At 62.1% G+C, this 57,137-nt stretch carries 56 protein-coding genes (2 of these 56 only partly in view); 32 read left to right on the top strand and 24 right to left on the bottom strand.

Annotated features, from left to right (window positions below; all coding sequences use genetic code 11):
- The 4 genes from pdxS to ACFX4T_RS15130 all read left to right on the top strand — a co-directional run.
- On the top strand, window positions 1-32 hold the end of the coding sequence (gene pdxS / locus ACFX4T_RS15115) for a pyridoxal 5'-phosphate synthase lyase subunit PdxS (protein WP_377652557.1). Its footprint begins 883 nt before the window's first position; the window shows 32 of its 915 coding nt (coding positions 884-915); its start codon lies beyond the left edge, outside the window; its stop codon occupies window positions 30-32.
- Between the two features lie 6 nt (window positions 33-38).
- Window positions 39-263: a hypothetical protein gene (locus ACFX4T_RS15120; RefSeq protein WP_216922220.1), complete on the top strand. Its 225-nt coding sequence runs from the start codon at window positions 39-41 to the stop codon at window positions 261-263.
- A gap of 65 nt (window positions 264-328) precedes the next feature.
- The gene (locus ACFX4T_RS15125) at window positions 329-1,432 is read left to right on the top strand and encodes an S-(hydroxymethyl)mycothiol dehydrogenase (protein ID WP_216922217.1); all 1,104 of its coding nucleotides are present in this window, start codon (window positions 329-331) and stop codon (window positions 1,430-1,432) included.
- The gene (locus tag ACFX4T_RS15130) at window positions 1,432-2,055 is read left to right on the top strand and encodes an MBL fold metallo-hydrolase (protein WP_377652558.1); all 624 of its coding nucleotides are present in this window, start codon (window positions 1,432-1,434) and stop codon (window positions 2,053-2,055) included. The genes ACFX4T_RS15125 and ACFX4T_RS15130 overlap by 1 nt, the downstream gene beginning before the upstream one ends.
- Window positions 2,056-2,063: 8 nt before the next feature.
- Here ACFX4T_RS15130 and ACFX4T_RS15135 read toward each other — a convergent pair whose 3' ends face one another.
- Entirely contained in the window at window positions 2,064-3,356 is a 1,293-nt protein-coding gene (locus tag ACFX4T_RS15135; protein ID WP_216922213.1) for a response regulator transcription factor family protein, read from the bottom strand.
- Between the two features lie 148 nt (window positions 3,357-3,504).
- On the opposite strand from ACFX4T_RS15135, the gene hxlB reads away from it, so the two are divergent.
- Window positions 3,505-4,095: a 6-phospho-3-hexuloisomerase gene (gene hxlB, locus ACFX4T_RS15140; RefSeq protein ID WP_216922211.1), complete on the top strand. Its 591-nt coding sequence runs from the start codon at window positions 3,505-3,507 to the stop codon at window positions 4,093-4,095.
- A 69-nt stretch (window positions 4,096-4,164) separates the two neighbouring features.
- On the top strand, window positions 4,165-4,788 hold the full coding sequence (gene hxlA, locus ACFX4T_RS15145; RefSeq protein WP_216922209.1) for a 3-hexulose-6-phosphate synthase: 624 nt from the start codon (window positions 4,165-4,167) through the stop codon (window positions 4,786-4,788).
- A 78-nt stretch (window positions 4,789-4,866) separates the two neighbouring features.
- On the opposite strand, the gene ACFX4T_RS15150 is transcribed toward hxlA, so the two are convergent.
- Entirely contained in the window at window positions 4,867-7,026 is a 2,160-nt protein-coding gene (locus tag ACFX4T_RS15150; protein WP_377652559.1) for a glycogen debranching N-terminal domain-containing protein, read from the bottom strand.
- Window positions 7,027-7,311: 285 nt separating this feature from the next.
- Between ACFX4T_RS15150 and ACFX4T_RS15155 the strand changes: the two genes are divergently transcribed.
- From ACFX4T_RS15155 to ACFX4T_RS15200, 10 genes are all read left to right on the top strand, one after another.
- Window positions 7,312-7,653: a hypothetical protein gene (locus ACFX4T_RS15155; RefSeq protein WP_223947742.1), complete on the top strand. Its 342-nt coding sequence runs from the start codon at window positions 7,312-7,314 to the stop codon at window positions 7,651-7,653.
- Between the two features lie 93 nt (window positions 7,654-7,746).
- Window positions 7,747-9,117 (top strand): cryptochrome/photolyase family protein, encoded by a 1,371-nt coding sequence (locus tag ACFX4T_RS15160; protein WP_377652560.1) that lies wholly within the window; start codon window positions 7,747-7,749, stop codon window positions 9,115-9,117.
- Window positions 9,118-9,285: 168 nt separating this feature from the next.
- A complete protein-coding gene (locus ACFX4T_RS15165) occupies window positions 9,286-10,785 on the top strand; it encodes a CoA-acylating methylmalonate-semialdehyde dehydrogenase (RefSeq protein WP_216922823.1) in 1,500 nt (499 codons plus the stop codon).
- Window positions 10,785-11,855, top strand: coding sequence for an enoyl-CoA hydratase/isomerase family protein (locus ACFX4T_RS15170; RefSeq protein ID WP_377652561.1), 1,071 nt, complete (start codon window positions 10,785-10,787; stop codon window positions 11,853-11,855). The genes ACFX4T_RS15165 and ACFX4T_RS15170 overlap by 1 nt, the downstream gene beginning before the upstream one ends.
- 46 nt (window positions 11,856-11,901) lie before the next feature.
- Complete coding sequence (gene mmsB, locus ACFX4T_RS15175; protein ID WP_377652562.1) at window positions 11,902-12,825, top strand: 3-hydroxyisobutyrate dehydrogenase; 924 nt, start codon at window positions 11,902-11,904, stop codon at window positions 12,823-12,825.
- A gap of 36 nt (window positions 12,826-12,861) precedes the next feature.
- Window positions 12,862-13,641: an enoyl-CoA hydratase gene (locus ACFX4T_RS15180; RefSeq protein ID WP_377652563.1), complete on the top strand. Its 780-nt coding sequence runs from the start codon at window positions 12,862-12,864 to the stop codon at window positions 13,639-13,641.
- Window positions 13,642-13,767: 126 nt separating this feature from the next.
- On the top strand, window positions 13,768-14,061 hold the full coding sequence (locus tag ACFX4T_RS15185; protein WP_216922199.1) for a DUF4190 domain-containing protein: 294 nt from the start codon (window positions 13,768-13,770) through the stop codon (window positions 14,059-14,061).
- A 90-nt stretch (window positions 14,062-14,151) separates the two neighbouring features.
- Window positions 14,152-14,283 (top strand): hypothetical protein, encoded by a 132-nt coding sequence (locus ACFX4T_RS15190; RefSeq protein ID WP_377652564.1) that lies wholly within the window; start codon window positions 14,152-14,154, stop codon window positions 14,281-14,283.
- Window positions 14,284-14,359: 76 nt separating this feature from the next.
- Window positions 14,360-15,148, top strand: a complete 789-nt coding sequence (locus ACFX4T_RS15195) for an ABC transporter ATP-binding protein (RefSeq protein WP_377652565.1) — start codon at window positions 14,360-14,362, stop codon at window positions 15,146-15,148.
- Window positions 15,141-15,914, top strand: coding sequence for an ABC transporter permease (locus ACFX4T_RS15200; protein ID WP_377652566.1), 774 nt, complete (start codon window positions 15,141-15,143; stop codon window positions 15,912-15,914). The genes ACFX4T_RS15195 and ACFX4T_RS15200 overlap by 8 nt, the downstream gene beginning before the upstream one ends.
- A gap of 63 nt (window positions 15,915-15,977) precedes the next feature.
- Here the strand turns inward: ACFX4T_RS15200 and ACFX4T_RS15205 are convergent, their stop codons facing one another.
- From ACFX4T_RS15205 to ACFX4T_RS15235, 7 genes are all read right to left on the bottom strand, one after another.
- Entirely contained in the window at window positions 15,978-16,379 is a 402-nt protein-coding gene (locus ACFX4T_RS15205; RefSeq protein ID WP_377652567.1) for a formylglycine-generating enzyme family protein, read from the bottom strand.
- On the bottom strand, window positions 16,351-16,548 hold the full coding sequence (locus ACFX4T_RS15210; RefSeq protein WP_308169273.1) for a hypothetical protein: 198 nt from the start codon (window positions 16,546-16,548) through the stop codon (window positions 16,351-16,353). Before ACFX4T_RS15210 ends, ACFX4T_RS15205 begins: the two co-directional genes overlap by 29 nt.
- Before the next feature lie 394 nt (window positions 16,549-16,942).
- Complete coding sequence (locus ACFX4T_RS15215; RefSeq protein WP_377652568.1) at window positions 16,943-17,608, bottom strand: TenA family protein; 666 nt, start codon at window positions 17,606-17,608, stop codon at window positions 16,943-16,945.
- Window positions 17,609-17,730: 122 nt separating this feature from the next.
- Window positions 17,731-17,937: a hypothetical protein gene (locus ACFX4T_RS15220; protein ID WP_377652569.1), complete on the bottom strand. Its 207-nt coding sequence runs from the start codon at window positions 17,935-17,937 to the stop codon at window positions 17,731-17,733.
- Window positions 17,938-17,941: 4 nt separating this feature from the next.
- Window positions 17,942-18,883, bottom strand: a complete 942-nt coding sequence (locus ACFX4T_RS15225) for a hypothetical protein (RefSeq protein WP_377652570.1) — start codon at window positions 18,881-18,883, stop codon at window positions 17,942-17,944.
- A 55-nt stretch (window positions 18,884-18,938) separates the two neighbouring features.
- Window positions 18,939-19,448: a MarR family winged helix-turn-helix transcriptional regulator gene (locus ACFX4T_RS15230; protein ID WP_223947755.1), complete on the bottom strand. Its 510-nt coding sequence runs from the start codon at window positions 19,446-19,448 to the stop codon at window positions 18,939-18,941.
- Between the two features lie 24 nt (window positions 19,449-19,472).
- Complete coding sequence (locus ACFX4T_RS15235; RefSeq protein ID WP_377652571.1) at window positions 19,473-21,191, bottom strand: AMP-binding protein; 1,719 nt, start codon at window positions 21,189-21,191, stop codon at window positions 19,473-19,475.
- 136 nt (window positions 21,192-21,327) lie between these two features.
- Here ACFX4T_RS15235 and ACFX4T_RS15240 point away from each other — a divergent pair, with 136 nt between their 5' ends.
- The gene (locus tag ACFX4T_RS15240) at window positions 21,328-22,548 is read left to right on the top strand and encodes an acyl-CoA dehydrogenase family protein (protein WP_377652572.1); all 1,221 of its coding nucleotides are present in this window, start codon (window positions 21,328-21,330) and stop codon (window positions 22,546-22,548) included.
- A 69-nt stretch (window positions 22,549-22,617) separates the two neighbouring features.
- On the opposite strand, the gene ACFX4T_RS15245 is transcribed toward ACFX4T_RS15240, so the two are convergent.
- From ACFX4T_RS15245 to eat, 14 genes are all read right to left on the bottom strand, one after another.
- Window positions 22,618-24,222, bottom strand: a complete 1,605-nt coding sequence (locus tag ACFX4T_RS15245) for an APC family permease (RefSeq protein ID WP_223947758.1) — start codon at window positions 24,220-24,222, stop codon at window positions 22,618-22,620.
- 408 nt (window positions 24,223-24,630) lie between these two features.
- Entirely contained in the window at window positions 24,631-26,271 is a 1,641-nt protein-coding gene (locus tag ACFX4T_RS15250; RefSeq protein WP_377652573.1) for a GMC family oxidoreductase, read from the bottom strand.
- Complete coding sequence (locus ACFX4T_RS15255) at window positions 26,272-27,783, bottom strand: aldehyde dehydrogenase family protein (protein ID WP_377652574.1); 1,512 nt, start codon at window positions 27,781-27,783, stop codon at window positions 26,272-26,274.
- A gap of 160 nt (window positions 27,784-27,943) precedes the next feature.
- Entirely contained in the window at window positions 27,944-28,207 is a 264-nt protein-coding gene (locus tag ACFX4T_RS15260) for an antibiotic biosynthesis monooxygenase (protein WP_216922184.1), read from the bottom strand.
- A 78-nt stretch (window positions 28,208-28,285) separates the two neighbouring features.
- Entirely contained in the window at window positions 28,286-28,579 is a 294-nt protein-coding gene (locus tag ACFX4T_RS15265) for a hypothetical protein (RefSeq protein ID WP_216922182.1), read from the bottom strand.
- 175 nt (window positions 28,580-28,754) lie between these two features.
- On the bottom strand, window positions 28,755-29,594 hold the full coding sequence (locus ACFX4T_RS15270) for a sulfurtransferase (RefSeq protein WP_377652575.1): 840 nt from the start codon (window positions 29,592-29,594) through the stop codon (window positions 28,755-28,757).
- A 73-nt stretch (window positions 29,595-29,667) separates the two neighbouring features.
- Window positions 29,668-30,270, bottom strand: coding sequence for a TetR/AcrR family transcriptional regulator (locus ACFX4T_RS15275; protein WP_377652576.1), 603 nt, complete (start codon window positions 30,268-30,270; stop codon window positions 29,668-29,670).
- Window positions 30,271-30,314: 44 nt separating this feature from the next.
- Window positions 30,315-31,073 carry a MerR family transcriptional regulator gene (locus ACFX4T_RS15280; protein WP_377652577.1) on the bottom strand — a complete coding sequence of 253 codons (759 nt, stop codon included), beginning with the start codon at window positions 31,071-31,073 and terminating at the stop codon, window positions 30,315-30,317.
- Between the two features lie 91 nt (window positions 31,074-31,164).
- On the bottom strand, window positions 31,165-31,815 hold the full coding sequence (locus tag ACFX4T_RS15285) for a PadR family transcriptional regulator (protein ID WP_223947764.1): 651 nt from the start codon (window positions 31,813-31,815) through the stop codon (window positions 31,165-31,167).
- A gap of 333 nt (window positions 31,816-32,148) precedes the next feature.
- Complete coding sequence (locus ACFX4T_RS15290) at window positions 32,149-32,931, bottom strand: 3-oxoacyl-ACP reductase (RefSeq protein ID WP_216922177.1); 783 nt, start codon at window positions 32,929-32,931, stop codon at window positions 32,149-32,151.
- A gap of 30 nt (window positions 32,932-32,961) precedes the next feature.
- Window positions 32,962-34,332: an aldehyde dehydrogenase family protein gene (locus ACFX4T_RS15295; RefSeq protein WP_377652578.1), complete on the bottom strand. Its 1,371-nt coding sequence runs from the start codon at window positions 34,330-34,332 to the stop codon at window positions 32,962-32,964.
- Window positions 34,329-35,087, bottom strand: a complete 759-nt coding sequence (locus ACFX4T_RS15300) for a gamma-glutamyl-gamma-aminobutyrate hydrolase family protein (protein WP_377652579.1) — start codon at window positions 35,085-35,087, stop codon at window positions 34,329-34,331. The genes ACFX4T_RS15295 and ACFX4T_RS15300 overlap by 4 nt, the downstream gene beginning before the upstream one ends.
- On the bottom strand, window positions 35,068-36,450 hold the full coding sequence (locus ACFX4T_RS15305; RefSeq protein ID WP_377652580.1) for a glutamine synthetase family protein: 1,383 nt from the start codon (window positions 36,448-36,450) through the stop codon (window positions 35,068-35,070). The genes ACFX4T_RS15300 and ACFX4T_RS15305 overlap by 20 nt, the downstream gene beginning before the upstream one ends.
- Window positions 36,451-36,500: 50 nt before the next feature.
- Complete coding sequence (gene eat / locus ACFX4T_RS15310; protein WP_377652581.1) at window positions 36,501-37,931, bottom strand: ethanolamine permease; 1,431 nt, start codon at window positions 37,929-37,931, stop codon at window positions 36,501-36,503.
- 284 nt (window positions 37,932-38,215) lie between these two features.
- Here eat and ACFX4T_RS15315 point away from each other — a divergent pair, with 284 nt between their 5' ends.
- Window positions 38,216-38,932: a FadR/GntR family transcriptional regulator gene (locus ACFX4T_RS15315; protein ID WP_377652582.1), complete on the top strand. Its 717-nt coding sequence runs from the start codon at window positions 38,216-38,218 to the stop codon at window positions 38,930-38,932.
- A gap of 166 nt (window positions 38,933-39,098) precedes the next feature.
- The gene (gene nadE, locus ACFX4T_RS15320; RefSeq protein ID WP_223947771.1) at window positions 39,099-39,920 is read left to right on the top strand and encodes an ammonia-dependent NAD(+) synthetase; all 822 of its coding nucleotides are present in this window, start codon (window positions 39,099-39,101) and stop codon (window positions 39,918-39,920) included.
- 348 nt (window positions 39,921-40,268) lie between these two features.
- Here nadE and ACFX4T_RS15325 read toward each other — a convergent pair whose 3' ends face one another.
- A complete protein-coding gene (locus ACFX4T_RS15325) occupies window positions 40,269-41,285 on the bottom strand; it encodes a LacI family DNA-binding transcriptional regulator (RefSeq protein WP_377652583.1) in 1,017 nt (338 codons plus the stop codon).
- A 201-nt stretch (window positions 41,286-41,486) separates the two neighbouring features.
- On the opposite strand from ACFX4T_RS15325, the gene ACFX4T_RS15330 reads away from it, so the two are divergent.
- The 13 genes from ACFX4T_RS15330 to manD all read left to right on the top strand — a co-directional run.
- Entirely contained in the window at window positions 41,487-42,332 is an 846-nt protein-coding gene (locus tag ACFX4T_RS15330) for a sugar phosphate isomerase/epimerase family protein (protein WP_377652584.1), read from the top strand.
- A gap of 44 nt (window positions 42,333-42,376) precedes the next feature.
- Window positions 42,377-43,384, top strand: a complete 1,008-nt coding sequence (locus ACFX4T_RS15335) for a Gfo/Idh/MocA family protein (RefSeq protein ID WP_377652585.1) — start codon at window positions 42,377-42,379, stop codon at window positions 43,382-43,384.
- Window positions 43,385-43,628: 244 nt separating this feature from the next.
- Window positions 43,629-45,161 carry an ABC transporter substrate-binding protein gene (locus tag ACFX4T_RS15340; protein WP_377652586.1) on the top strand — a complete coding sequence of 511 codons (1,533 nt, stop codon included), beginning with the start codon at window positions 43,629-43,631 and terminating at the stop codon, window positions 45,159-45,161.
- A gap of 6 nt (window positions 45,162-45,167) precedes the next feature.
- Window positions 45,168-46,109 carry an ABC transporter permease gene (locus ACFX4T_RS15345; RefSeq protein WP_377652587.1) on the top strand — a complete coding sequence of 314 codons (942 nt, stop codon included), beginning with the start codon at window positions 45,168-45,170 and terminating at the stop codon, window positions 46,107-46,109.
- Window positions 46,106-47,980: a dipeptide/oligopeptide/nickel ABC transporter permease/ATP-binding protein gene (locus ACFX4T_RS15350; RefSeq protein ID WP_377652588.1), complete on the top strand. Its 1,875-nt coding sequence runs from the start codon at window positions 46,106-46,108 to the stop codon at window positions 47,978-47,980. The genes ACFX4T_RS15345 and ACFX4T_RS15350 overlap by 4 nt, the downstream gene beginning before the upstream one ends.
- A complete protein-coding gene (locus ACFX4T_RS15355) occupies window positions 47,977-48,852 on the top strand; it encodes an ATP-binding cassette domain-containing protein (RefSeq protein WP_377652589.1) in 876 nt (291 codons plus the stop codon). The genes ACFX4T_RS15350 and ACFX4T_RS15355 overlap by 4 nt, the downstream gene beginning before the upstream one ends.
- Before the next feature lie 34 nt (window positions 48,853-48,886).
- Complete coding sequence (locus ACFX4T_RS15360) at window positions 48,887-49,777, top strand: sugar phosphate isomerase/epimerase family protein (RefSeq protein WP_377652590.1); 891 nt, start codon at window positions 48,887-48,889, stop codon at window positions 49,775-49,777.
- Between the two features lie 24 nt (window positions 49,778-49,801).
- On the top strand, window positions 49,802-50,968 hold the full coding sequence (locus ACFX4T_RS15365) for a Gfo/Idh/MocA family protein (protein WP_377652591.1): 1,167 nt from the start codon (window positions 49,802-49,804) through the stop codon (window positions 50,966-50,968).
- A gap of 120 nt (window positions 50,969-51,088) precedes the next feature.
- A complete protein-coding gene (locus ACFX4T_RS15370) occupies window positions 51,089-52,135 on the top strand; it encodes a LacI family DNA-binding transcriptional regulator (protein WP_377652592.1) in 1,047 nt (348 codons plus the stop codon).
- 91 nt (window positions 52,136-52,226) lie between these two features.
- Entirely contained in the window at window positions 52,227-53,633 is a 1,407-nt protein-coding gene (gene uxaC / locus ACFX4T_RS15375) for a glucuronate isomerase (protein ID WP_377652593.1), read from the top strand.
- On the top strand, window positions 53,630-55,000 hold the full coding sequence (locus tag ACFX4T_RS15380; RefSeq protein ID WP_377652594.1) for a mannitol dehydrogenase family protein: 1,371 nt from the start codon (window positions 53,630-53,632) through the stop codon (window positions 54,998-55,000). The genes uxaC and ACFX4T_RS15380 overlap by 4 nt, the downstream gene beginning before the upstream one ends.
- A 240-nt stretch (window positions 55,001-55,240) precedes the next feature.
- Window positions 55,241-56,662, top strand: coding sequence for a glucuronide transporter (gene uidB, locus ACFX4T_RS15385; RefSeq protein WP_377652595.1), 1,422 nt, complete (start codon window positions 55,241-55,243; stop codon window positions 56,660-56,662).
- A gap of 138 nt (window positions 56,663-56,800) precedes the next feature.
- Window positions 56,801-57,137 carry the 5' end (the start) of a D-mannonate dehydratase ManD gene (gene manD, locus ACFX4T_RS15390; protein WP_377652596.1) on the top strand. 893 nt of this gene lie beyond the right edge of the window, so the window shows 337 of its 1,230 coding nt (coding positions 1-337); its start codon is at window positions 56,801-56,803; the stop codon falls past the right edge of the window.

Raw genomic sequence — 57,137 nt, forward strand, 5'->3', positions numbered from 1 at the left:
AGCCCCACCGCCTGGCAGAACGCGGCTGGTGACGTGCGATGTTGGGGGCGAAGCCGGACAGGACAATCACCGGGCGCGGCCTGCGCAAGGACTGGGCACAGTTAACAGGCCATACAGTGGAGGTCTGGCTCTCGGACGACCTTGTCATGACCGGCGTGGTGGAGCAGGCGTCCGACGACGACTCCGTCCTTTGGATCGCAGCTGCCGGTGCATCCACAAGGAGGCTGTTCGATAAGTCAACCGGTTATCAGGTCTGGGTGTGATGATTGTCGTCCTTGCCTGATCCAAACTACTGTCAGTTCTCTGCGACCCGAGAAAGGAACCGATTGTGGTTCATAAAGTAAAAGCTGTCATCGCGAAGGAAAAGAACGCTCCGGTTACTTTGGAGACCATCCTGGTACCGGATCCAGGGCCGGGTGAGGCGCTGGTGGATATCCTCACCTGCGGTGTGTGCCACACGGATCTGCACTACCAGCAGGGCGGCATCTCGGACGATTTCCCGTTCCTTCTCGGCCACGAGGCCACAGGCGTGGTCAGCGCGGTGGGCCCGGATGTCACGGACGTCGCCCCCGGCGATAGGGTCATCCTGAACTGGCGTGCGGTGTGCGGTCAATGTCGTGCCTGTGCCAAGGGCCAGCCGCAGTACTGCTTCAACACCCACAACGCCACGCAGAAGATGACGCTGGAGGATGGCACCGAGCTTTCGCCCGCACTGGGAATTGGCGCCTTCGCCGAGAAGACCCTCGTGGCCGCGGGTCAATGCACCAAGGTAGATGATTCGGTGGATCCTGCTGCAGTAGGTCTGCTGGGATGCGGCGTGATGGCCGGCATCGGTGCGGCCATCAATACCGGTGAGGTCAAGCGCGGCGAGTCCGTGGCCGTCATCGGGTGCGGTGGCGTAGGCATTGCCGCGATCGCCGGTGCCAAGCTGGCCGGTGCGACCACGATCATTGCCGTGGATATCGATGCCAACAAGGTGGACATGGCCAAGTCCCTGGGAGCCACCCACGGAGTGAACTCCAGCATCGAGGATCCCGTAGAAGCTATCCGGGCCCTGACGGGAGGCAACGGCGCAGACCTGGTGATTGACGCCGTCGGACGTCCCGAAACGTACAAGCAGGCTTTCTATGCCCGCGACCTCGCAGGCCGCGTTGTCCTGGTTGGCGTCCCTTCGCCCACCGCCACACTGGAGCTGCCGCTGCTGGATGTCTTCGGCCGCGGCGGTTCCTTGAAGTCCTCCTGGTACGGTGACTGCCTGCCTTCCCGCGACTTCCCGATGCTGGTGGAGCACTACAAGCAAGGCAACCTGAACCTGGACGCCTTCGTGACAGAACGCATCACGATCGACCAGGTCGAGGAAGCCTTCGCCCGGATGCAAGAGGGCAAAGTCCTTCGCTCCGTCGTGGAAATCGAGCCGGCGGTGGCGCTCTGATGGCCGTCACCGTACAGAACCGGGTCACCTCCGGAACGTTTTCGCTCGACGGCGGCACGTGGGACGTGGACAACAACGTCTGGATTGTTGGGGATGAGCAGGAATGCGTCATCATCGATGCCCCGCACGATGCCCAGGCAATCATCGAGCAGGTGCAGGGCCGCAAAGTCCTGGCCATCCTGCTGACCCACGCCCACAACGACCATATTGGGGCCGTGCGGGAGGTTGCTGACGCCGTTCAAGCACCCATCTACCTGCATCCCGAGGACCTGGTGTTGTGGGAGCAGGTCTATCCGGCCACCACACCGGACAAGTACCTCAGCGACGGCGACGTTTTCACCGTGGCGGGAGCTGAATTGCGGGCCATCCACACACCGGGCCACTCGCCCGGGTCCACGTGCTTCCTGCTGCAGGAACAGGACACGGTCTTCACCGGAGACACCCTGTTCAACGGTGGTCCGGGAGCAACCGGGCGGTCCTACAGCGATTACCCCACCATCCTGGCATCCATCCGGGAACGGCTGCTGACCCTTCCCGCCCACACGGTGGTGCGCACCGGGCATGGGGACAACACCACCATCGGAGCCGAGCACGAGACGCTGGCCCTTCTAAAGCAGGACTAAGCGGCCGACTACCGGAGTCCCGCACTGTGCGCCAAAGCGATGGCCTCAGTGCGGGACCGGACGTCGAGCTTCCGGAAGAGGTTCCGGATATGAAATTTCACAGTATTTTCGCTGACATTGAGTTCAGCGGCGATGGCCCGGTTACGTTGGCCGGCCGCCAGTAATTGCAGGACTTCCAGTTCCCTTGCCGCAAGGCCCCAAGCCGCCACATCCCCTGCCGGTGCCGAAGGCGGATCCAGCGGCAACACCACCGAAATGTCGGCTCCCCAGCCCTGCATGACGTCCAGGCTCATCCTTCCGTTAACGGCTTGCACTCGTTGGCGCAGGCGTTCGATGTTGGGAGCCTCGGGGGATAGCTCGCCCCTGCCATCGTCACGGACGTTGATGAGCAGGTTCTCGCCATCGCAGTCCCACTGTGCCCGGACACGATGCACGTCAGGTTGCTCGGCGATGGCCAGGACCAGGCCCCGAACCACGGCGCGGGCGGCGTGGGCTACTTCCCCCGGCAATGCCCTGCCGTTCGCAGGCGGTTCGATGAACTGGATATCGATGTTGCTGAAGTGCATCAGCGGCCGGAGGTCCTCGCGAAGCCTTTCGAACGCCGTGCTGACCGGTTCCTCCACAAGATCGCTGGTGCGGTCGTTCAAGGTCCGCAGGCTGATCAGGGCCTTGACGGTCATGTCCGTGACGGCCGTACGGGCTGCGTGGTCGTCCATGGAGTTGGACCTCAACGCCGCGAGCACAGTTTCCAATGTGGTGGAGTGCTGATCCACCAACTCTGCGGTTACGCGGATCCGCTCCGCTGATGCGGCGCGGGATTCCAGAAGGTACGACGGCGGCGCGTCAGAGACCTTCTCCTGGATACGGGCCGCTGTGAGTCGCCAAAGGTAGGAGAGGACACGCTCCGAATCTTCTGACTGCCCTTCCGCAGGATCGGTGAGGACCAGGAGTGCGTTGCTCGGCGCGTAGCCCAAGGCCAGTACCTCCCGCTCTTTCCCTGCGATAACAGCCTTGGCCCGCCACGGGTCCCCGCCTGGAATCGCGGCCCTTACGCGGTCCAGTTCCGGGATGGAAACCCTGCTGACAATGCTTTCCTCGCCCGCCTTCTTTTGTGGCCGGCCTGTGCAGTCCTCGGTAAATATCACCAGGGCACTGCACTTGATGAAGGGTGCAAGGGCAGTACGCAGGCTTTCTGCAATGCGCATCAAGGGCGCCTGCGCGATGTCTGCGATGGCGTCCAGAAGTTGCCACGGAAGGGCCCCGGTATCCGGGCGGCGTTTGCTCTCTGTCAGCTGGGTCATGGATGCAGCCTAAACGAAGTGACGCCACGTTAACTACCCAAAAGGGTGGTATGAACTGCTCGTTTTCGGCGTTCCCCCTACCTGAACTGCCCGGAAGACTTGTCTATAGGCCCGAAAGGCTTGAGCACCTATCCACGAAGGAGTGAATGTGAACGTCACCGCAGAAACAGCAACTGCCACGAGCGCGGACGTAGCCGGCAATGTATCCCTGATCCTCGGCGAAGTCGCTGACACTACCTCCGGCATTGACTACGCTCAATTGGCCCATCTTGCGGACAGGATCAAGGGGGCTGGGCGTGTGTTCCTTGCAGGAGCCGGGCGTAGCGGCCTGGTCCTCAGGATGGCGGCAATGAGGCTGATGCACCTCGGCCTGACCGTCCACGTTGCCGGGGACACCACCACGCCAGCCATCAGTTCCGGAGACCTTCTGGTGGTCGCGTCCGGTTCGGGTACGACGTCCGGTGTGGTCAAAGCTGCCCAAACCGCACTTGAAGCAGGTGCACAGGTTGCTGCCATCACCACCAATGCCTCCTCGCCCTTGGCGGGGCTGGCCGACGCCGTGGTGATTATCCCGGCGGCCCAAAAGACGGACCACGGTTCAAACATTTCGCGCCAGTACTCCGGCAGCCTCTTTGAGCAGGCGCTGTTCCTTGCCACGGAGTCGGTTTTCCAGACCCTTTGGGACGCCGCCGACGAACCCGCCGAACAGCTCTGGCTGCGTCACGCCAACCTCGAGTAAGCCCAACCGCTACCTGCTTGAGACCGCACCAACTCACCAACAACCCACAAAGAAAGTAAGAACAACACTATGAAACTTCAAGTCGCACTGGACCTCCTCACCACCGAGGCAGCCCTGGAACTGGCCGGCAAAGTAGCCGAGCACGTCGACATCATCGAGCTGGGCACGCCGCTGATCAAGGCAGAGGGCCTGTCCGCAGTGACCGCGATCAAGGAAGCACACCCCAGCAAGATCGTCTTCGCCGACATGAAGACCATGGACGCTGGAGAACTCGAAGCCGACATCGCCTTCAAGGCCGGCGCCGACCTCGTCTCAGTGCTCGGAACGGCGGACGACTCCACCATTGCAGGTGCCGTCAAGGCAGCCCAGACGCACAACAAGGGCATCGTTGTTGACCTGATCGGCGTTGCTGACAAGGTCACCCGTGCAAAGGAAGCCCGCGCTCTCGGGGCCAAGTTCATCGAGTTCCACGCTGGCCTGGACGAGCAAGCCCAGCCTGGCTTCGACCTTCGCGGCCTCCTTAACGCTGGCGAACAAGCCCGCGTACCGTTCTCGGTTGCAGGCGGCGTCAACGCCTCCACCATCCAGGCCGTGCAGTTGGCCGGTGCCGACGTAGCCGTGGCCGGTAGCGCCATCTACAGCGCCCTTGATCCGGAACTGGCCGCCAAGGAACTCAAAGCAGCCATCCAGTAAGGCCTTCAGCCCAATAACGGTCGCCGCCCGGAAGATACCCCTCAAGGGGTACTTTTCCGGGCGGCTCCTTTTTTGGGCTCAGTTATCCGGCTTCCTAAGGTGCGCCTCTTCTATGAGGTCGGTGAGCCATGGCCGCTGCCGGCGATGAACCGTGAGACCTTCCGGAATGCCGTGGACAGCGGCATCCGTTCCTGAGGCATCAATCGTGATCCGTGCATTTCCCATGGGGGCGTTGCTGATATGGAGGTCCCCGAAGGACGACGGCAGCACGGGGTCAAGCCAAATACCGCCCAAGGAGATGTGTGTGTCGTAGCGCATCAGGCTTGTCACCAGGTGGATGGGGGTAGTGGCAGCCCATGCCTGGGGTGAGCAGGCGGTTGGATAGGGGACTGGTTCTGTGAACTGTGAGCGATCAAAGCCGCAGAACAACTCGGGGAGCCTGCCACCGGAATACTCCGCCGCTTCCAGCAACGCGGTTGCGATGCGCTGTGCTTCCTCTATGTAACCGTAGCGGAGGAGGCCGGACATGATGATGGCGTTGTCATGCGGCCAGACCGAGCCATTGTGGTAGCTGGCAGGGTTGTACGCGCCCATGTTGCTTGCCAGTGTCCGCACTCCCCAGCCGCTGAACATCTCGGGAGACATCAGGTGTTCCACCACAGAGGGGACCTTGTCCTCGTCAAGCAGGCCAAACCACAGGCAGTGCCCCATATTGGAGGCGCAGGCATCCACCGGCCGCTTATCGCGATCCAGTGCCACGGCGTAATAGCCCTTGTCAGGAAGCCAGAATTGCTGGTTGAACCTCCGTTTCAGGTCATCGGCGCGTTCGCGCATTTCCTCGGCCAAGGTGAAGTCTCCGTCGTCGTACGCGATCCAGGACCGTGCCACATAGGCGCCGTGCACGTAGGCCTGGACCTCGCAGAGCGCAAGCGGCGGTTCGGCGATGGTGCCGTCTGCGAAGTTGATGCCGTCCCAGGAATCCTTCCAACCCTGGTTGATGAGCCCGTGTTCGTTAGGCCGCGCGTACTCAACAAAGCCGTCCCCATCCCGGTCACCGTAGTCGCGGATCCAGGCAAGAGCGCGGTCCGCGTTTGGAAGCAGGGCGGAAATGGTTTCCTTGCCGAAGCCCCAACGGCTGACCGAACCCAGGACAATCACAAACAGCGGTGTGGCATCAACGCTGCCGTAGTACGCTGACTGGCCGCCCATGGCCAAGCCGCTGGTGACGTCGAGCCGGACTTCGTGCAGGATCTTCCCCGGCTCTTCTTCGGTTTCCGGATTCACCACGCTGCCTTGCCGGTCAGCCAAGGTCCGGAGCGTACCCAAAGCCAGTGATGGGTCCACTGGCAGGGCCATTTCTGAAGCCCAGAGCGAGTCACGGCCAAACAACGTCATGAACCAGGGGGCGCCAGCCGCCACCACCACCCTGTCGGGATGTTCCGGATCCTGGATCCGGAGGGCGCCGAGGTCTTCATAGCTTCGGCGCAGCGTGCTTTCGATGGAGTGGTTGCTGATCTGCAACGCAGGGATTCTGGCCACCCACTCCTGCCTCCGCCTGTCGCTGGGGGAGAGCTCGCCCTGGCTTGGATGCGTGAAGGGCACCGGCGTCCCGGCCCCATCAACGGTGGGCACTACGCTCACGCGGGTACTCCAGCTCCCGAAAGGTGGAATCTTCGCGGTGAAGCCCAAAGCCTTTGCGCCCGCGCCGGCACCTTCGGCCTGGATCACGACGCTTTTTCGAATCCCCTCCCATTTGCCGCGAATTTCCAAGGAGTTGCCTTCGGGCAGCCGGGTCTCTGTCCATTGACGGGTGATCCGGGCTTCCTTCACCTCAAAGAGGTCCGCGAAATCAGACTCGACCGTCAGCAAGATTCGGCAATCCGCCGCTTTGGTGGAGTAATTCCGGACTGTGATTTTCTCCAGGATTCCGGCTCCGACCTCGCGCAGCCGCTCCACCAGCAGCGGACTGTCCGCATATCCATCGGAACGGGGCACCCGGCAGGCAAAGAGCGCCCGGTAGGGTTCCTTGGTCTCCGCGGCCAGTGGCTCAAGCGGTTGTCCGTTGACCGTCAATTCCCATTTGGACAGGATCCGGGTGTCGAGATGGAAGACACCCTGCGGTAGCTCCGGGCGGATGTCTCCATTGGCAGCAGAAATGCAGAATGACGAGCCCTCCACCAGCGTGACCGTGCCGGAACCAAGGGGCCCGGCGGCAGTATCGGCATTCCATCCAGCCACGTCTGTGCCTCCAATCAGGGCGGAACGATGCCCCCGCAAACGGTTTGCCAGGCTCGCCTGGAGCCGCGCGCAGACGTTATGTGTGGACGTATCCGAAGCTACGCCGATGCGGCGGTGGGCACCAGAGGCCCGAAGGTCCGTTTGATCGCGTCGCCGCAGAATGCAATCCAGAGTTAACCTACTTTCCGGTACGGGAGAACCTCAGGAGGGCTATAGTGAGGGAACAGGACATTCGCTGATGCAGCCCGGCGGCCCCTTTTTTCTTCCGCCACCGGAGGCCCCGCAATGACCGACACCCAAATCAGTAGTTTTCTGAGTGACTGTGTGGTGTTTGATGACGACACCGAGGAGGGCTTGGACTTTGACACCCTCTACGGCCTCTATATCAGTTGGTGCGTCCTTGGACGCAAAGTACCCATTCCTGATTCCGCTTTCAGGACCGCCCTTGAACTTGAAGGACTGCGTGCCAGGAAAGATCATGGCCAGCGCATCTACCCCGGACTAAACATGGTAGGCCCCGCAGCCAGGGACTACGTGATGAACAGCGTTCCCGTCTGGACTGAAACTGAGGCCAGCGTGACCGACTTGACCCAAATAGACGAACGCTCGGTTCCTTCCCTGAGTTAAGCGCTCTGAGTTCCGAGTTTGTTGTTAGCTGATGCCCTTAGGATGCCTTCCTAGGGGCATCAGCTGTATAGAAACTCGAAAGAGGGTAGTAATTTGAAGCCGTCCATCATCTGGTTCCGCGACGACCTGAGGATCCGGGACAACCCTGCCTTGCGTGCCGCCGTCGATGATGGTGCGGCGGTGGCCCTGTACATCCTGGACGAAGAATCGCCCGGCATCCGGCCCCTCGGCGGTGCCGCGCGGTGGTGGCTGCACCACTCGCTGACCGCCCTTCAGGACGATCTTGCGGCGCTCGGAGTACCGCTCCTTCTTCGCCGTGGATCCGCTGCTCCTATCGTTCAGGAAATCACGACGGCGATCGGCGCCGGCGCGCTGTTCTGGAACCGCCGGTACGGCGTGGCAGAGCGGACCGTCGACGCCGGCATCAAGACCTGGGCGCGCGACGCCGGCATGCACGTGGAGAGTTTTCAAGCGTCCCTGCTTCATGAGCCGTGGGAAGTAACCACGAAGACGGGCGGGCAGTACAAAGTTTTCACCCCATTCTGGCGGACTGTCTCAGCCCAGGACTTTCGGGATCCGTTGGCTGTGCCGGACGAGGGACGAGGCTACGCTGGCACGTTGCCGGCTCATGACGAGCTGGAGTCATGGCACCTGTTGCCCACCACGCCGGACTGGTCCGCAGGGTTGCGGGAGGCTTGGACGCCCGGATCGGCTGCCGGGCACCAACGGCTCAAGGAATTCGTGGCGGGTGGACTCACTAACTACGACGAAGGCCGAAACCGCCCCGATATCGATGGCAGCAGTTGCCTCTCGCCTTATCTGCGGTGGGGTGAGCTCAGCCCCTTTGAGGTATGGCACGCGCTGGCCTCCAACAGATCGGAAAGCACAAGTATTTTCGCGTCTGAGCTTGGCTGGCGCGAATTCTGTTGGCACCAGTACTTCCACAACGCGGATCTTGCCACAGCGAACCTGCGCAAGGAGTTTGACCGCTTCCCTTGGGCTTGGCCGGATAGTGAAGGTCACGAGACTGCCGTCGAGGAGCTTCGGGCCTGGCAGCGGGGCCGCACGGGTTTCCCACTGGTCGACGCCGGGCAGCGCCAGCTCTGGCAGATGGGTTGGATGCATAACCGGGTCCGGATGATCGCGGCGAGCTTCCTGGTGAAGAACCTGGGCATCCATTGGCAACTCGGCGAGCAGTGGTTCTGGGACACGCTGGTGGACGCTGATCCGGCTTCCAACCCTGCCAACTGGCAGTGGGTGGCGGGCTCAGGGGCGGATGCTTCGCCGTTCTTCAGGATCTTCAATCCAGAGGCCCAACGCATCAAGTTCGATCCTCAGGGAAAGTACATAGCCCGCTGGATCCCAGAGTTCGGCACGCCGGATTACCCGGAGGAAATCGTGGATCTCAAGACCACCCGGCAGGATGCCCTGGCCGCCTACAAGGAACTCAAAGAGGTGCACTAGCTACTTTGCGCTGATGAATAGGGCTGTAAAAACCTCCTCTGGAAATTAGTAGGAAGTCCGAGTATATTCGGTTCAGAGATGACCTGGCTCACAGTCGCTGAGGCGTTCCTGCCGATTACTGGAACCAGCCGCACGGCAGTCATTCACGATGCAAAGGAGCATTCCACCATGGTGCGCGAGCTTTCACACTACGTAGACGGCCAGAGGATCGACGGCACGTCCGGTCGGTTCAGCGACGTCTACGATCCCTGCACGGGCGAAGTGCAGGCGCGGCTTCCGCTGGCAAGCGCAGACGAGGTCCGCAACGCGATCGCAAATGCCGAGAAGGGCCAGCTCGAATGGGCGGCCATGAACCCGCAACGGCGGGGACGCATCCTGCTCAAGTTTGTGGACTTGGTAAACGAGAACATGGACGAACTCGCCAAGCTCCTCTCCTCCGAACACGGCAAAACGTTGGCCGACGCCAAGGGAGACATCCAGCGCGGCATCGAGGTAGTCGAATTCTCCGCAGGGGCGCCGCACCTGCTCAAGGGCGAGTTCTCGGACAACGCGGGGCAGGGCATTGACGTGCACTCCCTGCGCCAACCGCTTGGCGTGGTTGCCGGCATTACGCCGTTCAACTTCCCCGCCATGATCCCCCTCTGGAAGTCGGGCCCAGCGCTCGCAGCCGGCAACGCTTTCATCCTTAAGCCCTCCGAACGGGATCCTTCCGTTCCGCTGCGGCTCGCCGAGCTGTACAGCGAGGCCGGTGTCCCGAACGGCGTCTTCAACGTGATCAACGGCGACAAAGAAGCCGTTGACGCCCTGCTTGAGGATCCGCGGGTCAAGGCCATTGGCTTCGTTGGATCCACACCGATCGCCCAGTACATCTACGCCACGGCGGCGGCGCACGGCAAGCGCGCCCAATGCTTCGGCGGGGCGAAGAACCACATGGTGATCATGCCCGACGCCGATCTGGACATGGCTGCCGACGCCCTGATTGGCGCCGGCTACGGCTCCGCTGGCGAACGGTGCATGGCGATCTCGGTTGCCGTGCCTGTTGGCCAGGAAACCGCGGACGCGTTGGTGGCCAAGCTGACCGAGCGTGTGAAGGACCTCAAGGTGGGCCACAGCCTGGCGAAAGATTCGGACTTCGGCCCCGTGGTTGCTGCCTCCGCGAAGGAAAGAATCGAAGGCTACATCCAGTCCGGCGTCGACGAAGGTGCCACCCTGGTCACCGACGGCCGGGGGCTCACTGTGGAAGGTTACGACGGCGGCTTCTGGGTTGGTCCCACGCTCTTCGATAACGTCACCAAGGACATGAAGATCTACAAGGAAGAGATCTTCGGCCCGGTTCTCAGCGTGTTGCGCGCGGCTGACTATGACGAAGCGCTCAGGCTCTGCAGCGAGCACGAGTTTGGCAACGGCGTCGCAATCTTTACCCGCGACGGCGATTCCGCCCGTGACTTCGCCAGCCGCGTCGAAGTAGGCATGGTGGGCATCAACGTGCCCATTCCCGTGCCGATCGCGTACTACACCTTCGGCGGCTGGAAGGCCTCTGGCTTCGGCGACCTCAACCAGCACGGCGCCGACGCCTTCCGCTTCTACACCAAGACCAAGACCGTGACGTCGCGGTGGCCCTCCGGTATTCGTCAGGGCGCCAGCTTCATCATGCCGGCAGGCAGCTGATGGGGGCTTTGGACACCGAAGAAGTTCTTTTTGAGCGCCGCGGCCACCTTGGCATCGTGACGCTCAACCGGCCCCAGGCAGTCAACGCCCTCAGCGCGGGAATGGTGAAAGCCATGCTCCAGCAGTTGGCTGCTTGGGCTGACGACGACGCCGTAGCAACCGTCCTGGTGCGCGGCGCTGGCGACCGCGGGCTGTGCGCCGGCGGAGACATTGTGGCCATCTATAAGGACATGTTGCAGGGCGGAACGGAAACGGCGGAGTTCTGGGCCGACGAGTACCGGCTGAACTCGCTCATTGCCCGTTACCCCAAGCCCTATGTCGCCTTCATGGACGGGTTGGTGCTTGGCGGCGGCGTGGGGGTTTCGGCGCACGGCTCGGAGCGCATTGTTACTGAGCGGACGCGTACAGGCATGCCTGAGACCACCATTGGGTTCGTGCCCGACGTCGGCGGCACCCTTTTGCTGTCACGTTCCCCGGGGGAGGCGGGAACCCATGCGGCCCTGACCGGCGCCCACCTCACTGGGGCGGACGCCTTGTTCCTCGGCCTCGCGGATCACTTTGTACCGTCCGAAAGCCTGCCCGCACTGGCGGAAGCGTTGGAAAGCTCGACGGCGGAGGCCACCGTCGGGCGCTTTATCCAAGCAGCACCGGACTCACCTCTGGCCGCGCAGGAGGAGTGGATCAACGCCGCCTACGCGCAGGACGACGCGGAGGAGATCGTACGGAGTTTGCGTTCCCTGGGGGAAACTTCGCCGGAGGCAGCTACCGCGGCCGACACCATTGAGGCGAAGTCGCCCACATCTGTGAAGGTCACGTTGGCATCCTTGCGGCGCGTGAGGGGGATGTCGCTGGAGGAAGCGCTGGATCAGGAGTACCGGGTGGGACTTCGCTGCCTGGCCGGGCCCGATTTTCGGGAAGGGATCCGCGCGCAGGTAGTGGACAAGGACCGGAACCCGCAGTGGAAGCCTCCCACATTGGCGGAAGTGCGCGAGTCCGACGTCGAGGGCTACTTTGCGCCGCTCGGGGAGCGGGAGTTGGGGCTCGCCGCCTTGGGTGTTGACGCCACATGACCACCCGCGTGTTCAGCCAGTTTGTTAGCCAGTTGAAGGAGACGACATGACAGAGAACGCAGCATCGGCAACGGGACTCATCGCTTTCCTCGGACTCGGCCATATGGGCGGGCCCATGGCAGCCAACCTGATCAAGGCAGGGCATGAGGTGATCGGTTATGACCCCGTGCCCGCGGCCGTCGAGGCAGCCAAGGCCCACGGAATTCCCATGGCATCCACGGCGCAGGAAGCCGTGGACGGCGCGGCCGTGGTGTTGACCATGTTGCCCAGCGGCAAGCAAGTGCTGGATGCGTACCGTGGTGTTGACGGGCCGGGGCTGCTGTCCGTGGCCGCGCCGGATACCTTGTTCCTGGATTGTTCCACTATCAACGTCGACGAGGCCCGGCAGGCAGCCGTCATTGCTCTTGAAGCGGGGCACCGCTCCGTGGATGCCCCGGTTTCCGGCGGCGTCGTGGGTGCCGAAGCCGGCACCCTGACTTTTATGGTCGGCGCTTTGCCGGAGGATTTCGAGACAGTCAAACCCATCCTGGAACTCATGGGCAAGAGGATCGTGCATTGCGGGGATCACGGTGCCGGGCAAGCAGCCAAGGTCTGCAACAACATGATCCTGGGTGTGTCCATGATTGCTGTCGCGGAGGCCTTCGTGCTCGGCGAGAAACTTGGACTCACGCACCAGGCACTGTTCGACGTCGCTTCCAACGCTTCCGGACAGTGCTGGGCCCTGACCACCAACTGTCCTGTTCCCGGTCCCGTCCCCACCAGCCCGGCCAACCGCGACTATCAGCCCGGATTTGCCGGGGCACTGATGGCCAAGGATCTTCGGCTGGCCGTAAATGCGTTGGAAAGCACTGGAGTTGCAGCAGAAATGGGACCGTTGGCATCCCGGATCTACGATGCCTACGCCGCTGGTGAAGGTGCTGGGCGTGACTTCTCCGGCATCATCACGGACATACGCGACAAGTCTGTGTGAGGGTTTCTGTACATGATGTTGGGTGAGAGGGAAAGAATGACGGAGCAGTACGGGAACGTCCTGGTGGAACGCCGGGGCCGCGTTGGTTTGGTGACCTTGAACCGACCGCAGGCGTTGAATGCGCTGAACACAGCACTCATGAACGAACTTGTGGACGCAGTCACCGCAATGGACACCGATCCTGACATCGGCGCCGTGGTCATCACCGGATCCGCCAAGGCATTCGCGGCAGGCGCCGACATCAAGGAGATGTCCTCCAAGAGCTATATGGAGATGTATGCGGCCGATTGGTTCCGCCGCTGGGAGGACCTCACGCGACTCCGCATCCCCGTCATTGCAGCGGTCTCCGGCTTTGCGCTGGGCGGGGGCTGCGAATTAGCCATGATGGCGGACTTCATCATTGCCGGGGACAACGCAAAATTTGGCCAGCCGGAAATCAACCTGGGCGTTATCCCCGGAATGGGCGGCTCCCAGCGGCTAACGCGGGCCGTTGGCAAGGCCAAGGCGATGGACATGGTCCTCACAGGCCGGTTCATGGACGCTGAGGAAGCCGAACGCTCAGGACTTGTTTCCCGGATTGTCCCCGCAGCTGAAGTCATTGACGAGGCCGTGAAAGCCGCCGAGGTCATCGCTTCCAAGTCCAAGCCCACAGCCATGGTGGCCAAGGAAGCCGTAAATGCTGCGTTTGAAATGGGTCTGGCACAGGGAGTGCTCTTCGAACGGCGGGTGTTCCACTCACTGTTCGCCACTGAGGACCAGAAGGAAGGCATGGCTGCGTTCAGCGAGAAGCGGCAGCCCGAGTTCAAGCACCGGTAGTTGATTGTTGTTGTGAGGCCTGCTTTGCGCCCTTGACGCGACTCGTAGCGCGCAAAGCAGGCCCCGCAACGTAGTTTTGGCATGCACGAGGATAGACTCGTTGGCACCGACAAATGGGGAGAGAACATGTCAACGGAGATCGTTCAAACCGGCCAAACGGAAGCATCCGCCCAACCGATCAACCGCCAGGCCATCGTGGCAGCAGCGATGGCAGTGCTGGCCCTCGTGGGGCTGTTCTTCGCGGGGATGGCCGTCATCGCAGTTTTCGTTGTGGGTGCAGGTCACGTCGCCCTCAACCAGATCCAGCAGCGTGGAGAACGCGGACGGGCTCTTGCAGTTGGTGCCTTGGTTGTCGGTTACGGTATCGCCGCCCTGGCCCTCGTGTCGGCTCTCATCTTTTCGTTTTCGGTGGCCCGCTAGTAGGACGCAGGTCACGATACTTTCCTCGTCACGATTCCGCCCGGGGGCCGTCCTATATAAGGACAAACAGGGCGACGACTGAGGAACGAAATGACGTGGCAATTCTGCGATAATCACCACTGCCCGGACAGCTGGCACTGGACCGAACTGGGCGATATCCCGGTGGCATGCCACTACGCGGGCGATCAGATTGAGTCTGAGCGAAGCCTCGCTGACACCTAGCTCGGCCCTCAGCTGGTTGCCCTATGCTTGTGCCACGGCGCCCGCCGGACAGTCCGTCTTGAGGGAATGCGTTCCGATGCGTGAAATGAATGAGTCGGTAGAGCCACCAGTGCTGGAGATAAGTGACTTGCGGGTCGCCTATGGCAGCCGGACGGTGGTCGATGGGCTGGCTTTTCGTGTTGACCGCCGAGAGATCTTCGGTTTGCTGGGCCCGAATGGGGCAGGGAAGACCACCACGCTCAGCGCGCTGGAGGGTCTGGTGAAACCGGTGTCCGGCCATGTGGTCGTGAACGGCGTCGAGGTCCAACGGTACCCGATCGAGGCGAAGGCTCTACTCGGCGTGCAACTGCAGTCCTCCAGTTTTCAGGCCGAGTTGAGCATTGAGCAGATCGTGAAGCTGTACGCGGGCCTTTATGGGGTAAGACTCTCACGCGCCCAGATCCGCGAGAGCATCCGTACTCTCGGACTCGGCGAGGAACTGGGCAAGCGCTTTAAGCACCTTTCCGGAGGTCAGCAGCAACGACTGGCATTGTTCATTGCGACCATCCACAACCCGCTGCTGCTGTTGTTGGACGAGCCGACGGCAGGGTTGGACCCGCAGTCTCGGCGCACTCTGTGGAAGAGGATTGAGAAACTGCGTGGCGACGGCAGCAGCATAGTTCTGACTACGCATTCCATGGAGGAAGCCCAAGCGGTCTGCGATCGGGTGGCGATTATCGATCACGGCAAACTCCTCACCCTCGGGACTCCCGCTGAATTGATCAACAAACACAAGGACGATCCTGAGGTGCTGGCCGTCGCACACGGCGCCGTTACATTGGAAGACGTCTTCATCGGACTGACAGGGGATGAGATCCGTGATTGACGATCGCAACTCTGCTGCAAGGCCCTCGCTGGCACTGGCCATGAGATCGCTGCTTCTCGCGGATTCGATCGTGCTTCTACGCAGCCGGGTATCGGTCGTTTTGAGCATCCTGCTGCCGATCGTGGTCCTGGTGGTCACCACCTTCGGCAAGGCCCAATCACGCCTTGGCGGCTCGGACCTCGTCATCGGCCTGGCCCTAATCCTTGGGCTGCTCACCTCCTGCCTGCTGGGTTACAGCCTTACGCTGGCCCATGACCGGGAGATGGGCGTGCTGCAAAGGCTCCGAGTCACCCCAGCACCAACCTGGATGATCATGACCAGCAGGCTCGTGGTCCAGGTGGCAACCAATCTGATCGCGTCCGCAATCGTAGTGATCGTCGGTACCATCCTCCACGGCCTCTCGCTCAACGCGGGCCAGTACGCCCTCATCCTGGCCATTGCCGTCCTCGGTGCCGCGATGTTCCTGGCCATCGGGCAGGCATTGGTTGGAGTGGTGAAATCGTCCACCGCCATCAATGCGATCGGCCGGGTCCTTTTCGTGATTCTGCTGCTCCTCGGGCTTCTGGGTGGGTCCGGGATCCTGGGTGACACTATGAAGACCATCGGCGACTGGTCACCCGTCGGCGCCCTCATGGCTTTCTTCTCCAGCGTGCTGAGCCAAGCCACGTGGAGCGCCCAAGACGGTTACTCACTGCTGGCCTGCCTGGGATACATCATCGTGTTCTCCTTCATCGGAATCCGCTGGTTCCGATGGGAGGCCCAGTAGAGGACGGCTAGCTGTACTGTCCCCGCAGGTTGATGACACGGGGCTTGCGTACGCTCAACAAGGCTAGGACTGCCGCCGGGGCGTCCACCCTGAAGGCAACGCTCCGCTTATTCTTCCGCGCTCGATGTCCGACTTTGCTGACCACCCTTGCGCTGCATGCCCTGTGCTGAACGAACCTCTCGCAAATCGCAGGCCGACGTCAGGGTGACTCATTCCAGGTGCGCCTCCCCGCCGAGTCGACGCGCGCACACTCCAAGGCTTGTCCGCGAACCCTCCTCCACGGAAGACGCGATAGTCCCCATAACGAGCCGGATCAAGAAAATCCCAGCACCACTCCCACACATTTCCTAGGGTGTCGTGCAATCCAAAAGCGTTGGCACTCTTCGATCCCACTATCTGAGGGTCTTCTACATCGTCCTCGGACGTCCACGCGATGTCATTGAGCAACCGGGCCGTCAACATCATCCAAGACCTTCGCCCACTGTGCCTTGGTCACAGGAACTGCTCCGATCTCAAAAGCCTCGAGCTGCACAGACCATCGGCGTTGGCGGCGCGCGTCGTGTAACTCCACGTGCCCGGCGGGCAGCGTGCGAAGATCGAAAATAGCCATCCCCAATGCTCTCACTGTGCTCACGAGGTGTACGTCAAGCTTCGGGGCATACAGGCCCGACGCCGTCGAACTCCGCCCGTAGCCATGTCACCTTTCCCTATTCACTAACTCTTTCCCCGTCACGCCCCCGTGGTTGCCGCCTCTTAAATAGGGACAGCTTGGCGACTTAAATAGGGACAGCTTGGCGACGATTTGGGGGCACAATGACGGCTGGGTTCTGCGATAACGATGACTGCCTGGAAGGCTGGCACTGGACACAGCTTGGGGAGTTTCCGGAGCCGTGTCCCGAGCAGGTTGTGGAGGAACCCCCGGGGGCGGACGGTCCGTCGATGCCGCGGCCGCGCGTCGAGAAGCAGGACTAGGCAAGCAGCGCAGAATGAGTCCGGAACGCGTGGAGGCCGGGGTGGCGGACCTTGCTCTACGCCGGGACGCCCGACGGGACCAGAGCGGCGTCAAAGAACGCAAGCTCCAGGCGCACAGCCTCGCGGAACGTCTCCGTGACGCGGGCGCGAACTTCCGGGTTTACAGGCTCGACGGCGTCGAACTCCTCCCGTAGCCACGTCACCCAGGCGTTGTACTCGGGATTGTTGTGGAGGCGGATCCACTCCGAGTGCTTTGGCGCGGCCGGCCACATTTCAGGATCCCCGGCCCGCGCAGCCCAATCCCCGTAAAGCCACTCGGCAACGAGGAGGACAGCCAGGACGTCCGGGTAGGAGCGGGTAGTCAGGGCGGCACGCATGAGGGCATCGAAGTCGCGGGTGACTTTTCCCAGTGCGGGCCCGGTCCGGTCAGCCTCCGCAACGTTTAGTTCATTGAAGCAGTCTTGGAAGTACGTGTTCTCGTCCGATGCGAATGCGCCCAGGACCCGCGCGAACACCAACCGTGAGGATAACGACGGCGCGGAGGCAACTGCTTGCCCGAGGAGTGCAGTGAAGGCATCGCAGAACTGGTAATCCTGCACAAGGTATCGCCGAAGGTTGTCCTCGGAAAGATTCCCGCCGAGCAACTGATCCACAAAGGGATGCTTGATCGCGGCGTCCCAATTCTTGATGCACTCGTGCTTGAGTTCTTCGGCAAAGCCCACGTGTTTCCTCCTGAAGTATCAGTACCGCACCCTAGCAGCCACCGCGGACTTCGGACAGCACGACGCCGGCCGGACAGTCAGACTGTCCGGCCGGCGTCGTTGTTTCTTGGGCGATGTGCCCTTCAGCAGACTTTCCGGCCCCTTTCCGCTTTCATTGGATCCGGCCAGTTGCCGACGAAGTCGGGCCAAAAGCCGATTCGTTGGCTGGCGGATGCCTTTGCGTGGTTGCGGGCGGGGATCTGGATCTTGCGAAGCATGAGTGCCTCCTGGCTGATGAAATGCCTGCGACGGTCGCCGCAGGTGGTGATGCCTGCCAAAGCAGGAATCACCGCATCAGTCAGGTCGGGACCCTGGATCGAACGAAGGTTGTGGTGCTGCGCTTCGCTGCCGGTCCGTCACAGGTCCGGCTCGCGGCGGCGGCAGTGGTGAGAGGACGTCCGGGATGTCGGATGATCCGGGGGCGGAAGTGCTTGGGCCGCGGGCTCCGGATGAGCCTGCAGCACTTGGCGTCAAGGCGGGATGAAGTGGCGGGTCCGGAACGGGATTCACGGGGCCTGGCATTAGGGCGGCCGGGACGCCCACTGGGTCAAGCATTGAAAAGGGCCCGGGGAGCGTGATGCCTCCGAGCAGAGGTGCCCCGGCTTGCGTGGTTTGGAGTACGACGGCGAGGGGCAGCGTGGGGGCGCTTGCCGGCGAGGTAGTGGCTTCCCCGAAGGTCGGCACCGTAGGCGAGGCAACGCCGTCGAGCTGGTTTGGCGACTGGGTTGGCAACTGGTTTGGCAGGGGCTCCGGTAGCGGGCCTGGCAGCTGAGGAAGTGGAGGGCCGGTCAGCCCGGGCAACTCCGGCGCATCGGGTAAGCCCGGCAACGCGGGCACCGGGAGTATGTCAGGTACTTCGGGCAGGAGGCCCGGGACATCCTCCACTGGAAGTAACCCCTGTACCTCGGGAACCACGACGTCGAGGGGAGCTTCCGGGACGGTCACTGCAGGCAGCGTGGGAACAACAGGAACCTCAGGCAGTGCCGGAACCTCGGGTATCGGCTCAAGACTGGAGGCCACTGAATCAACAGCGTCTTCAACGGATGTGATCGACGGGGCCTGCAAAGTCTGGGTGAGCGAGGTGGAGCCGCTGGGCAGCGGCGGAATGACGGGCACAATGTCCGTCGCTGCTGCGGAAGGCCCGGCCAGCCAGACCATCCATGCGGATGAACCCAGCATGGCCAACAGGAAAGGGCGCAGAAGTACGCTGCGGCGTTGTCCCGGGTCCTTGGCCATGCTCCACCCCCACTGCGGCAATGGAATCTCAGGATACGCTCGCGAGCGCCTTCAGTCACTCCTCGGTGAAATCCCCGGCATCCCTGCGGAAGGTCCCGAGGACGCGGATGAGGTGATCGACGTCGTCGGCCCCGAAGCCCGAGTTGCCGAAAACTTCAGAGTTGAGGGCCGCCGTCGCCTTCTTCGCCAGGGTGCGGCCTTCTGCGGTGAGTTCGATCAGCGTGGTGCGTCCGTCGGTTGGGTGTGGGGAACGGGCCACCAGGCCCGCCTTTTCGAGACGATCGACGGCGTTGGTCACCGAGGTGGGATGCACCTGCAGGAGCGCACTCGCCTTGTTCATGGGGAGTGCGCCGCTGCGGGCGAAACTCAGCAGCGCGAGGAGTTCGTAGCGTGCGAACGTCAGTCCGAACGGTTTGAGGACCGTCTCGATGCGTGCAAGCAGGATCTGCTGGGTGCGCATGATCGCTGTGATGGCAGCCATGGGCGCGGCAACATCGCCCCAACCATGCCGCTCCCAGTTTCGTTGGGCGTCGGCGATGGGGTCGCGGGGGAGTGGGGTGCCCATGGGCCTCCTTCATTGCTCGGGTGGCTAGTCTTTCAGATTCGGGAACTCTTCCTCGGTGTACTCCAGGCCGAGACCGGCCGGCAGCGGTCCGCTGCCGTGGCGCGCCACTTCCGTGCCGCGTAGTTCCACGCGCCTGATCTTGCCTGAAATGGTCTTGGGCAGTTCGCCGAATTCGAGTCGCCGGATCCGTTTGAAGGGCGCCAGGTGCTCCCGACAGTATCGCAGGATGTCCTCGGCAACGGCAGGTCCGGGTTCGTAGCCGGCGGCGAGCACCACAAACGCTTTCGGCACCGAAAGCTTCACGGGGTCAGGCGAAGGTACGACGGCGGCCTCCGCCACTGCGGGGTGTTCAATCAGTACGCTTTCGAGTTCGAAGGGCGACAAACGGTAGTCGGAGGATTTGAAGACGTCGTCGTCCCGGCCGACATAAGTGATGACGCCGTCGGCGTCCCGGCTCGCCATATCCCCGGTGTGGTAGTAACCGTCGCGGAACGCTTCTGCTGTTTTCGCTTCATCGCCGAAGTAACTCTTCATGAGCCCCACGGGCCGGGGGTCCAAGCGGAGGCAGAGTTCGCCGTCGTCGGCTTCCTTACCGGTGAGCGGGTCCACAAGGACGACGTCGTACCCGGGCAGCGGGCGTCCCATGGAACCGATCTTCACCGGCTGTGCCGGCGTGTTCGCGATCTGGACGGTGGATTCGGTCTGGCCGAAACCGTCGCGGATGGTGACGCCCCAGGCTTCCTCCACCTGGCCGATGACTTCCGCATTCAGCGGTTCGCCGGCGGACACCACCTTATGGGGCGGCGAGGCCAGTTGCGTGAGGTCTGCCTGGATGAGCATGCGCCAGACGGTTGGCGGCGCGCAGAAACTCGTGACTCGTTCGCGGCCCATTTGGTCCATGAGGGCGGCCGCATTGAAGCGTTCGTAGTTGTAGATGAAGACGCAGGCCTCGGCGATCCAGGGCGTGAAGACGTTGGACCAGGCGTGCTTGGCCCAGCCGGGCGAGGCGACATTGAGGTGCACGTCGCCCGGTTCAAGGCCGATCCAGTACATCGTGGAAAGGTGGCCCACGGGGTAGGAGGTGTGGGTGTGCTCCACGAGCTTGGCCCGCGAAGTGGTGCCGGACGTGAAGTAGAGCAGCATTGTCTCGTCCGCCTTGGTGGGGGCGTCGGGCGTGAACTCTTGCGGTGCGGAGAATGAATCTGCATACTGCGTGGCTTCGGCATTGGCCGGTTCCCCGCCGATCTCGATCAGCGTGTAATCGCCCTCCACAGCGGTGAACTTCCCAATGTTGGCGCTACCCACGGCCACCCAGTTTGCGCCGCCGCGTTCTACCCGGTCTTGAAGATCCCGGGCGCCCATGAGGGTGGTGGTGGGGATCATGACGATGCCCAGCTTGATGCCGGCCAGCATGAGCTCCCATAGCTCCACCTGGTTGCCGAGCATGATGATCATGTGGTCCCCGCGCTTGACGCCCTCGTTGCGCAGCCAGTTGGCAAGTTGGGAGGACCGCTTTGAAAGGTCCGCGAACGTGCGCCGTGTGGAACTGCCGTCCTGCTCCACGATGACCAGTGCCGGTTTGTTTCCCCGTTCCGGATCCGCAGCGATCTGGTCGAACCAATCCAGGGCGAAGTTGAATTCGTCAAAACGTGGCCATTCGAATTCCTTGTGGGCCTGCCTGTAATCCTCGCGCAGTTCCAGCAGCCGGTCACGGGCCGCACGGAAGTCTTCTGTGACTGTCATAGTCCGCCTTTCGCTGGGGAATACTGCCTCGGCGCCGTCGCCGGAGCATCCCGCCTAGTGGTCCACATCACCTTGCAATATACTAGGACATCCAAGGGTTTGGAAGAGCCTGCGTTGGACATGACGAAGGGGTCAAATGCTCGACGAAAAAGCAGCTGCCGGCACCGTTACCAGCGGCGAACCGACACAGAAAGTCCTCCCTCCTTATCCGGAGGCGGACCTGATGCACGTGGTAGACCTGCTTCCTGCGGGGGAGCGGGTGCGGTACGCGGAGGTGCGGGAGTTCCTCCAAACGCGGATCCGCGCCGCCAGCATCGAATACTGGAACCGAGAAGAGTTCCCGTTCGGGCTCCTGGCCGAGATGGCCAAATATGGGCTCGGCGGGCTGCAGACCGACGGCTCCTCCAAGCTGTTCAAGGGCCTCATGTACACCGAGATTGCCCGGGCAGACGTGTCGCTTTCCGCGCTGGTGGGGATCCACAACGAACTCATCGTCGGCATGATCCATGAACTTGGCTCTCCCGAACAAAAGCGGAAGTGGCTGCCCGGGCTGGAGGCCTTTACCCGGCTGGGCGCCTTCGCGCTCACGGAACCGGACCACGGATCGGACATCGCCGGAGGACTCTCGACGACGGCGCGACGCGACGGCGGCGAATGGGTCATCAACGGTGCCAAGCGCTGGATTGGGGCCGGCACGATTGCCGACTTCGCCTTGGTGTGGGCCCGTGATGTGTCTGATCACCAGATCAAGGGCTTCATCGTGGAGGCGGACCGGGCAGGCTACTCGGCCACCAAGATCACCAACAAGATCGGCCTCCGCATCATGCAGAATGCGGACATCACGCTGGACGACGTCCGGATTCCCGTGGATAACATGCTGCCCGGCGCCACGGCGTTTTCGCGGGCCAATGACCTGCTGCGGGATTCGCGGGCCTGGGTTGGTTGGCAGGCTGCAGGCATCCAATTGGCGGCCTTCGATATTGCCCGCTCCTACGCGCTGGAACGCAAGCAGTTCGGCAAGGAATTGGCCAGGTTCCAGCTCATCCAGCAGCAACTTGCGGACATCCTGGGCAACGCCAATGCCTCACTGTCCTTGATGGTGGAACTCGCACGTATCCAACAAGCGGGCAAGCTGGAAATGGTGCAGGCCGCGATGTGCAAGGCGACCACCACACGCTTGGCGCGCTCGTCCGTGGCTATCGGCCGATCCCTGATGGGCGGAAACGGCATCACCACGGATTACGAGATGGGCAAGCTCTTTGGCGACGCCGAAATCCTGTACACCTACGAGGGCAGTTACGAGATCAACTCCATGATCGTGGCCAGGGCGGTAACGGGAAAGTCGGCGTTCGTCTAAATCGACAATGAGGGCATCTCTTCGCCCGTGGAACGCCGGCGAAGAGATGCCCTCATTTGGAAACTGCTATTAGCTTCGGGTTAGGACCTGGATAGGCTCTGCCGAGGCTGGCTCCGGGGAGGCTGGTTCGGGGGAAGGGGCAGCGGCGGCGTGCTCGGCCAAAACCCCTGTCCGGTGCCTGATACGGAGGCGGTAAAGGAGCGTTCCGCCGATGATCACCGCAGCAACGAACATAACGCCGCCCCACTGCAGGTACCACTCGAAGGGCGGTACTGAGTTGTAAATCTCCGGCCGTGGCCAGATCAGGTTCAACGTCATCGCTCCACCCCAGAGCACTGCCACTATGTTCACGGGCAGTCCCCATTTGCCGAGGCTGAACCCCGGTTCGGATCCGTCGTCCTTCAGGGGCCACTTCTTAAGGAACCGGCGCCGCAGCATTGGCACGGTGACCAGCAGGTAGGAGAGGTAGATCAGGACGATGCTGATGCTGGAAAGAATCGTGAAGATGGCCGGCTGGGAGATGTTGACGATCAGCGGGATCACCGCCACTGTACCGATAACGATGGCAGCCACCGTGGGGGTTTTGCGGGTGGGGTGAACTTTGCTGAGCTGGCGGCTGAAGGGGAGGTTGTTGTCCCTGGCCATGGCGAACATCATGCGGATTGCTGCTGCATGCACGGCCAGCGTGCAGACCACGACTGCCACCACGATGCAGACCAGGAAGGCCTTGCCGAAGGGGCCGCCCAGCACCGAAAGAACGATGTACTGCAAACCGCCATCGGCAGCTCCCAGCTTGGGATCGGACAGATCGGGTGCGGCCAGGATTCCGCCAAGGAGGAGTAGTCCGCCCAAGAGGAAGGACGCCGTAACAGCACGCAGGATAGCCTTGGGAGCCGTGCGCTTGGGGTCCTTGGTTTCCTCGCCGAGGGAGCTGGCGGTGTCGAACCCGTACATGACGTAGCCGGACGCCATGGCGGCAATCATGAACACCCCGAAGAAGCCCAGAGGATGTCCTTCGCCGAATCCGGCAGTGTCCAGGAGGACTTCCGGTCCCCGCACCGAATGCCAAATCAGTGCCGCGATCAGCAGGACGGCCGCAACCAGTTCTACGAATACGCCCACACTGTTGATCATGGTCATGAGTTTCACGCCGAAAGCGTTGATGAGTGTGGAAATGCCGATCATGATGCTGGCGAGGATGACACCGTTGACGGCGAAGTCGTAAGGGCCGGTTCCATCGCCCACAAGCTGGAAGCCGCTCCAGATCTGCGGCAGGGTGATTTGAAGGGCCAAGGCAACTGATCCCAGCGCCATGATCGAGGAAAGCAGGAGCAACCAGCCCGCCAACCAGGCCCACGTTCCGCTTGAGAGCCGTTTGGCCCAGTTGTACACAGATCCAGCCACCGGGTAGCGGCCGGCCAATTCGGCAAAGCACAGGGCCACCATCAGCTGGCCGACAAAGACGATGGGCCATGACCACGCGTAGGCGGGTCCGGCCGTGGAAAAGCCGAAGTAAAAGAGTTGAAAAACGCCGGTGAGGATGGAGATGTAGCTGACGCCGGCGGCGAAGCTGGCGAACTTGCCGATGCTGCGGTCAAGGGTTTGCGCGTAGCCAAACTCGTCCATGCCGCTTGCATCGCTCTTGCTGGGTCCTAATTTGCTGGGTTCTGACATTCGAACTCCTAACTCAGACGTGCACCGAATGGTGATGACCTGCGGCCGCCATTGGTCGCAGTCGAAATCAAAAGGCCGGGCACCACTATGTGCCTCCGGCTGTTCCCCCATTTGTTGTTACGGGGCTGGCTGGGCCTTCGATGTGGTCGAAGTCCGGACCATGCCCGCCAAGCCGCAACCGTATAGGTGTGGCGTGGGTCATAAGAAGAGGTTAGTTCAGATTGAACAGGCGTTCAAGACTTGTTATGAACAAATGTTCAAGATAATGTGGCGCCTTTTCAGGCATAGCGCCCCTGGACGCGGAAACGCGGACACGGAAACGTGAGCACGGAAACGCGGGCACGGAAAACGCCGGTGGGGGCGCTGGGTGTGCACCCTCCACCGGTGCTTTCAGTGGCAACCACCTGCTCAGGCGGGGGTCAAGCTGAAGTCCGCCACCGCCGTCGTGGTTTCATCTGTCCGGCTGGCCTTGATGAGGTCCGCGCATCGCTCACCAATCATCATGACGGTGATGTTGGGATTGACGGTGACGTGCTCGGGCATGACGGAGGCATCCGCAACGCGCAGGCCGGTGACGCCCTTGACCCGCAACTCCGGATCCAGCGGGGACATGTCATCGTCCACGGGACCCATCCGGACAGTGCCGACGGGGTGGTAGACCGTGTTGTGCGTTTTGCGGATGTAATCCTGCAGTTCCTCGTCCGTCTGTGCCTCGATACCAGGGGAGAGCTCCCGGCCGGCCCATTCAGCCATGGCGGGCTGCGCGGCGATTTCCCGCGCCTTGCGGATGCCGGCAACCATGACCCGCATGTCGTGGCCCTCCGGATCCGTGAAGTAGCGGGGGTCAACCATCGGCTTGTCGCGGAAGTCCCGGCTGCGGAGCCGGACGGTTCCGCGGGAACGGGCGTGGGTGACGTTCGGGGTGAGGCTGAAGCCATTCTCCGTGGTGGGGTAGCCGTAGCGAAGGGTGTTCATGTCGAACGGGACAGAGCCGTAATGCATCATCAGGTCGGGGCGATCCAAACCCTCTTCGGTTGGGGTGAAGATACCGATCTCCCACCACTGGGTGGAGCTCTCCACCATCGGCTGCTTTGCCTCGAACTGCACCACGCCTTCCGGGTGGTCCTGCAGGTGTTCGCCGACACCGGGGGAATCGACCACCACGTCGATGCCGTGTGCTGCGAGATGCGCGGCCGGGCCGATGCCGGAGAGCATGAGGAGCTTGGGAGAGTCGATGGCTCCCGTGGACAGGATGACCTCGCGATGCGCTGTGAGCCGGTGGGTCCGGCCGAAAGCCGAGTCGACGACGTCGACGCCGGTGCAGCGCTTGTCTGCGTCGAACACCAGTTGGCGGGCACGCAGGCCGGTCAGCAACGTGAAGTTTTCACAATCGATGATGGGGTGGATGTAGGAAACCGAACTGGAGGAACGCGTCCCATCGGAACGGCGGTTGATCTGGAAGAAATTGGCCCCGTTGATCACGGTGCTGCCGTCATTGAACTTTGCGCGGGGGATGCCGGCCTGCTCGCAGGCGTCAAGAAGCGCGACGCCGGTGGGATCCGCCGGGGGCACGTTCATCAGGTGCACGGGCCCCGAGTCGCCATGGTGGGGAGCATCCGGGCCCGCATCCTCGTTGGTTTCCAGCCGCTTGTACAAGGGCCAGGCGGCAGCAGCGTTCCAGCCAGTGGCGCCATACTTTGACTCCCACTCGTCCAGATCTTCACGAGGAGCCCAGAAAGCGATACAGGAGTTATGGCTCGAGCAGCCACCCATGACCTTGGCGCGGGCGTGGCGCATGAAGGAGTTGCCGTTCTCCTGCGGTTCCACTGGGTAGTCCCAGTCGTACCCCGACTCCAGCAGTTCCATCCATCGGTCAAGCTGCAGAATCTCGGGGAGGCCGCGGTCATCCGGACCAGCTTCAACCAGTGCAACGGAAACGGAAGGATCCTCGCTCAGTCGTGCGGCCACTGCAGCGCCGGCAGAGCCGCCGCCGATGACGACGTAGTCGAACCCTCGGTCATTGAGGTTCTCGATGTTGTCGGTGTGCATCTATTTCTCCTTGCTGCGGTCAGCGAACCAGCCCGTTACCTGCGGGTTGGTGTTCTGGTAGATGTGCTTGGCTTCCTGGTATTCAGCGAGTCCGGCGGGACCGAGCTCGCGGCCGACGCCGGACTGGCCGAAGCCGCCCCATTCGGCCTGTGGAAGGTAGGGGTGGTAGTCGTTGATCCAAACGGTGCCGTGGCGCAGGCGGCCTGCTACCCGTTGCGCCTTGCCTGCGTCCTGGGTCCAGACGGCGCCGGCCAGTCCGTAGATGGTGTCGTTCGCGGTGGCCACGGCTTCGTCTTCCGTCCGGAAGGTTTCCACCGTTACTACCGGGCCGAAGGCTTCGTCGACCACAACCGACATCCCGCGTTGGACGCGATCCAGGATGGTCGGCTGGTAGTAATAACCGGCGTCGTATTTCTCCCCTTTAGGCGCTGCGCCGCCACACCGCAACCTTGCGCCTTCCGCCACGCCACGCTGGACGTAGGCATCCACCTTGTCGCGGTGGGCTGCGGAAATCAGCGGTCCGGTCTCGGCGGACTCATCGAACGGGCCACCGAGGCGGATGTCCTTTGCCCTGCGGACCAGCTCGTCGACGAAGCGCTCGGCGATGGATTCCTCCACCACCAGCCGTGCCCCGGCGGAGCAGACCTGGCCTGAGTGCACAAAGGCCCCGTTCAGCGCATTGTCTACGGCGGCGTCGAAATCAGCGTCAGCAAACACGACGTTGGGGTTCTTGCCGCCGAGCTCAAGCGCCAGCTTCTTAACCGTGCCGGCTGCCGCGGCGGCAATGCGCTTGCCGGTTTCCAATCCGCCGGTGAAGGAGACCAGGTCAATGTCAGGGTGCTCCGACAGGGGTGCGCCCGCCTTGGCGCCCGGGCCTGTCACGAGGTTGGCGACGCCGTCGGGCAGGCCAAGGTCCTTGAGCAGCTGCATGGCAAGGATTGCGGTGGACGGGGTCAGCTCGGCCGGCTTGAGGACGAAGGTGCAGCCAGCCGCCAGTGCGGGCGCGATCTTCCATGCAGCCTGCAGCAGCGGGTAGTTCCACGGCGTGATCAAACCGCAGACGCCAACGGGCTCGTAGACGATTTTGCTGGCGACGGCGTTGTCCCCGGCGTCGACTACCCGGCCCGCCGACTGACCGGCGAGCCTTCCGAAATATTCGAAGCAGGCAGCGATGTCGTCAATGTCGATACGGCTTTCGATGATCCGCTTGCCGGTGTCCAGCGATTCGGCGCGGGCGAACTTCTCCCGGCGTTCGCGCAGTTCCGCGGCGACCTTCAGCAGGAACGCACCGCGATCGGGCGCCGGGACAGAGGACCAGACGCCGGAGTCAAAGGCTGCCCGAGCGGCAGAAATGGCGCGCTCGGCATCTTCGCGGCCAGCTTCAGACACCGTGGCGACCAGTTCGCCGTCGGCCGGGTTGTGGATTGTGCGGACCGCGCCGGACGCAGCCGGCTCCCACGAGCCGTTGATGAAAAGCGTGGATGCGGTTTCGGAGAATGTGGCTTGGGTCATACATTGGAGATTAGTGCATCTTGAACATCTGTTCAAGGGTACGTATGAACAAATGTTCAAAATTTTCGGGCTGCGCGTTAGGTGCTGCTACTGCCATTCCGGGGCAGACAACAACGGCGCCCCTACCGTTGCCGGAGGGCGCCGTCGTGGTCCGAAGGGGCTATTCGTAGAATTCGATTCTTGGCTCTCCGATGACTCCACCGCGTTTCATGGCTTCCTGGAGTTCGGGGTTGGCGAAGAAGGCCTGCGCCTTCTCTACTGAGTCAAAATAGTGCAGCACGAGCACGGTGTCGGGGTCATCCGCCTTCCGGTGGAAAGATTCCTGTGTGACGCCGCCCGCGGCCTGCAGATCCGCAACGCTTTTATAGACGTCATGCCATGCGCCAAAATCAGCCACTTTGTGGGTAACAACGGACAGTGCCATGGACTTCTCCTTAGGGTGGTGTAGCTCAAAAACCGGGACGGCGGGGGCCGGCGTCCCGCGTCAGACTCTGCGAGGCTGTCAGTCCTCAGGTCCCGCCGTCTGGAAATTGTGGACATCGAAATAGCTGATCTCCGGCTGCGCGATTCCGAGTTCGGCTGTAACTGGGCCGAGCTTGTTTTGATAGAAGGAATCGGCTTGTTCGCGGGTCCGCCATACATCCACGATCCGGGCGCCATGGTCAGTCCCCGATACCCAATGGAAAAGCCCGCCCGGGGCCCCGGGTCCGCCCGGAGCGAGTCCTAGTCGCTGCACCACTTTGTCATAATCCTCCAGGGTGCCTTCGGTGAAATCCATGATTACTGCAATGGCCATAATGGACCTCCAATGGGATTGGCGGGGGATGATCCCACTGCCATTCGCAACGCTAGACCCGCCCAAATATGCGGTCAATAGGCCCCTGACGGGGAGTAAGGAGGCTGCTCTGCAGGGGCGGTTTGGGTGCAGTGTTGCTACGCAAACCACCGGCGATTCCCATGGGCGGCGACCGTCAGCCAAGCTCGGCCCGGCGGCCGGGCTCGGCTCCGTACTCTGACCACCCGCCTGCGTAGAGGCGGCCGCGGCCAAGTCCTGCATGCTCGAGAGCGAGAAGGTTGTGGCAGGCCGTGACGCCTGATCCACAGTAGGAGATGACGGCAGCCGCATCTTCGATCCCAACCTTCGCAAACGCTCGTCGGACCTCGGCGATCGGGCGCAGGCGTCCATCCGGGGCGAGGTTCCCACGGCACGGGACGTTCACGGCGCCGGGGATGTGTCCGGCTTGGGGATCGGTGGGCAGCTGCAGGCTTCCGTCGAAGCGGTCGGCATTCCGGGCGTCGAGAATGATCCCGGCAGCCCCTGCGCTAATGTCCTCAAGCCGGGCTAGAAGCTCCTTCGGCCACGGAGACGGCGTGAAAGTCGCGGGCGTCGGCTTGGCGGGTATCGTCTCGAGCGGTCCTGTCCACGCGGCAATCCCGCCGTCGAGCAGCGCCGCCCGATGCCCCAGCGCACGCAGCATCCACACGAGCCGCGCTGCGATGACTCCTCCCGCGTCGTCATACGCGACGACGGTCGTTGAGTCGCCGATTCCCAAGGAAGACATTCCCTGTGCGAACACTTCGGGGTCGGGAAGAGGGTTCAGGCCGTGTGGTCCCGAGCTGCCCGACAGCCAAGAGTCCAGGTCCACGAACACCGCGTCTGGAAGATGCCCGCCGTCGTACGCTGCACGGCCTGACGCGCCGTCGAGGTACCACCGAACATCAGCGGTGACAACGTTGGTTCGGTGTGCCTTGAGCCATTCGGCATCAACAAAGGGCGGAAGGTCCGCTGGGGTTATCCGACGATCATCCATACAGTGCAGGCTAGAGGGTGCGTCCACTATTCGAGCAAAAACGTCCCATTATGTGGACTGGTGTGCATGCGTCTCAACGGTCGCTGTGACGCGAAGGGGCGAAAGCGATCTGCTCCGTGCGGGCAATGCCACGCTCGATGGCCGCCTTGTCTATGCCCAGGAGCGTGGTGAGCCACATGCCGTTTTGCACGACGACGATGTCTGCTGCGCGCTCCCTGCTCTCATCGGCGGAAAGCTCTGGTTTGGCATTCCCTATGAGTGTGGCAAGCCCGTCCAGATACCGGTCGAAGGCCGCCGCGTTGATCCGTGCAAAGTCCTCGTGAGCTTGGGCGAGGGCCCAGAGGTGGAGGCGGAGGGACAGATACGGAGTGGTCAGGAGATCGGGGTCTGCAACGCGCCGAAGTGACTCCCGGAGTTGCTCCTCAGGGGTTGACGCCGGCTCCGGCTCCACGAGCATGAGGTCGTGCTCTTCGATCCGGTGCAGCACCGCGCGGATCAAGCTCGACTTGTCCTCGTAGTAGTAGTTCACGAGCCCCAGCGCCACACCGGCTTCGCGTGACACGGCACGCATGTTGATGCCCGAAATGCCGTGGCGTGACAACAGTTCCAAGGCAGCCTCGAGAATGCGTGCTTGCCTGTCAACCTGTTCGCCGGACTTTGCGGTGCTTGTACCCATTCGGTCAGACTATTGCCAAACCCGGATCAGCGCATCCCGGACGACTACAGGTTTCCTTCTGCGTAAACGCGCAGGGCGTCCCGGACGAACGTCGCTCCTGACTCCCCGCCATAGTTCGCGGCAAATCGAGGGTCAGCGACGTACATTTCGCCGAGGCCTGTGACGTAGCCCTTTACGTCTCCACCGGGAGTGGCGGACGGTGTGCCGGGGATTCCGCGGAGCCACTCGACGTGGCGCCTTGCCAGTTCTTGTGCTTCAGCGCTGTCGGGTGTGATTCCGGACGTCGCAGCGGAGATCCAGTCGCTCCCCAGTTTCCGGGAGCGTTCCTTCCATTGCTGCTTTTCTTCGGCGCTCATACCGCGCCACCAAGCGTCACTGGTGGCGTAAGCGTCCTTGCCCCAGCGCTCCTCTACCTCGTCCTTGTACTGAGTGTGGTCGAAGCCGTCAAACATGTCCTGTGCCATGTACTTTCCATCCCCTTTCAACGTGTCAATGGTTTGCCGCACTGATGCGATTTGCCGTGCCAGGCGGTCCTGCTCTTGCCCAAGCCATTCCAGGTGGCCGCTCAACGCCTTAACGGTGTCGGTCTCCCGGGCAAGCACGTCGGCAATCGCGGGCAAGCCCAGTCCAAGCTCCCTGAGCAGGAGGATCCGCTGAAGCTGTACCAAGGCCGGACCGTCGTAATAGCGGTAGCCGTTATGACCGGTCCGGCTTGGCTTGAGCAGCCCAATATCGTCGTAATGACGCAGCGTGCGGCTGGTGGTCCCTGCCATCTTGGCGATTTCCTGGATCGACCAGTCCATGTCTCCTCCGTCCTGGCCCTCTTGTTCCTGGCTTGTCCTTTGACAGTAATGGTTGACGTTACGTCAAGGTCAAGGGGGTGGATTGGAGGAATTAGTCGGCCAGGATCAGGTACAGCGCGCGCCGGGTTTCGTCGAGCTTCTCGATTGCCGCCCTGCGTTGTTCGTCGGTTGCCGCACCGCGGAACTGGTGGACGACGCCCATGAGTTTCCCGATGCTTTGGTGGAACTCTTGCATGTTTCCGTCCGCCTCGGTGTTCCAGGCGTTGGCGAGTTCTTCTTCATGCTCGGCAACGTAGGCGCGGCCGTCGTCCGTCAATGTGAATTCCGTCCGACGCCCCTCGCCCGCGGCTGTGATGAGCTCTTCATCAACCAGCTGCTGCAAGGTGGGGTAGACGGATCCGGGGCTGGGCCGCCAGGCTCCGGAGGTCTTCTCGGCGATGGTCTTGATCAGTCCGTAGCCGTTGGAAGGAGCCTCGGCCAGCAGGGAGAGGATCGCCGCGCGGACGTCGCCGCGGTTGCGCCGTGGACCGCCCGGCCCGAAGCCGCGGGGCCCGAAGCCGCCAGGGCCAAACCCGCCAGGTCCGAATCCCGGACCGAAGCCCGGCCCGAATCCGCCCCCGCCGTGGCCGCCCGGTCCGCGACGGCCTTTGCCTCGATTGAAGCGACCTCGACCATGTCCATGCTCGGGATGTCCGTGGCCGTGTTCAGGGAAATTGTTGTCGTGTTCGTTGATGCCTTTCATAACAGCATCGTCCTTTCGGTAGTGGTTCACCGAAGGAATATCGGCGATAGTTAACGATATATCGGTAACTATCGGAACGTCAATAGCCGTTTTTGGGGAGCGAGCATCGGGTGGAAACGGTTGGGATGTGAGCGAGCATCGGGTGGAAACGGTTGGGACGTGAGCGAGCATCGGGTGGAAAGGGTTGGGATGTGATCGAGCATCGGGTGGAAACGGTTGGGATGTGATCGAGCATCGGGTGGAAACGGTTGGGATGTGAGAGAGCGTTAAAGCCCGACGGCGGGTGCGGACTTCACGAAAAAGTCCGCACCCGCCGTCGAGCTTCCCAGGAAGTTACGAAAGGGGAGTGACGTAGGCCCCTGAGATACCGCCATCCACCAGGAACGTGGAGGCCGTAATGAAGGAAGCGTCGTCGCTGGCGAGGAACGCGACTGCCGCGGCCAGTTCCTCCGGTTCGGCAAAGCGACCCAGGGGCACGTGGACCAGTCGACGGGCTGCCTTTTCCGGATCCTTGGCGAAGAGTTCCTTCAGCAGGGGAGTGTTCACCGGTCCTGGGCAGAGCGCGTTGATACGAATGCCCTGCCGCGCAAACTCGACGCCGAGTTCCCGGCTCATGGAGAGAACGCCGCCCTTGGACGCGCTGTAGGAAATCTGGGAAGTTGCAGCGCCCATGACAGCCACGAACGATGCCGTGTTGATGATGGAGCCCTTGCCCTGCTCCTGCATGTAGGGAATGGCGTACTTGCAGCAGTAGTAGACGGAGGTCAGGTTCACTTCCTGCACCCTGCGCCAGGCGTCGATTCCCGTGTCCAGGATGGAAGCGTCGTCGGCGGGGGAGATGCCGGCGTTGTTGAAGGCGATGTCTACGCTGCCGTACGTCTCTTTTGTCTGGGCGTAGAGGTTGCGGACTTCTTCTTCGCTGGTGACGTCCACCTTGACGAACAGGCCGCCCACTTCACTGGCGGCGGCGATCCCGGAGGTCGGTTCGATGTCGGCGATCACGACGTTGGCGCCCTCAGCGGCCATCCGGCGTGCTGTGGCCAGGCCGATGCCGCTGGCACCGCCAGTGATGACTGCGCTGCGGCCGGCGAGACGGTTGGAAACTACTGATTGCATTGGTGCTCTCCTTTGAAAAGTGGAAAAAGATCAGGCTGACGGGGTGGAAATGAAGACGTTCTTGACCTCGCTGAAGGCATCCAGGGCGTCAGGGCCGAGCTCGCGGCCAAGGCCGGACTGCTTGAAGCCGCCAAACGGGGTGGAGTATCGGACGGACGAATGGGAGTTCACCGAGAGGTTGCCCGATTCGACTCCCCGGGCTACACGCAGTGCTCGGTCCACCTTTGAGGTCCAGATGGACCCAGACAGGCCGTACTCAGTGTTGTTGGCGATCCGGATAGCGTCCGCTTCGTCGTCGAACGGCACCACGGCAACCACCGGGCCGAAGATCTCATCCGTGAATGACGGAGCTTTCAGGTCCGGCGTCAGCACTGTGGGCGGGAACCAGAAACCCGGCCCTTCCGGCGCCTTCCCCCGGAAGGCGACCGGTGCGCCGTCGGGCACGAAAGCGGACACCGTACTGAGTTGCTGGGCCGAAATCAAGGGACCCATAGTTGTGGCCGGATCTGCAGGGTCTCCGACGCGCATGCCGAGGACCTCGGGCTCCAGCAATTCCAGGAAGCGTTCGTAGACGCCTCGCTGCACAAGGATCCTGGAGCGTGCGCAGCAGTCCTGCCCGGCGTTGTCGAAAGCGCCACCGGGGGCGGCGGCCGCAGCCATCTCAAGATCGGCGTCGTCGAAAACGATGTTGGCGCTCTTGCCGCCCAGTTCAAGCGTCACGCGCTTCACCTGGTCCGCGCAGCCGGCCATGATCTGCTTGCCCACGCCGGTCGAGCCAGTGAAGACCACCTTCCTGACCGCTGGATGCGTCACGAACCGCTGGCCCACCACGGAACCCTTGCCGGGAATCACTTGGAAGACGCCCTCAGGAAGGCCGGCTTCAAGAGCCAGTTCACCAAGGCGGATGGCTGTCAGCGGTGTCACCTCCGCCGGTTTGAGCACCACGGTATTGCCTGCGGCCAGGGCGGGAGCGAACCCCCATCCTGCTATCGGCATCGGGAAATTCCAGGGAACAATGATGCCAACAACCCCCAGCGGCTCGTGGAAGGTGATGTTGACCCCGCCTGCCACGGGAATTTGGCGGCCGAAATGACGTTCTGGAGCGGCCGAGTAGTAATTGAGGACATCGCGGACGTTGCCCGCTTCCCATCGCGCGTTGCCAATGGTGTGCCCGGCGTTGCGCACCTCCAGTTGCGCGAGGTTCTCCAGGTCATTGTCGACGGCGGCAGCGAACCGTCGCAGCAGCAGCGCCCGGTCCGCGGGGGCAACGGCCCGCCACGTCTCGTAGGCAGCGGCTGCCTTGGCAATGGCGGCGTCTGTTTCCGCCACGCCAGCGAGCGGAACGGTCTGGATGACCTCCTCCGTGGCCGGATTGATCACATCAAACACTGTTGCTGTCATGCGGGGGACATCGCTTTCATGGTTGCGTTCTGGTCTGAGCGGTAGCTGGCGGCAGCCTCCACAAAGCCGCGGAACAGCCGGAGATCCTCGGGGTTCTGTTCCGGATGGAACTGGACCCCCAGCACCCAGCCGCCCTCGGTTGCTTCAACGGCCTGGGCCAGGCCATCCGCGGAGCGGGCCGTGACGCGCAGGGCTTCAGGCATGGTCTCCAAGGCTTGGTGGTGGTAGCAGGGGGACGTGGCGGAGCCGCCCAGCAGGTGGTGGATGAGGCTGCCCGGGGTGGTGGTGAAGGATGCCTCTCCATAAACACCAGGTGCCGGCTGGCTCTTGCTGTCAGGAATGACGTCGGGGATGTGCTGGATCAAGGTGCCGCCCAGTACGACGTTGAGGAGTTGCGCTCCCCGGCAGATCGCGAACAGCGGGAGTTCGCGCTCAAGCGCGGCACGGATCAGGGCGGAATCGTGCCTGTCCCGCAGCGGCTGTGGTTTGGTGGCAGGGTGGGGCGCCTGGCCGTAGAGGGAAGGATCGACGTCGGGACCTCCCACCACGATCAAGCCGTCCACCAGATCCAGCACGGATTCGTCGGTGCCCAACGGAGGGAGCAGGATGGGTGTTCCTCCGGCAGCGACCACCGCCTCCACGTACGTTCCCGGGAGAATCGCCGCCGTCGTATTCCACACTCCCCAAGATGCCTCTTGAAGGTAACTGGTGAGCGCGATCCGCGGCCGGTAAGTTTCAGAGACGTTCGAAGCCACGGACCCGCTCCCAATCTGTGATGGCGCTGTCATAGGCGGTGAGCTCCACGTTGGCGGCGTGGACGTAGTGATCCACCACGTCGTCGCCGAAAGCCTTGCGCGCAATGCTGCTCTCGGCCAGGAAGTCCCGCGCGTCCCGCAACGTGGTGGGGAGCCGATCCGCGTCCGACTCGTAAGCATTGCCCTTGGTGATTGCCGGCAACTGGAGATCGTTTTCGATGCCATGGATGACAGCGGCGATCATTGCAGCCACTGCCAGATAGGGGTTCACGTCTCCGCCGCCCACACGGTTCTCAGTGCGGAGGCCCCGGCCGTGGCCCACCACGCGGAGTGCGCAGCTGCGGTTGTCCAGGCCCCAAGCGATCGCAGTTGGTGCGAAGCTGCCCTCCACGAAGCGTTTGTAGGAATTGATGTTGGGCGCCAGGAAATAGGCGAGTTCGCGCAGCGCCGCGAGTTGACCGGCAACGAACCGTTCCATCAGGGGACTAAAGCCGTGTTCGCCGTCGCCCGCCAGTACGGGGTTCCCGTCCAGGTCGGTGAGGCTGAAGTGGATGTGGCAGGAGTTGCCTTCACGCTCATTGAACTTGGACATGAACGTGATGCTCTTGCCGTGCTGGTCCGCGATTTCCTTGGCGCCGTTCTTGTAAAACGTGTGCTTATCGCAGGCGGCGAGGGCTTCATCGAAGCGGAACGTGATTTCCTGCTGACCGAGATTGCATTCGCCCTTGGACGACTCGACCACCAAGCCCGCAGCTTCCATGTTGTTGCGGATGGAGCGGATCACTGGTTCCAGCCGGGCGGTGGCAAGGAGCGAGTAGTCCACGTTGTACTGCGTCGACGGCGCGAGGCCGGTGTAGTTCTTCTGCCAGGCCTGGTTGTATGAGTCATCGAACATCAGGAATTCAAGCTCGGTCCCTACATGGGCCCGGTAGCCCAGCTTTTCGAGCCGCTCGATCTGGGCCTTCAGGATCTGCCGCGGTGATGCTGCCACCGGTGTCCGGTCCGTCCACAGGACATCGCACTGCACAATGGCTGTGCCTTCGAGCCAGGGAACCCGGCGAAGCGTCGAAACGTCCGGCAGCATCACCATGTCCCCGTAGCCCGTTTCCCAGGACGACATCGCGTAACCGTCCACGGTTTGCATCTCAACATCCACGGCGAGCAGGTAGTTGCAGCCCTCCGCGCCGTGATCAAGAACGTCTTCGAGGAAGGAACGTGCACCGCAACGCTTGCCCTGGAGGCGACCCAGTGCATCGGTGATGGCGACAATGACAGTATCGATCTCGCCGCTTGCTACTGATTCGCGCAGTTCGTCGACGGTGAGCTGCCGGTTCCGGCTGGACTCTTGGATGTGGGAATTCATGATGTCTCCGCAGTGTGGTTCTGTGAGTGGATGTCAGGTTCTGCTGGCTGTTACTTCAGCTCGGCCTCGGCCATGGCGAGTTGGGCGAACTCTTCTTCGGGTGCGCCCGCCACGATCCGGTGCCGGCTGTAGAGCCAGTAGTAAAGGAGGGCAGCGGCAAAAATCGCTGCCGTAATGGAAGCGGCAAAGACGTCGACGACGAACGTCGCCACGACTGCCACCGCGGACAGGACCAGGGCAATCGACGTCGTGACGATCCCGCCCGGCGTCCTGTAGCCGCGTTCCAAATTGGGTTCCTTCTTGCGAAGGACGATGTGCGAGAGGTTCAGCAGGACGTAGGAAACGGTCGCGCCGAAGACTGCGATGTTGATGAGCAAGGCGCCGTCGTGGGTGATCGCCGCAAGGAGGAAGCCGATGGTGCCCGGAACGATCAAGGCCCAGTATGGGGTGCGCCGCTTCCCGGTCAGGGAGAGCCAGCGTGGCAGGTATCCGGCCCGTGAGAGGGCAAACAGTTGCCGTGAGTAGGCGTAAATGATGGAGAAGAAGCTGGCCACCAGCCCAGCCAGGCCCGCGTAGTTAATGAAGTCCGCGAGGAAGGTGTTGCCGCCATAAGCAATGCGCAGGGCTTCCGGAAGCGGGTTGTCGGATCCGCTCATGGCTTGCGAGCCGGCTGCTCCCGGGACCAGGACCAGCATGAAAGCGCCAAAAATGACCAGGATGATGACGGCCACAATGATTCCCCGGGGCATGTCCCGCTTGGGATTCGAGGTTTCTTCAGCCGCGAGCGGAACGCCCTCCACTGCCAGGAAGAACCAAATGCCGTAGACCAGGGCCGCCAGGATGCCGCTGATACCCATGGGCAGGAAGGCGCTGGAGCCTGCGGATCCATCGGGAACAATATCGAACAACCGGGCGGCATCGAACTTGGGAAGGAGGCCGACGACGGCGGCGGCCAAAGCGATGGTGGCCACCGCGGTGATGGCGAACATGATCTTCAGGGCTTCGCCGACTCCGCGGATGTGAATGCCGATGAAGATGACGTACGTGACCAGGTAGACCGGCCATGAGTTGGTGAGGCCAAAGAGGCCAAGTGCCTCTACGTAGCCGCCGATGAAGGTGGCAATAGCGGCCGGCGCCACCGCGTATTCGATGAGGACCGCCATACCTGTCGCAAATCCACCGAGGGGTCCCAGTGCCCGGCGGGCGAATGCATAGCCAGCCCCCGCCGTCGGGAGCGTTGATGAGAGCTCAGCGAGCCCGAAAACCATGCAGGTGTACATAACCGCCATGAGCAGGAAAGCGATCAGCAGGCCACCCCAGCCTCCTTGTGCCAGGCCCAGGTTCCAGCCCGCGAAATCGCCAGAGATCACGTAGGCCACTCCGAGCCCCGCGAGGAGAACCCATCCAGCGGCACCCCGTTTGAGGCGCCGGTGCTTCAAATACTCATCCTCGCCGCCGGGCGGCTGGTGCACTGTTTCCATGCGTGTTCCTATCGTCTGAGGAATGCTTCTGGGAAAAGTCGAGCGGGGGATCAATCAGATCCTAAAGGACTGTTTTCAGTCCAAAGTGTGCTTCAAAGTCTGGAGGCTCCTTCGGCGGGAGTCAAGACTTTTCTCAAAACCTGATGACTTGGATCACAATTGGAGGCGTGTCCAATGGTTTCTTTGATGACCTTTATTGGTCAGCGTGGGTAGCATGGAGGCAGCAGCGCCCTGTGAACGGCCTCACTTATTGGCGCAGCCCGCATTCCGTGGAAGGAGATGCCGTGCCGGACTCACCGTTTGGCCCGTCGTTCTCGATGCTGCGCCCAGTCAGGGGCGGCAACGCGTTCGAAGAGACCATCGAACACATTCTGCAGACGATCAAGCTGGGGATCTTCGCCCCGGCCGAAAAACTGCCGCCCGAGCGAGAACTGGCCGAACAATTGGGAGTCTCCCGGGCCACCCTTCGCGATGCCTTGGGGGAGTTGCAGAGTGCCGGCTATCTGGAAGTCCAGCGCGGCAGGTATGGGGGAACGTACGTCTCCGCATCGGCAGTCCAGCGCCAGCCGGATCAAGGGCCGCTCGACCCCGCCGAGGTGGAGGACGTCCTGCTCTTCAGGTCCATCATCGAGCCCGCCGCTGCTTCTTTGGCCGCCAAAGCGGACCTCTCTGCGGCTGCCCGGAGGCACCTGCAGGTCTGTCTCTCCGAAGTGAGCGCTTCCCCCGCCGTGGGCTACCGACCCCGCGATGCCCGGTTCCATATCGCAGTCGCCGAATTGTCCGGCTCCGCCAGCTTGGTGGGCGCGGTGGCCGAAACACGGTCAAGGCTCAACGAACTCCTGGACCGGATACCCTTGCTCAGCACCAACCTGGAGCACGCCAACGAACAGCACACCGAGATCGCGGAGGCCATCCTGCGCGGCGATGCCCCCGCCGCTGAACGGGCAACTATTGAACACCTGGAAGGAACGGCTTCATTGCTGCGCGGCTTCCTCGCCTGATCCTCGCTCACATCCGACGGGTTTTTTACGGTTCCTCTCGCACATCCCACGGGTTTCTGGGGATCGTTCTCTCATATCCGGCGCGGTTGCGGCCGAATCACAGCGGGGCCGAATCACGGCGCAATATGGTTGAGCCTTTGTCATGCGGCTGACTAGTGTTGGACACATGCGCGAACTCCAGGCCAAGATCATCGAGGAAATGGGCGTCCAGCCCCGGATCAACCCCCAAGAGGAGGTCCGCAAACGGGTCACGTTCCTGAAGGAATACGTGAAAGCCACGCGCACAAACGGCTTTGTGCTGGGCATTTCCGGAGGACTTGATTCCACTCTGGCCGGCCGACTGGCGCAGCTGGCAGTCGAGGAACTGGAAGCTGAAGGCGTCAATGCGAACTTTGTCGCGGTCCGACTCCCCTACGGTATCCAGCACGACGAAGACGACGCCCAGGCGGCCTTGGACTTCATCAAGGCCAAGACCGAACGGACCTTCAACATCTCCCGCGCGGTGGACGGGTTCGAGGAAGAGTTCGAGAAAACCATCGGCGCTGAAATTTCCGACTTCCACAAAGGCAACACCAAGGCCCGCGCCCGCATGGTTGCCCAGTATGCAATCGCAGGGGAACACAACTACCTGGTGATCGGCACAGACCACGGCGCCGAATCCGTTACGGGGTTCTTCACTAAATTTGGCGACGGCGGTGCGGACATCCTGCCGCTGTTCGGTCTGAACAAGCGCCAGAACCGCGAGCTCTTGGCTGAGCTGGGCGCTTCCGCGCGACTTTGGCAGAAGGTTCCCACGGCTGACCTGCTGGACGACAAGCCGGGCCGTACCGATGAAGACGAACTCGGAGTCACGTACGACCAAATCGACGACTACCTTGAAGGCCGCGAAGTTCCCGACGGCGTCGCGGAGCTCATCGAGCAGAAGTACCTCCGTACGCGCCACAAGCGCACAGTGCCGGTAACCATCTTTGACACGTGGTGGAAATAGCCTCCCGGTTCCTCGCTCACATCCCACGGGCTTTTTAGGATCGTTCTCTCACATCCCACGGGTTATTGGGCGATGCTCTTTCACGTCCCACCGAGCTTCGACGGCCATCGCAGTGACCGATCCCGGCTAGAGTCGGCCTCCGTTGGACGTCATTGGCTCCCGGCCGCCTCCGCCGCCGGGGGCAGTCCGCTGTCCGGCATGGCCACGCGAAGCTCCGTCATGCCCTCTCAGAAAAAACCTTAAGGCCGCACCGCCCGACGTCGGCCACTGCCCACGTCGGGCTTTAGCGGATAGCGGCCAGCTCGCCGTCGCGCAGGATGTGAGAGGGCGGTCCCCAGTCGAGCGGACTTAGGCTGAGACCGGGCCCGTGGAGCCGCGGACCGTGAGATGGGTGGGCATGACGGAGCGGCTGCGGTTACCGCCCCCCGCCAACGGGTTCAGCTGGGCCAACAACATGGACACGGCCACACGGCCTGCTTGCTCAATTGGTGAGCTCATTGTGGTGAGCGGGGGATTGCAGAAGTCGGCCCCAAAGATATCGTCACAGCCCACGATGCTCATATCTTCAGGCACGCGCAGGCCGCGTTCGCGAAGCCGCTGCAACATGCCGATGGCAATGAGGTCGTTGAAGACAATGCAGGCAGTCACTCCACTGTGGACTGCGGCATCGGCAGCGGCAGCGCCGGACTGCGTCTTTGGAGCAAAAGGGCCGAGGCTACGAACGTCCACCCCACGGTCCTCGGCGGCTGCGGTCAGCGCGTCCCAGCGCCGCGCGCTTGACTGCGAGACTGCCGGCCCGGCTACGTAGGCCACGGATGTGTGCCCCAGGGAAATAAGGTGATCCAACGTCTGCGGCATGGCGGATGGAGTATCGATGATGACGGCAGGAACGCCGCCGACGTCCCGGTTCACCGTGACCATGGGCATCTTGGCGGCAGCTGCGGCGAGTGACTCATCATTCAAGCGGGAGGCCGCAACGATCACGCCGTCAGCACTCTTGCGCAGCTGCTCCAGGGTGCTGGCCTCAACTTCATCGGATTCCTCGGTGTCCACCAATAACTGTGTGTACCCTGCAGCCTTGAGCTGCAACTGCGTTCCGCGGATGAGGTCGAAGTAGAACGGGTTGGTGATATCTGGGACCAGCACGCCCACTGCTCCGGTCCGGCCTGAGCTCAGCGCCTTTGCTTGAGAGTTCGGCGTGTAATTAAGTTCGACGGCGGCAGCTTGGATCCGCTGCCGGGTGCGGATATTGACGCGATCCGGGTTGGTGAGTGCCCGGGACACAGTAGACGCCGCGACTCCGCACATGGCGGCAATGTCATGGATGGTGGTGGGCCGGTTTGATGCCACGGGTTGCGTCGCCATGGGTGTTCCTCTCTGAACAACGGGTCATCCGGCTGTGATTGCTGCCACACCGTTCATCAAGAATGCCACAGCATGGCAGGTTATGGCAATCGGTTGTCAAAAACCTGCCAAAGTGGCTAAACTCATGGGGAACAAGACTTGCCTGTGAACTGCGTCACCGGACTCTGATTGGTGTCGCCACAGGACTACTTAGGAGATTTCGTGACTCAACCCAATGCCGTGTGGAGCCTGTCCGGTTTCGGCGACGAAGTAGATCCAGACCCCTCCGTGCAGGCTGCCGTGCTGCTCGCCCTTGGCGCCAGCCACATCGAGGTCCGCAGCGCCTGGGGCACCAACGTTTCCGAGCTGGAGCAGGATTCAGTCGAACGCCTCAAGGCCATCCTCGACGAGAAGGGCCTCAAGGTCTCCGCGGTCGCCAGCCCTATCGGCAAGGTGGATGTCACCCTGCCGGTGGAGCATGAAGTCGCGCGGCTCCGTCAGATTATTTCGGTCGCCAAAGCACTGGACACCAAGTACGTTCGCATCTTCTCCTTCTACCGCGCCGAAGGGCAGAGCCCAGAAGATCTTCGGGAAGCGGTGATGGAACGTATGGCTGCTCTCGCGGAAGAAGCGGCTGCCGCCGGGATCGTACTCCTCCACGAAAATGAAAAGGGCATCTACGGCGATACCCCTGAACGCGTTCTGGACATCATGGAAACGGTCAACTCACCCGCTCTTCGCGTCGCGTGGGACAACGCGAATTTTGTCCAAGTGGGCGTTAAGCCGTACACGGAGGGCTACGCCATCCTGCGGCCTTTCCTTGAATACCTGCAGGTCAAGGATGCCATTGCTTCTACGGGTGAAGTGGTCCCGTCCGGGGAAGGCGACGGCGAACTCGACGCAACCATTGCTGCACTCGCCGCCGACGGTTACACCGGCTTTGCCTCGCTTGAGCCGCACCTGGCCAGTGCCCACGAGTTGGGAGGCTACTCGGGGCCGGTGGCCTTCGGTGTCGCCGCCCGCGCCTTCGCTGGCCTCGCCGCGAAGAATGGCGTCACCCTCGCCTGACATCTGCACCACCGGACAATGCATCATCCTTCGAAGGAGCAGGAATGACTACAGCGGCAATCATCGGTTGTGGTGACATCTCCACCATCCACTTTGCGGCCATCGGCACCTTGGGCGACGTCCAACTGGTCGCGGTCTGCGATACCGACCCAACCCGGCTGAGTGAGGCGGCAGCCGCCCACAACGTACCGGGGTACGCGGATTACCTGGAGATGCTGGAAAAGGCACGTCCCGACGTCGTGCATGTCTGTACGCCGCACCATCTTCACGCCTCAGTGGCCGCCGACTGCCTTGAGCGCGGCGTCAATGTAATCGTCGAGAAGCCTCTCGCGCACACGCTTGACGAGGGGCGGCGGCTGATCGAAGCTGCGGAGGGGAGCGCGGCAAAGATCGCCGTCTGCTTCCAGAATCGCTACAACGCGACGTCGCAGGCCATGCGCAAAATGCTCGACGACGGCGGGCTGGGTCCAGTTATTGGCGCATCGGCCACTGTCATGTGGCATCGGAACGGCGACTACTACCGCGACCGGCCTTGGCGCGGTACGTGGCTGGAGGGCGGGGGTGGCTTGATGATGAACCAGGCAATCCACACTGTCGATTTGCTCCAGTGGCTGGTTGGCGATGTTGCCAAGGTGGAAGGCCGGGCGTCGACGCGCTCGCTGGCTGGCGTGATTGAAGTGGAAGACACCGCGGAGTTTGTTGCCGAGCACGTGAACGGTGCCCGCAGCGTCTTCTATGCAACTTTGGCTAATGCAGTCAATGCGCCGGTCGCGCTGGACATCGTGACCGAAAAGGCGACGCTCAGCCTGCGCGGCGACCTAACGGTGACTTACGACGACGGCACAGTGGATGTCATCCCGGAGCGCGTGGCGGCAACGGGCGGCAGGTCCTATTGGGGTGTCTCGCATGAGTTGCTAATCAAGGACTTTTACGCCGGACTCGAGGACGAGGGACCTTTCTGGATAAGTCCTGCAGAGGCAGGCAAGTCGCTCCGGATCGTCAAGGACATCTATGCGCAGAGCTATCCGGACCAGTTGGAGCGGGTGAGCTGAACCGCAGCAGGGCATGCCGGCGATTCCGGCCGGGAGCCATTGGGGGTTTCCGGCCGTTTTCGTCTCCAATTCAGGGAACCGCGTCGGCGTCCTGGCAACTTGGCAACATTTTTAGAAACTTTTGACAATCGGTTGCCAAGGCGAGATTACTTCCGTAATGTAAGTTCCACACCCATAAAAATGTGGCCCACGCCACAACCTTCGTTCTGATTCGCATCAGGCCAAGACTCAGTAGGAGCCGACAATGAAGTTAGGTCCAAAGGCGGCAGCAGCCGCCATCGTACTCAGCGCCTCCCTGGCGCTAACCGCATGTGGCGGGGGAGCCGGAGCCGGCTCAAACGCCAGCGGCGGGAAAACCGTCACGGCACTGACTTTGGGAACCCTCCGGGACCTCACTTCATGGGATCCTGCCCAAGCTCACGTCGGCCACGCACTGCAGCCCTACCAAGCAGCTTATGACTCGCTGATCCTCCGCGAACCGGACGGCAAGCTCAGCCCGATGCTGGCCACGGCGTGGAAGTACAACGACGCCAACACCAAGCTCACCGTGGACCTTCGTACAGACGTCACTTTCAGCGATGGGGCCAAGTTCGACGCCGAAGCCGCCAAGGCAAACCTGGACCACTTCAAGAAGGCGAACGGCCCCCAGATGGCCCAGCTCAGTTCGGTATCGGATGTGGCTGTGGTGGACGCCGATACGATCGACATCAACCTCAGCGCGCCCGAACCGGCCCTGGAGTTCTTCCTCAGCCAGGCAGCTGGCCTGATGGGCAGCCCGAAGGCCTTGGGTACGGACGCCATCAAGACTGTTCCTGTTGGCTCCGGTCCTTACGTTATGGACAAGGCAGCCTCCGTCAAGGATTCGCAGACAGTCTTCACAGCCCGCGAAGGCTACTGGAACAAGGACCTGCAGAAGTACAAGAAGCTGACACTCAAGATCCTCACCGATCCCACGGCCCGCACCAACGCCCTGGTTTCCGGCCAGATTGATGCCACGCTGTTGGATCCCAAGAACGGCAAGCAGGCCGAGGGCGCCAAGATGAAGCTGGAAACCAACCAGGTTGACTGGTCTGGCCTGCTCCTCTTGGACCGCGACGGCACTAAGAACGAGGCTCTGGGCAACGTGAAGGTCCGCCAGGCCATCAACTACGCTTTCGACCGCAAGACCATCCTGGACCAGGTGATGCTCGGCCAGGGCACGCCCACTTCGCAGCCGTTCGGCAAGGACAGCGGCGCATGGTCGGAAGAGCTGGAGAACTACTATAGCTACGATCCCGCCAAGGCCAAGCAGCTCCTGAAGGAGTCCGGCTTCGAGGGCAAGGTCAGCATTGACGTCCCGACCCTTCCCGGCGCTGAAACCCTGATCTCCGTTCTCAAACAGCAGCTCGCGGATGTCGGCATCACCCTCAACCCGGGTGCGGCCATCACCAACACCTTCACGGCGGACGTTGCAGCCCAGAAGTACCCGGCGCTGTTCTTCAACCTGTTCCAGGGCGAGCCCACCGTGGCAATCGACCAGATCGTCTCCACCAAGGCCCTTTACAACCCCTTCAAGACAACCACTCCCGAACTCGAAGCCAAGATCGATGCCGTCCGTACCGCCGGTGACGCTGCTGGTGAAAAGGCCAAGGAAGTCAACAAGTACGTGGTGGAGCAGGCCTGGTTCGCACCGCTGTTCCGCGTAAACCAGATGTATTACCACAACGACAAAGTGAACGTCGTTCCGCAGGCCCAGCAGGCTGTACCGTCCATCTACAACTACTCGCCTGCCAAGTAGGATCCCATGATCAAGTTCATTGCGAAGAGGCTGGGCAGCGGGTTGGTGGTCCTGTTCGTTGTTTCAGTCCTCACGTTCACCCTCCTGTACACGTCCAGCGGCAGCATCGCGCAAAACATCCTGGGCGACCAGGCCACACTTGAACAAGTCGCCGCGAAGGAACACGAACTGGGCCTCGACCAGCCCCTGTTCGTCCGGTACTTCTCCTGGTTGGGCGATGCGCTCAGCGGAAACCTGGGAGCCTCATGGTTCACCTCCGAGCCGGTAGCCAACTCCCTGGCCACCCGGATCCCCGTGACAATGACCATGGTTTTCGCAGCAATGATCCTGATCGCCATCTGCGCAGCACTCATCGGTGTTGCCGCAGCCGTCAAGCGCGGCTGGGTGGACAGGGTGGTGCAGATTGGCGCGATCATCGGAGACTCCATTCCGGGGTACGTGATCGGTGTCTTCCTGGTGACCATCCTGGCCATCCAGCTGGGCCTCTTCCCAGCCACCAGCACCATCTCCCCGGAAGTGGGACCTGAAGCCTGGGTCGTTTCCATGACCCTTCCTGTCATCGCCCTGCTCATCAACGGTGTGACGGGCGGTGCCCAGCAAATCCGCAGCGCTGTGATTAAGCAGCTCGAACGCGATTACGTCCGCACCCTCCGCAGCCGCGGCATCGGTGAGCGGGAAATCCTCTTCAAGCACGTCCTCCGAAGCGCGGCACCGGCCGGGCTAACCGTCCTGAGCCTCCAACTGATCGGCATGCTGGGCGGCGTGGTGATCATCGAGCAGATCTTCGCCCTACCGGGGATGGGTCCCCTTGCAGTGGCAGCTACCGGCCAGTCCGACCTCCCAGTGGTCATGGGAGTGGTGATGTACACGGTGGTTGTAGTCATCGTGGTGAACCTCCTGGTGGACATCCTCAATGGTTGGCTCAATCCGAAAGTGCGTGTCTCATGAGCGACTCCATAGATTCAACAGCAGTAACAGCGGACCTTGCGGCGAAGCCGGGAGCAGGCCAAAGTGGCACTGTAGTGCGTTCCACCGTGATGCGTCGGCTGATTCGGAACCCCTTGGGCATCGCCGCCCTGGTGATCCTGACCACCATCGCACTACTGGCGATCTTCGCACCGGTGCTGGCACCGTTCGAGGAAAACTTCGCCAACATTTCCAAGACCCTCGCGGCGCCCGATTCGGTAAATATCCTGGGAACGGACAGCGCCGGACGGGACAACTGGAGCCGCCTTCTCTTTGGCGCCCGGCTCACCCTGTTGTCCGCCCTGCTCTGTGCCGGTGTGGCCATCGCTATCGGTCTCCCCGCCGGTTTGATTGCCGGTTATTATGCAGGGAAGTTCGAGGCCGTCTCCAACTGGGTTGTCAGCATCCTCATGAGCCTTCCAGGCCTGATCGTGCTGCTCACCATCCGCGCAGCCTTCGGCCCATCGGTATGGATCTCGATGATCGCCTTTGGCGTTCTCATCAGTCCTTCGTATTTCCGGCTCACCCGCACAGCCGTCCAGTCGGTCCGCAATGAGCTCTATGTCGATGCCGCCCGGGTTTCTGGCCTGTCGGACCTGAGCATCATCGCGCGCCACATCTTCTCCGTGGTCCGCGCACCCATCATCATCCAGACCGCAGCAATCGCGGGCGTGGCCATCGCCATCCAGTCCGGCCTTGAATTCCTGGGCCTTGGTGATCCCACCAAGGCAACCTGGGGCGTTATGCTCTCGGAGGGCTTCAAGAACGTCTATCTCACCCCGACCCTGCTTCTCTGGCCAGCACTTGCCATGGCACTCACCATCGGTGGACTCGTCCTGCTTGGCAACGCCATCCGCGATGCCCTGGAAGACGGCGAAAAGATCAAGCACCGCAAGAAGAGGGCCGCCAACGCTGAACGCAATGCCGCAGAACGCACGACGGCAGACCCCGCCAAGGCGCGCCCGTCACGTAAGTCGGTTGCCGCCGTCGAGCTTGGAACCGAACATCATCTGATCAAGGTGACCAATCTCGGTGTCGGCTACCCCCAGGCTGATGGATCCATCAAGAAGGTAGTGGACGACGTTTCTTTCCACGTGGACCGTGGCGAAATTCTGGGCATCGTTGGGGAGTCGGGTTCGGGCAAGTCCCAGACTGCGTTCTCCATTCTTGGGCTGCTGCCGGACAACGCGCGGATCGTGGGTGGCTCCATCCAATTCGACGGCAGCTACACCGTTGCCCCGGGCGAGGACCGCGTCAGCCAGGAGAGGCTGTCCAAGCTGCGCGGCAAGCGGATCTCCTACATTCCGCAGGAACCCATGAGCAACCTAGACCCGGCATTCACCATCGGATATCAACTGGTCACCCCCATGGTCCGTGTCTTGGGAATCTCCAAGGCAGAAGCCCGTGGGCGCGCGCTCAAACTGCTCACGGACGTCGGAATCGTCAACCCGGAACGCACGTTTCAGGCCTACCCGCACGAAGTTTCCGGCGGCATGGCACAGCGCGTGCTGATCGCCGGAGCCATCAGCTGCGAGCCGGACCTGGTAATCGCCGACGAACCCACAACCGCCTTGGATGTCACCGTGCAGGCCGACGTGCTGGACCTGCTTCGCGAACTGCAGCAGCGCCTGAACATCGGCGTCATCCTGGTGACCCACAACTTTGGTGTCGTCGCCGACCTCTGCGACCGCGTGGCCGTTATGCAGAACGGCAGGCTCGTGGAAGAAGGCACCGTCCGGGACATCCTCCGGAATCCCAAAGAGCAGTACACGCAGACCCTGTTGGGGTCCATGCTTGAAGGAAAGACCCCCATGACGATGCTCGTATCCCAGGACAAGGAGCCGGTCGCATGAGCCCCGTTGAAAGCACCCCGTTACTATCCGTGGACAACCTCGTGGTCGAGTACCCCAGCAAGCGGTTCAGGGCCAAGCCCTTCCGAGCCCTTACGGACATCAACATCACCATTGGCCAAGGTGAGACCCTTGGCCTGGTGGGGGAGTCCGGTTCGGGCAAGACCACTCTGGGACGGGCAGTTCTGGGACTTGCGCCGGTGACCGAAGGGAAGGTCATTTTCGAAGGAAACGACATCAGCAACGCTTCGCGCAAAGAACGGCGCACGCTGAGCAGGGACTTGCAGGTGGTGTTCCAGGACCCCTACACTTCGCTGAACCCGGCATTGGAGATCGGCGACATCCTTGCTGAACCCCTCGCAGTGCAGGGCATGGATTCAACCGCAGCCAAGAAGCGCGTCCAGGAACTGCTGGACCAGGTGGGCCTGCCCTCGGACGCGATCCATCGACTCCCGCGTGAGTTCAGCGGCGGCCAGCGCCAGCGTGTTGCAATTGCCCGGGCTTTGGCACTGTCACCCAAACTCATTGTCTGCGACGAACCGGTCAGCGCATTGGACCTCTCCACCCAGGCCCGCGTTCTGGATCTGTTCCTGCAGATTCAAAGGGACACCGGCGTTTCCTACCTCTTCGTGTCCCACGACCTGGACGTCGTACGGCACATCAGCCACCGCGTGGCCGTCATGTACCACGGTGAAATCGTTGAGCAAGGGCCCGCGGAGATAGTCACCCGCGATCCCGAACACCCCTACACACAGCGGCTGCTGCTGGCGTCACCGGTTCCCGATCCTGACCGGCAGGAACAACGCCGCGCAGACCGGCACCGGCTGTTGGCCAACCAGCGCAACCAGAATGAACAGGCGGGTGCCGTGGCCTGACGGCCGGCGGTACCCAGCAGAACCCAAACGGCCCATGATCGCGGCCGGAATCCCGGAGGAAAAAGTGGCCAAAATAGGCGTACAGGCAATGATGTTGAAGGACAGCTTTGCCGAAGTTGGAGCGTTCGAGACCCTGCGAAAAGTCAGCGCAATCGGGTACACCGCGGTTGAGATTTCCCAGATCCCCATGACGTCCGAGAACGTGGACGAGCTCGCCCGCTCGCGGTCTGAGCTGGGCATGGACATTGCCGCCCTCTCCGTGAATGTGGAAGGCCGCAAGGGCATGCCCGTCGAGTCGCTCGCGGACAATTTCGACAAGATCGTCGATGATGCCAAGCGCCTCGATTCGTCGCTGCTGCGCATCGGGATGTTGCCATTCCCGGCCATGAAATCACTGGAAGCCGTGGTGGAATTCGCCAAGCAAGCCAATGGCTACGCTGAGCGGCTGCAGGAGCAAGGCATCGGCCTGTACTACCACAACCACCACATCGAATTCGCGAAGTTCGACGGCAAGTACATGTTGGACATCATCGCGGAAAACTCCCCGGCCATGGGCATGGAAATCGACGTCCACTGGGTACAGCGCGGTGGCCTGGACCCAGTCCGCACCCTCCAAAAGTACGCCGGCAAGACTGCCATGGTGCACCTCAAGGACTACAGGATCGGCCAGATGCCGGCTACTGCCTTCGAGCTCCTGGAGAGAGGCGACTTCCCGGCGTTCATGGCCGAGTTCAAAAACGTAGTCCAGTTCGCTGAGGTAGGCGAGGGAAACCTGGACTTCCCGTCGATCGTGCCTGCTGCCGTTGCTTCCGGGGCACAGTACTTGCTGGTCGAACAGGACGAACTGTACGGCCGCACGGTGTGGGACGCGCTCCAGACTTCATACGACAACCTGGTGGCCATGGGCCACGGGGACCTTTTCTAGATTTTCAAACAGGAGAACATCTTCATGAGTAACAAGGTACGTCTCGGCATCATCGGCTTGGGCCAGCAGGGCGGCGCCTACGCCAAATTCATCAAAGACGGGCTGGTTCCGAACATGGAGATCGGTGCCATCTGCGACATCGATCCCGCCAAGCAGGAACTAGCGGCAACCGAGTATCCGGGCGTCCCGTTCTACGACGACTACATCGCCATGCTGGAAAGCGGATCTGTGGATGCTGTGGTGACCTGCGTTCCGCACTTCCTGCACCCGGAAATCGGAATTGAGACTCTCAGACGGAATATTCACGCCCTGGTCGAGAAACCGGCCGGCGTTTACACCAAACAGGTCAAGGAGCTGAACGAGTTCGCAGCCACCAAGCCCGAACTGACCTTCGGCATCATGTTCAACCAGCGCAACAACCCGCTCTACAAGAAGCTCAAGGAAATCGTAGACGGCGGCGAGATCGGCAGCATCCGCCGCACCAACTGGATCATCACCAACTGGTGGCGGCCGCAGGGCTATTACAACTCCAGCGAATGGCGAGCCACCTGGGGCGGCGAGGGCGGGGGCGTCCTGGTCAACCAGGCTCCGCACCAGTTGGACCTCTGGCAGTGGATCTGCGGCGTCCCCAAGTCTGTCTACTCCAAGGTGGCCTACGGCTTCCGCCGGGACATCGCGGTCGAGGACGAGGTCACTGCGGTCGTGGACTATGGCGACGGCGCCACCGGCGTTTTCGTGACGGCAACCCACGACATCGTTGGAACCGACAGGTTTGAAATCCTGGGCGACCAAGGCAAGATCGTGGTCGAAAACAGCAAGACCGCAACCGTTACGCGGTTGGTCAAACCCGAGCGTGAAATCAGCGATTCCATGGGCATGGATGATGTCCGGAAGCTCTTCATGGGCCAGTTGAACCGCGAGGAGCTGTACTCCACGGAGGTCATCGAGTTCGAGTCTGCGTGGGGCGGCCAGCACGCCGGCGTCCTGGAGAACTTTGCGGCCAACATCCTTGACGGCACTCCTCTGCTTGCTCCGGGCTCGGACGGTATCAACGGAGTCCGCCTGGCCAATGCCATCCACCTCTCCAGCTGGACCGGCAAGGAAGTCTCGCTGGACTTTGACGAGGATGAATTCCTGCAGGAGCTCAACAAGCACATCGCGGAAGAGGGCAAGTTCCCCGAGCGCTCTTAGAGGTTGCCGGGGATGTGAGGGAGTATTCGGACAGACCGTTCCTCTCACATCCCGCCGGGTTTTGCGCGTTCCTCGTTGGCAACCGGCCGATTTTGTTGCCAAGCGGTCTAGGATGAAGCGGTGACTGACGTGACGAGCACCGGAGCAGCAACCGCACCCATTAAGCGTGGCCGGGGGGAAAAGTCCTCCGCCACGATCTACGACATCGCCAAGCTCGCGGGAGTGAACCCGTCCACGGTGTCGCGTGCCCTCAGCAAGCCGGGCAGGGTCAGTGCCAAGACGCAGAAAATTATCGAGGACGCGGCTGCGCAGCTGAACTACCAAGTAAACCCGTTCGCCCGCGCGCTCCCCACCGGCCGTACGCAGACTATCGGGTTGATCGTCGCGGACATCACCAACCCCACCTTTTTCGACATCATCCGTGGTGCCGAAACCACCGGATCAGCTCGCGATTACACGCTGGTCCTGGCCGAATCCGCTGAGTCGCCTGAGACCGAAGCCACCGCGGCTCGTCGCCTGTTGAGCACCGTCGACGGACTGATCCTGGCGAGCCCCCGCATGGACGACGACCACATCCGGGCCCTTTCAGTGGACAAGCCCGTCGTGGTTATTAACCGCAAAATCGACGGCGTCCCGTGCGTTGTTCCAGACGTTAACAAAGGCATCAGCGAGGCCGTGCGCAGCCTGGCAGCCAATGGGCACACCAGTCTCGCCTACGTTGCCGGGCCTGAGCAGTCTTGGATGACGGGCCGCCGCTGGGAGGGCGTTAAAGCTGCCTGCGAGTGGTCCAAGCTGGGCGCCCTCCGTTTGGAATCGTCCAAACCAACCGTCGACGGCGGCAGGCAAGTTGCGCGCGAGGTCCTGGAAAGCGGTGCGACGGCGGTCATCACCTACAACGACCTCCTGGCCATCGGCCTGATGCAGGAATTGCAGGCCGGCGGCATGCGCATTCCAGACCAAATCAGCATCGTTGGCTTCGACGACATCTTCGGGGCAGACTTCACCACCCCGGCACTGACCACCGTGCGTTCACCTTTGGGAGAATGCGGCAGGCGTGCGGTGACCATCCTGCTGGACGTGCTGCAGGGCCATGATGCCCCGGAGCAAGCCGTGAGTGTGGAAACCGAACTCGTGGTGCGCGGCTCCAGCGGGAGACTCCTGGGCTAACCAGCATCTGCAGAAAGCTCTGGACAGCAACTAGTTGGCAATTTTTGGCAACCGGTTGACAAGCAAGGTGGGCGAGCCTCAAGATTGACCTATGTCACAGTCCATCGCCGCACACCCTGACAGGCTCCTGCCCGCAGATCCCGGGACGCGCAGCATCGCGCGCTCCTTGCTGGAGCGCGTCCAGGACCTGCCCATCATTTCTCCGCACGGCCACGTTGACGCCGCTGTCATCGAGCAGAACACGCCGTTCCCCGATCCCTCGGCCCTTTTGGTTAGCCCGGACCACTACGTCACCCGCCTGATCCACGCGAACGGTGTTCCGATGGACCAGTTGCTGGCCGCCGCCACCTCCGCGCCGGATTCAAGGGAGATTTGGCGGCGGTTCGTGGAGGCTTGGCCGCTGTTCGAGGGGACCGCCTCCGGGTATTGGCTGCGCACCCAGTTCGACGACGTTTTCAAGCTCGGATCAGACCTCAGCGACATGCCCGCAGATGCGAGCTACGATGCGATCGCCGCGAAGCTGGTGGAGCCGGACTTCCGTCCAAGGCAACTCTTCAAGGACTTCAACATTGAAGTCCTTGCCACTACAGATGACCCCTTGGACAACCTGGCCAGCCATAAGGCCCTCACCGAGGACCCCAGCTTCAACGGCCGTGTCCTGCCAACCTTCCGTCCTGACGCCTACCTCAACGTGGCGCACCCAAGCTGGAGCACCAACGTAGACAGGCTGATCGAAACCGCGGGCGACGGCGCAACGGGCTACGCCGGCTACATCGCTGCCCTGGAAAACCGCCGTCGTTATTTCGTGGAGCATGGCGCGGTATCCGCTGACCATGGCGTGCGGACGCCGGCCACGCTCAAGCTGGATGCCGCAGAAGCTGAAGCGATCTTCGAGCGGGGCCGTGCAGGCAAGGCCACGGCTCATGACCGCGACGCCTTCGAGGCCCACATGATGTACCAGATGGCGCGTATGTCGGTGGAGGACGGGCTGGTCATGACCATCCACCCTGGTTCGTACCGCAACCATCACGGTCCCACCTTCGAGTCCTTCGGCGCCGACACCGGGCACGACATTCCGTTCGCCGTGAACTACACCGAGGCCATCCGCCCGCTTTTGCAGGATTTCGGCACGGCAAAGGACTTCCACCTGGTGCTCTTCACGCTGGATGAAACCGTCTTCTCCCGCGAACTGGCGCCGCTGGCCGGCTTCTACCCTTCCGTCTACATCGGCGCGCCGTGGTGGTTCCTTGATGCGCCGGATGCCATGTTGCGCTTCCGTTCCGCCGTCACCGAGACTGCCGGATTCTCGCGGTCCTCGGGCTTCATCGATGACACCCGCGCGTTCTGTTCAATCCCGGCAAGGCATGACGCCTCACGCAGGATCGAGGCATCCTTCCTTGCGCGTCTCGTCGCCGAGCACCGCGTCACGGAAGACCGCGCACATGAGCTGATTCTCGACGTCGTCGACTCCTCACCACGCAGGGTGTTCAAGCTGTGACAGCCGCGAATCAACCGTGTCTCAGCCGCGGAACCTCGGCCGCCGGCAAGGCGCCAATCCGCATCGTGCACCTTGGCCTCGGCGCGTTTCACCGTTCACACCAAGCCTGGTACACGCAGCACGCCGGAGATGCTGGTGACTGGGGCATCGCCTCCTTCACCGGCCGTCGCCCGGACGCCGCCGAAGTCCTCGCAGTACAGGACGGACTGTTCACGGTGGTGGAGCGATCGGATTCCGGCGACTCCTTTGAAGTTGTGGGAAGCATTGTGGAAGCTGTTGATGGTGCCAACGTGGATCGCTTGGTTGAACTGCTTGGCGCATCACAAACTGCCGTGGTCACCCTGACTATCACGGAAGCTGCGTACAGATTTGGCGCGGACGATGTACCGCTGCTGCTTGCCGGTGAAAAACCGACGACGCCGTTGGGCCGCTTGGTTCTCGGTCTCGCCGCCCGAAGGGACGCCGACGCCGGACCGCTCGCCGTTGTCTCGTGCGACAACCTCTCGGATAACGGGAATGTCGCCCGCCACGGGGTGCTGGACATTGCGAAGGCAATCGACTCCGGACTTGCCGGCTGGATCGAGTCAAACGTCAGCTTCGTCAGCACTTCCGTGGACCGGATTACGCCGCGCACCACTGAGGCAGACCTCGACGCCGTTGCGGCTTCGTGCGGATACCGGGACCTGGCGCCCGTGGTCACCGAGCCGTTCCACAACTGGGTGCTCTGCGGAGAGTTTCCGGTCGGTCGTCCGCGCTGGGAAGACGCTGGAGCGGTCTTCGTGGACGACATCGAGCCCTACGAGAACCGCAAGCTGTGGCTCCTCAACGGCGCGCACTCGATCCTGGCCTATGCGGGCCAGCTGCGAGGACACACCACAGTGGCCGAGGCGCTGGCGGATGCCATTTGCCGTGAAGCTGTGGAGGAGTTCTGGGACGAAGCATCCCGGCACCTTTCCGGTGACGAGCTGCGGGTTCCCGAATACAGGGCTGCATTACTGGAGCGATTTGGCAACTCGAGGATCGCACACCATTTGGCGCAGATCGCCACAGACGCAAGCACCAAGCTCAGGATGCGGGCAATCCCCGTACTGAAGGCCGAACGGTCTGCGGGCCGCAGCGGTGAAGCGGCGGCGAGAATGGTTGCCGTTTGGGCGGCGTTCGTGGCAGCGAATCCTGGTCTGCAGGATCCGGAGTCGGAGGCTGTGACCGGGGCGAACATGCTTACCGGCATTGAGCGTACTGCAGCACTCGTGGCGCTGCTTGACGCAGGACTTGCCGGTGAACCTGCCGTAGTTGAACTTGTCCATCGACTCAGTACAGACTGTGTTTCCGCCGCCAACGCCCGAGTTTCAGGGACCGCGGCGTAGGAACCGCCAAAACGAAGCGACCCGGGCCCCTCTGTATCGGGGCCCTGGTCGCTGCTGTTTAACGCCGATAACGCGTGAAGTTGGTAAAAGTTTCAAGGAAAAATTGCGGCAACCGATTGCCAGATGCTTGCCAAAGTGATTAGAATTACAACAGCTGCACAAGCCGGGCCTCAGATTCCAGTGATCCAAACTGTTGAGCCGACCCGGGCCGCAATGACGCGAAGGGTAAAGGAGTCCGCATTGAAAAAGCTCAGCAAACTCAGCATCGTCGGCTATGGCGCCGGCGATGCCGCCAACAATCTGGCCTTCACCACCGCCACCATGTTCCTCCTGGTCTACTACACCGACGTCGCGGGCATCTCCGCCGCTGCAGCAGGCACGCTGCTCCTGGTGGTCCGCGTCTTTGACGCCTTCGCCGATGTTTTCGCGGGACGCATGGTGGACCGGAGCTACAGCAAGCGATTTGGCAAGTTCCGGCCCTTCATCATGTTCGGCTCCATCCCGTTGCTGCTCCTGAGTGTGGCCACGTTCTCCATACCGCAACTGGGCGAAACGGGCACCTTGCTGTACGCCTATGTCACCTACGCGGCACTGGGCCTGGCGTACTCCCTTGTTAACATCCCCTATGGCTCCCTGGCCGGTGCCATCACCCAGGACCCGGGCGACCGCGCAAAGCTGGGCTCGGCGCGGACGGTTGGTGGGCTGTTGGTGGGGTCGGCACTCGGAATCTTCGTAGCGCCGCTCATTAAGCCCGGGGCGGATCTTCAGTCGACGTTCACTACGATTACGCTGGCCTTCGTGGTGATCGGCGCTGCGCTCTACTTCTTCACCGTGCTTACTGCCAAGGAACGCGTCCACCGGTCCGTGCCGAATGTATCCTTCAAGCAGAGCATGGATACGCTGAAGGCCAATCGGCCGCTGCTCATGCTGTGTCTGAGTTCCTTCCTCTTCCTGACCGGCGGCATGGCTTTGTCGTCAGTGCAGCTCTACTACCTGCGTGACTTCCTGGGCCGCTTGGATCTCTACCCGGTGCTGGCCATCATCCAGCTCGTCGTGACGCTGGCAATGGCACCCTTGATGCCGAGGCTGGTCCGCAAGCTGGGCAAGAAGAATGTGTACATCGCCGCTGGCGGGCTCTCCATGGTGGGTGGAATCATCGTCTTCCTGTCGCCCTCATCCATGGTCTGGGTGGGATTCTTAGGACTCGTGGTCAGTCTGATAGGCGTCATGGCCGTCAACATTGTGGTGTGGGCGCTGGAGGCTGACACCGTGGAATACGGAGAGTGGAAGACCAAGGTGCGCACCGAGGGAATCACCTATGCCTTGTTCTCCTTCACACGCAAAACCGGCCAGGCTGTCGGTGGGGCGCTCGCTGCCTATTGCCTCGCTGTCGGAGGATACAAGTCCGGCGCCACTCAAAGCGCTGAAGCCTTGCACGGCATTCAGTTCGCCGCCGGTGCGCTGCCTGCCATCATGACCCTCCTGGCCATCGTGGTGATGGCCAAGTACAAGCTCACCGACGTTTTGCATGCCCATATTGTGGGCGAGATCCGGGCGCGGCGCGTGAACGAGCAAGAAGCTGCCGGCTTAGGTCAGGCTTCGGCAGGCAGTCCGGAACGCGTGGCGAATGCCGCCTCCCGCGGCGGAGCGTCAGGAAGCTGAAACTCCCGCAAATATGTGCGGCAACCGGTTGCCAGTTACTGCAATCCAATCTAAAATCGTACTTAATCCCTTGTGGCGCACATCGCAGCGAAGCGGGTGCCAAGGCTTCAAACCGGCCACATCCCGAAAGGAAAAGCTGTGAAAATCATTGCCGCTGACGTCTTCGTGACCAGCCCATCCCGCAACTTCGTCACCCTGCGCATCACCACGGAGGACGGTGTAACGGGCATTGGCGACGCAACGCTCAACGGCCGGGAACTCGCCGTTGCCGCCTACCTCAAGGAGCATGTGGCGCAGCTGCTGATCGGCAAGGACCCACACCGGATCGAGGACACCTGGCAGTTCCTGTACCGGTCATCCTACTGGCGCCGTGGTCCGGTGACCATGGCGGCGATTGCTGCGGTGGACATGGCGTTGTGGGACATCAAGGGCAAGGTCGCCGGGATGCCGGTGTACCAGCTGTTAGGCGGTGCGT

Origin of the sequence: Paenarthrobacter sp. YIM B13468 (assembly GCF_042788025.1) — a bacterium.
In the GTDB taxonomy this organism is placed as follows: Bacteria; Actinomycetota; Actinomycetes; order Actinomycetales; family Micrococcaceae; genus Arthrobacter; species Arthrobacter aromaticivorans.

Excerpts from the sequence above, each read along its gene's own strand:
- ACFX4T_RS15285 (WP_223947764.1), bottom strand. The coding sequence starts at position 31,815 with ATGAAAGGCATCAACGAACACGACAACAATTTCCCTGAACACGGCCAC.
- ACFX4T_RS15235 (WP_377652571.1), bottom strand. The coding sequence starts at position 21,191 with ATGACAGTCACAGAAGACTTCCGTGCGGCCCGTGACCGGCTGCTGGAA.
- ACFX4T_RS15270 (WP_377652575.1), bottom strand. The coding sequence starts at position 29,594 with ATGGATGATCGTCGGATAACCCCAGCGGACCTTCCGCCCTTTGTTGAT.
- ACFX4T_RS15225 (WP_377652570.1), bottom strand. The coding sequence starts at position 18,883 with ATGGCCAAGGACCCGGGACAACGCCGCAGCGTACTTCTGCGCCCTTTC.
- nadE (WP_223947771.1), top strand. The coding sequence starts at position 39,099 with ATGCGCGAACTCCAGGCCAAGATCATCGAGGAAATGGGCGTCCAGCCC.
- ACFX4T_RS15280 (WP_377652577.1), bottom strand. The coding sequence starts at position 31,073 with ATGGACTGGTCGATCCAGGAAATCGCCAAGATGGCAGGGACCACCAGC.
- ACFX4T_RS15275 (WP_377652576.1), bottom strand. The coding sequence starts at position 30,270 with ATGGGTACAAGCACCGCAAAGTCCGGCGAACAGGTTGACAGGCAAGCA.
- ACFX4T_RS15240 (WP_377652572.1), top strand. The coding sequence starts at position 21,328 with ATGCTCGACGAAAAAGCAGCTGCCGGCACCGTTACCAGCGGCGAACCG.
- ACFX4T_RS15155 (WP_223947742.1), top strand. The coding sequence starts at position 7,312 with ATGACCGACACCCAAATCAGTAGTTTTCTGAGTGACTGTGTGGTGTTT.
- ACFX4T_RS15325 (WP_377652583.1), bottom strand. The coding sequence starts at position 41,285 with ATGGCGACGCAACCCGTGGCATCAAACCGGCCCACCACCATCCATGAC.
- ACFX4T_RS15340 (WP_377652586.1), top strand. The coding sequence starts at position 43,629 with ATGAAGTTAGGTCCAAAGGCGGCAGCAGCCGCCATCGTACTCAGCGCC.
- ACFX4T_RS15345 (WP_377652587.1), top strand. The coding sequence starts at position 45,168 with ATGATCAAGTTCATTGCGAAGAGGCTGGGCAGCGGGTTGGTGGTCCTG.
- ACFX4T_RS15130 (WP_377652558.1), top strand. The coding sequence starts at position 1,432 with ATGGCCGTCACCGTACAGAACCGGGTCACCTCCGGAACGTTTTCGCTC.
- hxlA (WP_216922209.1), top strand. The coding sequence starts at position 4,165 with ATGAAACTTCAAGTCGCACTGGACCTCCTCACCACCGAGGCAGCCCTG.
- ACFX4T_RS15170 (WP_377652561.1), top strand. The coding sequence starts at position 10,785 with ATGGGGGCTTTGGACACCGAAGAAGTTCTTTTTGAGCGCCGCGGCCAC.
- uxaC (WP_377652593.1), top strand. The coding sequence starts at position 52,227 with ATGTCACAGTCCATCGCCGCACACCCTGACAGGCTCCTGCCCGCAGAT.
- ACFX4T_RS15260 (WP_216922184.1), bottom strand. The coding sequence starts at position 28,207 with ATGGCACTGTCCGTTGTTACCCACAAAGTGGCTGATTTTGGCGCATGG.
- ACFX4T_RS15195 (WP_377652565.1), top strand. The coding sequence starts at position 14,360 with ATGCGTGAAATGAATGAGTCGGTAGAGCCACCAGTGCTGGAGATAAGT.
- ACFX4T_RS15255 (WP_377652574.1), bottom strand. The coding sequence starts at position 27,783 with ATGACCCAAGCCACATTCTCCGAAACCGCATCCACGCTTTTCATCAAC.
- ACFX4T_RS15135 (WP_216922213.1), bottom strand. The coding sequence starts at position 3,356 with ATGACCCAGCTGACAGAGAGCAAACGCCGCCCGGATACCGGGGCCCTT.
- ACFX4T_RS15250 (WP_377652573.1), bottom strand. The coding sequence starts at position 26,271 with ATGCACACCGACAACATCGAGAACCTCAATGACCGAGGGTTCGACTAC.
- ACFX4T_RS15305 (WP_377652580.1), bottom strand. The coding sequence starts at position 36,450 with ATGAATTCCCACATCCAAGAGTCCAGCCGGAACCGGCAGCTCACCGTC.
- ACFX4T_RS15295 (WP_377652578.1), bottom strand. The coding sequence starts at position 34,332 with ATGACAGCAACAGTGTTTGATGTGATCAATCCGGCCACGGAGGAGGTC.
- ACFX4T_RS15245 (WP_223947758.1), bottom strand. The coding sequence starts at position 24,222 with ATGTCAGAACCCAGCAAATTAGGACCCAGCAAGAGCGATGCAAGCGGC.
- ACFX4T_RS15180 (WP_377652563.1), top strand. The coding sequence starts at position 12,862 with ATGACGGAGCAGTACGGGAACGTCCTGGTGGAACGCCGGGGCCGCGTT.
- eat (WP_377652581.1), bottom strand. The coding sequence starts at position 37,931 with ATGGAAACAGTGCACCAGCCGCCCGGCGGCGAGGATGAGTATTTGAAG.
- ACFX4T_RS15190 (WP_377652564.1), top strand. The coding sequence starts at position 14,152 with ATGACGTGGCAATTCTGCGATAATCACCACTGCCCGGACAGCTGGCAC.
- ACFX4T_RS15165 (WP_216922823.1), top strand. The coding sequence starts at position 9,286 with ATGGTGCGCGAGCTTTCACACTACGTAGACGGCCAGAGGATCGACGGC.
- ACFX4T_RS15335 (WP_377652585.1), top strand. The coding sequence starts at position 42,377 with ATGACTACAGCGGCAATCATCGGTTGTGGTGACATCTCCACCATCCAC.
- ACFX4T_RS15230 (WP_223947755.1), bottom strand. The coding sequence starts at position 19,448 with ATGGGCACCCCACTCCCCCGCGACCCCATCGCCGACGCCCAACGAAAC.
- ACFX4T_RS15360 (WP_377652590.1), top strand. The coding sequence starts at position 48,887 with ATGATCGCGGCCGGAATCCCGGAGGAAAAAGTGGCCAAAATAGGCGTA.
- ACFX4T_RS15120 (WP_216922220.1), top strand. The coding sequence starts at position 39 with ATGTTGGGGGCGAAGCCGGACAGGACAATCACCGGGCGCGGCCTGCGC.
- ACFX4T_RS15185 (WP_216922199.1), top strand. The coding sequence starts at position 13,768 with ATGTCAACGGAGATCGTTCAAACCGGCCAAACGGAAGCATCCGCCCAA.
- ACFX4T_RS15205 (WP_377652567.1), bottom strand. The coding sequence starts at position 16,379 with ATGATGTTGACGGCCCGGTTGCTCAATGACATCGCGTGGACGTCCGAG.
- mmsB (WP_377652562.1), top strand. The coding sequence starts at position 11,902 with ATGACAGAGAACGCAGCATCGGCAACGGGACTCATCGCTTTCCTCGGA.
- ACFX4T_RS15290 (WP_216922177.1), bottom strand. The coding sequence starts at position 32,931 with ATGCAATCAGTAGTTTCCAACCGTCTCGCCGGCCGCAGCGCAGTCATC.
- ACFX4T_RS15355 (WP_377652589.1), top strand. The coding sequence starts at position 47,977 with ATGAGCCCCGTTGAAAGCACCCCGTTACTATCCGTGGACAACCTCGTG.
- ACFX4T_RS15265 (WP_216922182.1), bottom strand. The coding sequence starts at position 28,579 with ATGGCCATTGCAGTAATCATGGATTTCACCGAAGGCACCCTGGAGGAT.
- ACFX4T_RS15365 (WP_377652591.1), top strand. The coding sequence starts at position 49,802 with ATGAGTAACAAGGTACGTCTCGGCATCATCGGCTTGGGCCAGCAGGGC.
- ACFX4T_RS15350 (WP_377652588.1), top strand. The coding sequence starts at position 46,106 with ATGAGCGACTCCATAGATTCAACAGCAGTAACAGCGGACCTTGCGGCG.